This window comes from Mycoplasmopsis verecunda (assembly GCF_033546915.1).
GTDB lineage: Bacteria > Bacillota_I > Bacilli_A > Mycoplasmatales > Metamycoplasmataceae > Mycoplasmopsis > Mycoplasmopsis verecunda.
In genome coordinates this window covers 346,029-403,699 of sequence record NZ_CP137850.1, presented here as the reverse complement: position 1 = coordinate 403,699, position 57,671 = coordinate 346,029, and the positions used below count along the sequence as shown (strand labels likewise).

The 57,671-nt window shown below is 25.9% G+C and carries 26 protein-coding genes and 3 pseudogenes (2 of these 29 cut by a window edge); 14 read left to right on the top strand and 15 right to left on the bottom strand.

The features are described from left to right. Together SAM46_RS01640 and SAM46_RS01635 are read right to left on the bottom strand one after the other, a co-directional pair. On the bottom strand, positions 1 to 872 hold the 5' portion of the coding sequence (locus SAM46_RS01640) for an endonuclease (RefSeq protein ID WP_078747150.1). It extends 388 nt beyond the left edge of the window; only the first 872 of its 1,260 coding nucleotides appear in the window; its start codon is at positions 870 to 872; its stop codon lies off the left edge, out of view. A 26-nt stretch (positions 873 to 898) separates the two neighbouring features. After that, positions 899 to 1,270: a hypothetical protein gene (locus SAM46_RS01635; RefSeq protein ID WP_318635640.1), complete on the bottom strand. Its 372-nt coding sequence runs from the start codon at positions 1,268 to 1,270 to the stop codon at positions 899 to 901. A gap of 313 nt (positions 1,271 to 1,583) precedes the next feature. On the opposite strand from SAM46_RS01635, the gene deoD (SAM46_RS01630) reads away from it, so the two are divergent. The 4 genes from deoD (SAM46_RS01630) (at position 1,584) to deoC (ending at position 5,181) form a co-directional block, all read left to right on the top strand. Continuing rightward, positions 1,584 to 2,288 carry a purine-nucleoside phosphorylase gene (gene deoD, locus SAM46_RS01630; protein WP_078747148.1) on the top strand — a complete coding sequence of 235 codons (705 nt, stop codon included), beginning with the start codon at positions 1,584 to 1,586 and terminating at the stop codon, positions 2,286 to 2,288. A 214-nt stretch (positions 2,289 to 2,502) separates the two neighbouring features. Next, the gene (gene deoD, locus SAM46_RS01625) at positions 2,503 to 3,207 is read left to right on the top strand and encodes a purine-nucleoside phosphorylase (protein ID WP_078747147.1); all 705 of its coding nucleotides are present in this window, start codon (positions 2,503 to 2,505) and stop codon (positions 3,205 to 3,207) included. Positions 3,208 to 3,209: 2 nt separating this feature from the next. Then, positions 3,210 to 4,505: a pyrimidine-nucleoside phosphorylase gene (locus SAM46_RS01620; protein ID WP_078747146.1), complete on the top strand. Its 1,296-nt coding sequence runs from the start codon at positions 3,210 to 3,212 to the stop codon at positions 4,503 to 4,505. 13 nt (positions 4,506 to 4,518) lie between these two features. Beyond that, positions 4,519 to 5,181, top strand: coding sequence for a deoxyribose-phosphate aldolase (deoC, locus tag SAM46_RS01615; RefSeq protein WP_078747145.1), 663 nt, complete (start codon positions 4,519 to 4,521; stop codon positions 5,179 to 5,181). Positions 5,182 to 5,257: 76 nt separating this feature from the next. Here deoC and SAM46_RS01610 read toward each other — a convergent pair whose 3' ends face one another. Then, on the bottom strand, positions 5,258 to 5,410 hold the full coding sequence (locus SAM46_RS01610; RefSeq protein ID WP_318635639.1) for a hypothetical protein: 153 nt from the start codon (positions 5,408 to 5,410) through the stop codon (positions 5,258 to 5,260). Positions 5,411 to 5,646: 236 nt separating this feature from the next. Here SAM46_RS01610 and SAM46_RS01605 point away from each other — a divergent pair, with 236 nt between their 5' ends. Next, on the top strand, positions 5,647 to 7,296 hold the full coding sequence (locus SAM46_RS01605; protein ID WP_318635638.1) for an IS1634 family transposase: 1,650 nt from the start codon (positions 5,647 to 5,649) through the stop codon (positions 7,294 to 7,296). Between the two features lie 77 nt (positions 7,297 to 7,373). Here the strand turns inward: SAM46_RS01605 and SAM46_RS01600 are convergent, their stop codons facing one another. The 3 genes from SAM46_RS01600 to SAM46_RS01590 all read right to left on the bottom strand — a co-directional run bounded on the left by SAM46_RS01600 (position 7,374) and on the right by SAM46_RS01590 (position 11,810). Then, a complete protein-coding gene (locus tag SAM46_RS01600; RefSeq protein ID WP_318635637.1) occupies positions 7,374 to 8,567 on the bottom strand; it encodes an IS1634 family transposase in 1,194 nt (397 codons plus the stop codon). Positions 8,568 to 8,744: 177 nt separating this feature from the next. Further along, positions 8,745 to 10,241 carry a YwaF family protein gene (locus SAM46_RS01595; protein WP_318635636.1) on the bottom strand — a complete coding sequence of 499 codons (1,497 nt, stop codon included), beginning with the start codon at positions 10,239 to 10,241 and terminating at the stop codon, positions 8,745 to 8,747. A 354-nt stretch (positions 10,242 to 10,595) separates the two neighbouring features. Then, complete coding sequence (locus SAM46_RS01590; protein WP_318635635.1) at positions 10,596 to 11,810, bottom strand: IS30 family transposase; 1,215 nt, start codon at positions 11,808 to 11,810, stop codon at positions 10,596 to 10,598. Positions 11,811 to 12,099: 289 nt separating this feature from the next. Between SAM46_RS01590 and SAM46_RS01585 the strand changes: the two genes are divergently transcribed. The 4 genes from SAM46_RS01585 to SAM46_RS01570 are packed head-to-tail and all read left to right on the top strand — an operon-like array spanning position 12,100 to position 15,923. After that, positions 12,100 to 12,537 (top strand): MraZ-related protein, encoded by a 438-nt coding sequence (locus SAM46_RS01585; protein ID WP_143826150.1) that lies wholly within the window; start codon positions 12,100 to 12,102, stop codon positions 12,535 to 12,537. Further along, the gene (gene rsmH, locus SAM46_RS01580) at positions 12,527 to 13,432 is read left to right on the top strand and encodes a 16S rRNA (cytosine(1402)-N(4))-methyltransferase RsmH (RefSeq protein WP_078747376.1); all 906 of its coding nucleotides are present in this window, start codon (positions 12,527 to 12,529) and stop codon (positions 13,430 to 13,432) included. Before SAM46_RS01585 ends, rsmH begins: the two co-directional genes overlap by 11 nt. A gap of 23 nt (positions 13,433 to 13,455) precedes the next feature. Continuing rightward, entirely contained in the window at positions 13,456 to 14,664 is a 1,209-nt protein-coding gene (locus SAM46_RS01575; RefSeq protein WP_318635634.1) for an MAG3720 family protein, read from the top strand. 8 nt (positions 14,665 to 14,672) lie between these two features. Continuing rightward, the gene (locus tag SAM46_RS01570; RefSeq protein WP_078747378.1) at positions 14,673 to 15,923 is read left to right on the top strand and encodes a cell division protein FtsZ; all 1,251 of its coding nucleotides are present in this window, start codon (positions 14,673 to 14,675) and stop codon (positions 15,921 to 15,923) included. A 221-nt stretch (positions 15,924 to 16,144) separates the two neighbouring features. Here SAM46_RS01570 and SAM46_RS01565 read toward each other — a convergent pair whose 3' ends face one another. The 3 genes from SAM46_RS01565 to SAM46_RS01555 form a co-directional block, all read right to left on the bottom strand. Next, positions 16,145 to 17,794: an IS1634 family transposase gene (locus SAM46_RS01565; RefSeq protein WP_318635633.1), complete on the bottom strand. Its 1,650-nt coding sequence runs from the start codon at positions 17,792 to 17,794 to the stop codon at positions 16,145 to 16,147. A gap of 279 nt (positions 17,795 to 18,073) precedes the next feature. Then, positions 18,074 to 31,594, bottom strand: a complete 13,521-nt coding sequence (locus tag SAM46_RS01560) for a rhoptry family protein (protein WP_318635632.1) — start codon at positions 31,592 to 31,594, stop codon at positions 18,074 to 18,076. Positions 31,595 to 31,887: 293 nt separating this feature from the next. After that, the gene (locus SAM46_RS01555; protein ID WP_159442403.1) at positions 31,888 to 47,091 is read right to left on the bottom strand and encodes a GA module-containing protein; all 15,204 of its coding nucleotides are present in this window, start codon (positions 47,089 to 47,091) and stop codon (positions 31,888 to 31,890) included. A 239-nt stretch (positions 47,092 to 47,330) separates the two neighbouring features. Here SAM46_RS01555 and SAM46_RS01550 point away from each other — a divergent pair. From SAM46_RS01550 to SAM46_RS01540, 3 genes and pseudogenes are all read left to right on the top strand, one after another. Next, positions 47,331 to 47,771 (top strand): annotated as a pseudogene (locus SAM46_RS01550) (FAD-dependent oxidoreductase); the annotation flags it as partial. A gap of 44 nt (positions 47,772 to 47,815) precedes the next feature. Continuing rightward, complete coding sequence (locus SAM46_RS01545) at positions 47,816 to 48,298, top strand: hypothetical protein (protein ID WP_318635631.1); 483 nt, start codon at positions 47,816 to 47,818, stop codon at positions 48,296 to 48,298. A gap of 47 nt (positions 48,299 to 48,345) precedes the next feature. Then, the gene (locus tag SAM46_RS01540) at positions 48,346 to 49,131 is read left to right on the top strand and encodes an IS3 family transposase (protein ID WP_318635630.1); all 786 of its coding nucleotides are present in this window, start codon (positions 48,346 to 48,348) and stop codon (positions 49,129 to 49,131) included. Between the two features lie 47 nt (positions 49,132 to 49,178). On the opposite strand, the gene SAM46_RS01535 is transcribed toward SAM46_RS01540, so the two are convergent. After that, positions 49,179 to 50,387 carry an IS3 family transposase gene (locus SAM46_RS01535; protein ID WP_318635629.1) on the bottom strand — a complete coding sequence of 403 codons (1,209 nt, stop codon included), beginning with the start codon at positions 50,385 to 50,387 and terminating at the stop codon, positions 49,179 to 49,181. Positions 50,388 to 50,500: 113 nt separating this feature from the next. Here SAM46_RS01535 and SAM46_RS01530 point away from each other — a divergent pair. Together SAM46_RS01530 and SAM46_RS01525 are read left to right on the top strand one after the other, a co-directional pair. After that, positions 50,501 to 50,802 (top strand): annotated as a pseudogene (locus SAM46_RS01530) (FAD-dependent oxidoreductase); the annotation flags it as partial. Positions 50,803 to 50,923: 121 nt separating this feature from the next. Next, positions 50,924 to 52,002, top strand: a pseudogene (locus SAM46_RS01525) (IS30 family transposase). Positions 52,003 to 52,144: 142 nt separating this feature from the next. Here SAM46_RS01525 and SAM46_RS01520 read toward each other — a convergent pair. The 5 genes from SAM46_RS01520 to SAM46_RS01500 all read right to left on the bottom strand — a co-directional run. Then, on the bottom strand, positions 52,145 to 53,329 hold the full coding sequence (locus SAM46_RS01520; RefSeq protein WP_078747387.1) for a phosphoglycerate kinase: 1,185 nt from the start codon (positions 53,327 to 53,329) through the stop codon (positions 52,145 to 52,147). A gap of 393 nt (positions 53,330 to 53,722) precedes the next feature. Continuing rightward, positions 53,723 to 54,754 carry an IS30 family transposase gene (locus tag SAM46_RS01515; RefSeq protein WP_318635628.1) on the bottom strand — a complete coding sequence of 344 codons (1,032 nt, stop codon included), beginning with the start codon at positions 54,752 to 54,754 and terminating at the stop codon, positions 53,723 to 53,725. A gap of 354 nt (positions 54,755 to 55,108) precedes the next feature. Continuing rightward, on the bottom strand, positions 55,109 to 56,215 hold the full coding sequence (locus tag SAM46_RS01510; RefSeq protein ID WP_078747130.1) for a DUF3137 domain-containing protein: 1,107 nt from the start codon (positions 56,213 to 56,215) through the stop codon (positions 55,109 to 55,111). 6 nt (positions 56,216 to 56,221) lie between these two features. Continuing rightward, positions 56,222 to 56,878, bottom strand: coding sequence for a LemA family protein (locus tag SAM46_RS01505; RefSeq protein WP_078747129.1), 657 nt, complete (start codon positions 56,876 to 56,878; stop codon positions 56,222 to 56,224). Positions 56,879 to 57,009: 131 nt separating this feature from the next. Then, on the bottom strand, positions 57,010 to 57,671 hold the 3' portion of the coding sequence (locus SAM46_RS01500; protein ID WP_078747128.1) for a CNNM domain-containing protein. The gene runs 646 nt beyond the window's last position; 662 of the gene's 1,308 nt are visible here — the last part of the coding sequence; the start codon falls outside the window, past its right edge — the gene reads right to left on this strand; the stop codon is at positions 57,010 to 57,012.

Here is a 57,671-nt window from a genome sequence, read left to right as displayed (position 1 = left end):
AATGAATTCTTACCTAATTTTCCACCATTTTCTGATGTATATTTAATTTCGCTTGTTACTTCATCATGTGGGTAATTTGAACGAACAGCATTAACTTTGATATCTGTTGGGAATATGTGCTGAATATCAGCTCTTCTAGTTGCTTCTCTATTAAATCATGATTGTGGAATAACATGTTCTCTATTCATTCCTTGTCCTTCTTGGTTAGCACCGGAACCATCATATATACGATATGTGTATGGATCAGTTCCGCTAGGGTTTTCTGAATAAATATCCAACATTGTTCCATCATTTTCATAATATTTATCTTTAAATGCATTTGTTTCATTATAAACTTCTTTGATGTGATCATATCCTTGATTACCACGATGTTTTTGTTGTATTCTCAATAATGCATCAAATAATTCTCTGCCACTTTTTCCATCTGCATCTTTATAATAGTTATTTGTATTATCATATACATATTTATATTTAGCTAACTTAGTTGGAATTACAACAGGTATTTCTGGTCTGGTTGTTTTATCTGAACCATCTGATGTTTTATCAGTTTTGTTAGTAATTGTTAAAACAACTGTTGATGTATAAACATTGTTAGAATATGTGAATGATTTATCTTGATTTCTAACTACTAGTTTATATGAAAATGTTAATTCATTAGTAGCATCATTAAATTGATAATTGATATCAGCATTAGGTCGTGGCCCACTTTTACTTTCAAATGTTGGATCAGTTGCATTTGCTATTTGTAATGCTGTACCATTAAATTCAGGTTTTAAGACTAAAAAGTCTATTCTATTATTTCTTCTAGCAGTCCCTATAGTTTTATCTGTATATCCAAAATAAATTTTGTCGTGTGTTTTAATATAAGTCATAACCGCATCAGTTAATGCATTAGGTATTAATTCAAATAAATTATTACCATCTGTGATTTTAAAATGTGATAAATCCTCATTAGGTTTAGCAGTTTTTTTATCTTGTGTTCCTGGTTGAGTTCCTGGCTCCGGTGTTGATTTGGTGTTGATTTGGTGTTGATTTGGTGTTGATTTGGTGTTGATTTGGTGTTGATTTGGTGTTGATTTGGTGTTGATTTGGTGTTGATTTGGTGCTGGTTTGGTGCTGGTTGTGGATTTGGCTCTGATGTTACTGGAGTTGTATTATTATCACCATTTCCATTACTTGGCTTTGCACTAAGATCATCACATCCTTGAGCTGCAACTATTGGTAATACAGTTGTTGAAACAGCCGTTAATGTTATTAATAAATGTTTCATTTTTTTCATTTTTTTCATTTTTTTACCTCTAAAATCTATTTTGTATAATAAAATTTGCTCTTAAATATTTATTATTTATTTAAATTTTAGTTTTTTCTACATATAAAATAATTGAAAAAACTAAAAATATGGAAATTTTTACATTTTTCCACATTTAATCTTTTGCATCTTAAATAAAGAAATAAAAAATGTGTTTATAAAATAAAAATATATTTTTTATCATCATAATTATGGAAAATTCTTGTACTTATTTCTATAGTGTTAAAATTTAGAAGGATAATTTTTATTTTTTTATTAATAAGGAGAGATTATTATGACACCACACATAAGTGCTAAAAAAGGCGAAATAGCGAAAACAGTTATTATGCCAGGGGATCCATTAAGAGCAAAATATATTGCTGAAACTTATTTAGATCCCGGGTTTAAATTAGTAAGTAGTGTAAGAAATGCATATATATTTACTGGAACTTATAAAGGTAGACCTATATCAATCGCAACAAGTGGTATGGGGATTACTTCAATGGGTATTTATGCATATGAGTTATTCATGGTATATGATGTTGATAGAATTATTAGAACCGGTTCAGCTGGTTCATATGATGCAAATTTAAAATTATACGAAATAGTTGTACCAAATGAAGCCATATCAGATTCTGGCTCATTTAGAAGATTGCTTTTAGGTAAGGAAGAAAAACTTTCACATCCATCAGAAAAATTAAGACAAGAAATAATAGAAATAGCAAAAAAACAAGGTAAAGAAGTTAAAGAAGGAAGAGTTCATACAACTGACTCATTTTATTCAATCCTAAGTATTCCTGATCGTATTGCTGAAACTAATGCAGTCTGTGTTGAAAATGAAGCTCATGCATTATTTACTGTAGCCGAAGCTTTAGGGAAAGATGCAGCAGCTATTGTTACAATAAGTGAAAATTGAGTAACACATGACCAAACTTCAGCAGAACAACGTCAATTTACTTTTAATAAAATGATGGAAATAGCACTTGATTTAGCAAAATAATTCCACATTAAAACACTTAAAAAATTCTAAGTGTTTTTTATTTAGCAAAAAATTATAAAATAGCTATATTTTAGTAGCAAAAATACACTTTTTGCTTAATTAATAATGTGTTAAAAACTTATATTTTAAATTTTAAGTGTTAAAATATTATTGACTATAAAATAAGTCTAATGTCATATTAAATAAAAAATATATTAATAGGAGGTTATTAATTATGACACCACACATAGGTGCGAAAAAAGAAGATATCGCTAAAACAGTTATTATGCCAGGAGACCCATTAAGAGCAAAATTTATTGCTGAAACTTACTTAGATCCTGGTTACAGACTTGTAAACACAGTTAGAAATATGTTTATGTTCACAGGAACATACAAAGGAAAACCAATCACTATCGCAGCAAGTGGTATGGGATGTCCTTCAATCGGAATTTATTCATACGAATTATTCAAATTTTACGATGTTGACAGAATCGTTAGAATTGGATCAGCCGGATCATATAAAGCTGATTTAGGATTATACGAAGTTGTTTTAGCTTCAGAGGCTTTCGCTGATGCTGATGCATTCAGAAGAATTGCTTTAGGAAAAGAAGGAAATATTGCATTACCTTCAGCTAAATTAAACGAAGAAATTAAAGCTATTGCTGAAGAAAACGGAACACCACTTACAGTTGGTAGAGTTCACTCTTCTGACGTATTTTACTCAGTTATTCCAGTAGAACAAAGAATTGAAGCAACACAATCATTATGTGTTGAAATGGAATCATTTGCTTTATTTACAAATGCTGAAGCAACAGGAAAAGAAGCTGCTTGTTTATTAACAATTAGTGACAACATTATTACTCACGAAGAAACATCAGCTGAAGAACGTCAATTTGCTTTCACAAAAATGATGGAGATTGCTCTTAAATTAGCAAGATAATTATGCGTGTAGTAGATATTATCGAAAAAAAACGTTTAAATAAAGAATTAACTAATGAAGAAATTAAATTCTTAATTACATCATATGTTAAAAATGAAACACCAGATTATCAAATGTCTGCATTTCTTATGGCTGTTATGTTTAATGGAATGAATGCTAGAGAAATTGCAACAATGACAAAATACATGATGCATTCTGGTGAGGTTATGGATTTATCAGCTATTCCGGGAATTAAAGTTGATAAACACTCAACAGGTGGAATCGGAGATAAAACTACACTTGCTGTAGCTCCAATTGTTGCCGCTTGTGGAGCACCTGTTGCTAAAATGTCAGGTAGAGGATTAGGTCACACAGGTGGTACAATTGATAAACTTGAATCAATTCCTGGATTTACAGTTGAATTAACAGAAAAACAATTTATTGATCAAGTTAAAAAACATGGTATTGCTGTTATTGGGCAAAGTGCTCAACTAGTGCCTGCTGATAAAAAATTATATGCATTAAGAGACGTGACATCAACAGTGGAATCTATTCCATTAATTGCTTCATCTATAATGTCTAAAAAATTAGCAACAGGATCAAATGCTATATTACTTGATGTTAAGTGTGGTAATGGTGCATTTATGAAAAACCTAGAATCAGCTCGTGAATTAGCTCGTACAATGATTAGTATTGGTAAAGAGTTAAATGTTGATGTAAGAGCTGAAATTACCAACATGTCTAGACCAATTGGTAGAGAGATCGGTAACAAAAATGAAGTGCTTGAAGCTATTTGAACTCTTCAAGGTAAAGGGCCTAAAGATTTCAATGAATTAGTTTATTCTTCATGTGCTACTATATTAGAACAAGCACAAATTGCTAAAACACATGAACAAGCTCAAGCAATGGTTAAAGAAGCCATTGAATCAGGTAAAGCACTCGATAAATTCTATGAATTCGTTGCTGTTCAACACGGTGATGTTGAAGCATTAAAATCACCTGATTTTTGAAATCCTAAATATAAACTCGAAGTTATTTCAGAACATGAAGGATTTTTAGAAATTTTTGATGCTTTAACATTCGGAATTGTTTCTATGAAATTAGGTGCTGGTAGAAAAACAAAAGAAGATTCAATTGATTTTGAAGCCGGTGTTACACTTAACAAGAAAACAAATGAATATGTTAAAAAAGGTGATGTATTATTCACTTTATATTCATCAAATCCAATCGATCCTGAATTAGTTGAAGAACTTAAAAACGGATATAAATTTAACCAAACTGAAGTTGAAAATAAAATTATTTTAGATAGATTAAAATAAGTAAAGGAATATTATGAACTACAACAAAATGATTGATCATACATATTTAAAACCCGAAGCTACTAAAAAAGACATTGATAAACTAGTAGATGAAGCAATTAAATATGATTTCAAAACAGTTTGTGTAAACTCTTCATGAGTAAAATATGTAGCAGAAAAACTACAAGGAACAGGTGTAGGTATTACATCAGTTGTAGGTTTTCCTCTTGGAGCTATGATTACACAAGCAAAAGCACACGAAGCTAAATTGGCTATTGAACATGGTGCAGATGAAATTGATATGGTAATTAATATTGGAAGATTTAAACAAGGTGATTACGAATATGTTTTAAACGACATTAAAAAAGTAAAAGAAGCTTGTGGATCTCATGTATTGAAAGTTATTATCGAAACAGCATTGTTAACAGAGGATGAAATTAGAAAAGCAACAGAAATTGTTATGAAATCTGGTGCAGAATTTATTAAAACATCAACAGGATTCTCATTCCGTGGAGCAAATCTAAACGACATTAAAATTATGAAAAGTGTTTGTGGAGATGCTTTATTAATTAAAGCTGCTGGTGGAATTTCAAACATGGATGATTTAATTGCTATGTATGAAGCAGGAGCGACAAGATTTGGAACAAGTCGTTCAGTTGCAATTGTTGAAGGTAAAGAATCTAAGGGTGGATATTAATAACTTCCATTCAATAACCAAGGTGCCATTAGGTGCCTTTTTCTTTGCAAAAAAAATAAGACTCAATTGAGTCTTACTATTCATGTTTCTTAAATGATTCAATAAATCCTTTAGTACTATATTTAGATATTGAAACAATATTTCCTTTTTTGAAATTGAAATGAATTCGATCTTGAATATCGAAAATATATGCAGCAAGATAAGCATATGCAAATATAGCAACCGACATAGTAAACAATGAAAATGGTCAATGTAGTAATGGACCAAGTAAATTGCTAAATCCATTATATTTATCAAAACCAGTATAGAAGTAATTACTCCTGAGTTTCCAAGTTACGGACTCAAAATATTGATTTTAGAAATTAAATAAGATTTCATATACCTTTGGTATATGGAATTTTTCATATCCCATAAATTATTCATTTTTTTACTTGTATTACTTGTATAATATGATAAAATAGGAGTATGGAAAGTAAATTTATAGTCATAAAACATAAAAGAAAAGACCATACATATATTTCGATAGCCACATCAAATGGATATGGAAAAGGTTATAGTAATCAAATAGGATTAGGAAGATTGGAAAAATTACAAGAATTAAATTCAGAATCTATTAATGTAATTAAAAATTCAATAAAGAATTTATCAATAAGTGAATCAAAAGACAAAATTAAACAAGCAATTATGTTTGATTTAAATAGTTCAAAGTCTGAAACATATAATATTAATTACGGAATTAATCTTCTTTATGATTTAATTGATAAATTTGAAATATTTAGTGCATTACCAAAAACAAGACATAAAGATTTAAACAGATTACTAAAGTACACAGTTTCATCAAGAATTTTGAATGCAGATAGCTTAATTTCTACATATAAAAATAAGTTTCAATACGAAAATACACCAGATTATAAAAAATCTAGTTATTACACATTGCTTGATATTTTGAACAACAATGAAAGCAAAATTCTTAAACAATTAAACGAAAAAATAACAAAGAATACATCTAGAAATATTGAATTAGTTTTTTATGATTCTTCAACAGCTTATTTTGAAAGTTTTAGAAGAACAGGTTTGAGATATCCTGGTTATTCAAAAGATGGTAAATTTAAAGAAAATCAAGTTGTTATTGGTTTAGCAACAGATGAAAATGGGATTCCGATTCATTACAAATTATTTAAAGGTAATACAACAGATTCAAAAACATTTATTCCTTTTGTAATAGAAATGAGCAAAATTTATAACATAAAAAATGTAACAATAGTTGCTGACAAAGGAATGTCTGTAACTGCAAATTTAAGATTTTTAGAACAAAAAGGTATAGATTATGTTATTTCATACAGATTAAAATCAGGTCGAAAAGATTTTAAAGAATATGTTTTAAACGAAACTGATTATATAGGAACTGAAGAATTTAAATATAAGGAACAAACAGTAGCATCTTTATATAACAAAAGAGACCTAATGGTCATCAGAGAAGAAAAAATCATAACATATAGCAGGAAACTAGCTTTAAAAGATAAAGCTGATAGAGATATATTGATTAATAATTTCAATAAATTAAAAAATAAAGATGGTTATGTAGAAGGTTCAAAGTTATTAGGCCACAAAAAATATAGATTCTTTAAAAGAAATGGTGATGCACGATACGAATTAGATTTAATCAAGCTAAATGAAGATAAACAATTTGATGGATTTTATATTTATGAAACATCAAGAAGAGATTTATCAGCACAAGAGATAGTGGAAATTTATGCAAAGCAATTACAAATAGAAGAAAACTTTAGAACTTTAAAAAATTCACTTGAAGTTAAGCCTATGTATGTATGAACTGATGCACATATAAATGGACATTTCTTGTTATGTTTTATTTCATTAGTTATTTTCAAATATTTGCTGTATACAATAAATAAATCATTAAATGATTATGGTGTTATAGATAAATTTACAAATAAAAGAACAATAGAAGCGATAAAATCTGCACAAAAATTTGTAAAAGTTGTAGATGGTAATGTTGTAGACGAAATTTACATAAAAAATAGTGAAAATAATTCATTAATACAAGATTTTGAACTAATAAAAACGATATTTAATAAATTTGTACAAGTAATTTAACCTATGTTTCCAAGTTAACAAAGTGAAAAAATAAATAGCTCTACAGTGTAGGGCTATATTTTTTGACATAGTGAAAATTACACAGAAAAACCATCAGATACAAGCATTTTTATTTCTCTGTATAACTCAATTTCATTTCTAAATATCTCATTATCTCATGAAGATGAATAAGTAATTTTGCCATCAACTTTAGTGAAGTTTATGTTAGCTACTTTTATTGATTCTATTATTTGAGATGGAGTAACTCTATCTAAAACACCTCATTTATCTTTTTGCTTATGATTTATATATCAAGTTAAATAATTTAATACAACTAATCCTAAAAAACAAATGGTTATATGTCCAAAAATGTGATTATCTGTTCTTACATACATTGGTTTAGCATCTAATGTTGATTTAAGATTCTGAAATTTCTCTCAATTGTTCATTGTTTTTTTGTATATATCAACTATTTCTCTTGCGGTTAGGTTATATCTAGTTGTTTCGAATGCGACATAACCATCAAGTTTAGCATCTTCTTTTAGCATTTCTACATCTATTGCAATCTTTGATTCTTGAATTTCTTTGAAGAATTTATATTTCTTATAGGAAATCATACTTTTTGCTGTTGCTGTACCGTCTTTTCCTTTGATTTTGTCAAATCTATCCAGCACTTCTTTTCTTAATATCTTGTCTCTTTTAGCTTTTCAAGTGTCATATATAATAATTCTTCTGTATTTTATTCTATTTTTCTGCTCATCATCTACTTGTTGAATTTCTTTATATAATAAACCATCAACTTTTTGGTAATCAGTTTCACTAACTACATATTGCTTGAATTTGTGTGATTCGCCTTTCAATCTAATAGGAAAAATATAATGCATATTTTGATACTTTACATAATCCTTATTTTGTGCCGAATTCATTCCTTTGTCTGCAACAACAGTTACATTTTGTAAATTGTATATTTCACTTAATTCATTAATTGTAGGGATAAAAGTTTTTTGATTAGCTATATTACCTGGTAATAAACAAAAATTTAATGGTATTCCGTTTGTGTCTGTTACCATACCTAAAACTACTTTATTTTTCTTTAAATTTACCATCTTTAGAATATCCAGCTTTTTTAATGAAAACTTTTCTTTTAAATTCTCGTTAGCATTAACAAATGTTTCAAAATATAGAGTTGTAGCATCCAAAAATATCAAGTTTGCTTCTCTCTTAGTTGATACATTCATTTTTTCATTTATGTTCGCTACTAGTTTTTGTTTGTTATCTGCAACAAAGTCCAAAAGTTGTAAACTGTTGATTTTTGAATGTTTATTTCATTTACATATTTATCTTTCAGATTGAAACTACGAATTAAACTCTCGGGTTCTAATATTCTTTTTGCTATTAAAAACTTAAATATTTGTTCACATTCTTTTCTTTACCCGTATTGATATCCTTAAATAAGTTGATTTCATCAATTACTTTATAAAGTAATTCAATCCTACATTATATGTTCCGATTTCTATTTTAGATGTTTCAAAATATTCAGCAACTTTATTCTTCACATAGTTTTTATCAGCATCTAGTGGTAAACTTTCAGCAATTTTCTTAAGTATAGAAATAGGATTATTGTGTTTTGTAGATAATTTTGATAATGAACCAATACTTATGCTTTTATCTGTATCCTTTACATAACTGGCTCATATCGCTAATCCAACATAGTAATCATCTTTTTCTTTGTTTTTGTAACTAATACTTCTTCATATCACTAATATTTTACATTTTTCTGTGTAATTATGTAATAAAAAAGATAAAAAAATTATCTCCTTATATATGTATAAGAAGACATTAACTGATTGAAAAAATAGGTTAGTAACTTGGAAACATAGGTTGTACAAGTAATTTAGAGCATTAAAAAAACGAACAAGTCTATACGGTAGAAATGTTCGTTTTATTCCGTTATAACTTGGAAACTTAGGAAAAAATAAGACTCAATTGAGTCTTACTATTCATGTTTTCTTAAATGATTCAATAAATCCTTTAGTACTATATTTAGATATTGAAACAATATTTCCTTTTTTGAAATTGAAATGAATTCGATCTTGAATATCGAAAATATATGCAGCAAGATAAGCATATGCAAATATAGCAACCGACATAGTAAACAATGAAAATGGTCAATGTAGTAATGGACCAAGTAAATTGCTAAATCCATTATATTTATCAAAACCAGTATAGAAGTAATTACTTTTTCATTCTAAAGGAGCTAATCCATCAGTAAAAGTATTAATTGTAAATGTTACTAATAAAAATACCATAAATATTTTGCATTGTTGAATAACATCTTTTTTTGTTAATTTATAAGGATATAGTACAGATACTACACTAGCTGAAATTATCATAAACATATGTAATCCAAGTCATTCTCAGAAAATAACATTATTTCAAGCTACATAATATACTACATCTTTTCCGTTTGTAAAATGCTCACCAAAAACTTCAAATGTTTGATCAGGTGTGTATACTATTTTTAAATCAGGAATGATTAAAGCAATAAATGCTCCTATATAAGCTGGAGTAGCAAAATATTTCATTCATCTTGGTTTATTTAATAAGAATATAATACCAAAACATACACCGATTAATCTACAAAAATGAAGCGGTATTGTTTCTCAAATTCTTGGATAATGATGTAGCCCCATATTTAAAGATCTTAGCAACATTCCAATTAATAATAAAGCACCCATTGTTCGTATTAGAATACCTTGTACTCTTTCACTTGGTTTATGTTTTTGCCAATGAGCATAAATTTGCCTTTTAAAAATTCATCAAATAATTACAAATAATATTGTTAAAATAAGTGCTATAGTAAACATTATTTTAGTAATATGTAAATTCTGTGCATAATTACCATCAGTACCTGTTCAAGACAAAAAATTATGCTTTAAAAACCAGTATTTTTCTTCATAATTCATTTTTTATACCTCACAACAAAGATATAAAAATTATATATGAAATTCTATCAAAGTAAAAAATCAATAATTTTGTATTTTTTGTTAAAACACCAATTATTATCCTTAAATTTAGGTATTCTCTACTGTTTGAATGAAAAATTTAAATGTGGAAAATTTCCACATTTTTTTATTTTCATACCATAAAATTCTATATTGTAATGAAATTTACCAAATTTTTATTAATTTATTAATTAAAAAGTTGAAAGTCCACCTAAGTGGTAAATTGAGTAGTTCCTCAATATTGCTGTATAAATTTTACAAAAATGTTCCAAAAGCGTGAGAAAAATAAAGCCTGAGCTTAAAATTCTTTGTTATTTAGACGAAACTGTTGAAATATTTAGAAGTTTTTAACCTGATTATTCTGCCTGTTTTATCATCAATAAAATCACGATATTGATCATTTATTGCGTTGAACATTTGTGAAATATATTCAAAATTAACATATCTCGGAAACTTGCCTTTTGGTAGAAAGTTTCTGATTTTTTTATGAGCATTTTCTATGCTTCCTTTTTGTCATGATGAATATGTATCGCACTTGTAAATAACAGGAATTTCTCTTATTTCATTTAACTTCACATTTTCCGAACCATTGTCTATGGTTAGAGATAAAATGGTTAAATTGTGATGATTAATCAATTTAAGAAGTGATTCTTTTATTGAATCTGCATCTCGCCGAGTTAATATCCCAAATAACATTCTTGTCTTTCTTTCTAGCAAGGTAAGAATGCAATATTTAGCTCTTAAATTAAGAATTACTGTGTCCATTTCATAATGTCCAAATTCTTCTCTGTTTCTAATTGTTAATGGTGCGAGATGAATAGAAATACCAAAGTTAATTTTCTTAGATTGCACTCCTTTAGGCTTTTTCTTCTTGCCACGTAGTTTATCTCAATTAGATTTTGAAATACCTCTTTTTGATTTCAAAATAAAAATAGAGAAATCAACATCTTTAACATATTCTTGATCCATAAAGTAATAAAAAGCTTGTGGCGTAGGTATAAAAGCATTTTTATCCTTCAATTGTTCTTTATAGTAATCCAAGAATGTCGTTACTGATATTAGTGGTTCAAATTTCTTTTCATTATCTGAAAGTAAAATACCTTTAGATAATTTTCTCTTAACGATTCTGTGTTGTTTACTTCAAAACCTTCAGAAGCGAACAATATCATCTCATTTTGAAATTGTGTTTTCATGAATTTGTTGAACTGGATTTTGAACATTTTGCATTTTGAGCTGAACTCATTCACGATGTGAAACTTTAAAAATTGTTGTTAGTCTATTTTTACAATTACTGCAAAATTTGTATGAGTCTTCTGCTGTGTGATCTCACATAGCTAGTTTTAAATTTTGCTTGAGAACTTTAGCTGATACGTTCATTGTTTTTGAAATATCATTCAGTGTTTCATGTGTTGCGAAATTTTTAAACATAATAGCTAGCTTTTCGATGTTGAAATGAGTTATATTTTGCTCTCTGAGTTTGTTTATGTCCTTATGGATTTTGTTTATTTCGTTATCATTTAGTGAATCCATTATTGCAAAATGATAATATGCTTCTCTTTGAGTTTTTGATATAACCGTTTGATATACTTTTTCCTCAATTTTTATGCAAAATACTCTTTTTTGTTATACTTCAAATCTATTAACATTATAATTAAGTTAGTTCCTTCCTTTAGATTTGCAATTTTATTATACAAGGAACTAAAAAAAAGCTGTTAGCTCACGATTAGGTGGATTGACAGCTTTTTAATTTATAAATTTTTATTAATTATAAATAATTAATGGTAGAATTATGGTGGATAGTGGGAGAAAGTGGTAGATTATGTACGGATTACAAATACGGAATATCGATGATAAAAGCAGAGTGGTTTTACCTCCTGTTTTTAGAGATGAACTTGGAAGTAAACTTTTCATTACCATCGGTTTTGATGGTAATGCAGAAGTTAGATCTGAAAAAAGTTTTCAATCATACATTTCGATGATTGAAAACAGATCTAGATTTGATGTTAAAACTAGAACATTAGCTAGATATATTTTCGGTAATACTTTTGAAGTCGTGCTTGATAATCAAAATAGAATTTCTCTGCCAAAACCAATAATTGAAAAATTAGCTATCCAAAAAGAAGTTTACTTTATCGGAGTGGGTTCAATTGTTGAACTTTGAGCTAAAGAAAAATACGATGAAATTCAATCAACATATACTGTGAAAGATATGGCAGAATTAGCACAATTCTTGTCTCAAGATATAAATGGAAAATAAACTCCATTATTCTGTTATGTTAAGTGAAACAATTGATTCACTTAACATCAAACCAAATGGAATATATGTTGATTTAACTGTTGGAATGGGTGGTCATTCATCAGCTATTTTAAAACAAATACCTGAAGGACTGCTTATTGCATTTGATAAAGATGACTATGCTTTAGAGCAATCTAAAAAAAGATTAAGTGCAATAGGTAATAATTTCAAATTAATTAAAAGTGATTTTAAAGATATTAAAGCTAAATTGCTTGAATTAGGAATTGAAAAAGTAGACGGTATTATTGCAGACTTAGGAATTTCATCTCCACAGATTGATAATGCTGAACGTGGATTTAGTTACAATAAAGAAGCTAAGCTTGATATGCGAATGAACCAACAACAACAACTAACTGCTTATGATGTGGTAAATTCATACTCTGAAGAGAAATTGGCTGATATTTTATGAAACTATGCTGATGTAAAACTGAATAAAAAGGTTGCGAAAGCTATTCTAAATGCTAGACCAATTTCAACCACACTTGAGTTAGTTGATGTTGTAAAATCAGCTTATCCTGCCGCTTTATTAAGACAAAAAAATCCAGCTAAAGCTATCTTTCAAGCTATCAGAATTGAAGTTAACAACGAACTTGAATCTCTAGAACAATTATTACATGATGCCATTGACTTGTTAAAAATTAATGGAACATTAAGTATTATAACTTTCCATTCTTTAGAAGATAAAATGGTAAAGAACTTTATTAAGGAATTAACTAAAAGTGATTTACCCTCAAGAATGCCAGTTATGGAAGAAAAGAAATTTGCTATTAAGCAAATAAAACCTTCAAAACAAGAAATTGAAGAAAATAATCGATCACGAAGTGCAAAACTTCGTGTCATAAAAAAATTGATTTAGTGAGTTATTTTGTAGGAGTAGTTATGAAAAAATATTTTATAAACTTTCATATTCGTAGTAATGAATGTTTTTGTGCATTCATTAAAAATATCAGTAATAACTACTTAAATATTAAACTTAATACTAACTCACAAATTTCATATCAAAATGTGACAGAACTTACAACTTGACATGATGAAGTCATGTCGGAAGTAAAAAATATTATCAATAATGAACAATTAATTATTAATTATGTTTTTGACGATAATATATTTCCTAATCTTGAACAAAAGATTATGGTTAATAAATTAAATTGCTCAAAAATAAGTTGTGATGCAAAAACATTACATGATTTATTTGATAAGAAAAATCAGCTACTTGCTCATAGCAAAACAATTGAAGATTTTATCTCTACATCTCCAATTAATTATATGATGCAAAAAAACGAAATAATTAAGGAATATAGAGACATTCCTAAAAATCGTGAAGCTGAAACAATTACACAATATTTATCAACATTTAGTACAAATCTAAATGATAAGTTAAATGATTTTAAAAGTATTTTTTCACCAAAAATACCAAATAGCAAAATTAATTATTTCTTAAAAAGTCAAATACTAAGTTTTAACATAAAAGATATGCCAACAAATAGCCTAATTGCTGATATTGAACAAAATTATATTTCATATTTTGTAGTTAAAAACGGATCAGTATTAACTTATAACAAAATACCATATGGTTATGGATTATTACAACATTATTTAAACGATGATCATATGAGTAAATTAAAATATTTGATAAAACATTCACAAGAACATATAACTCAAGATTTATCTCAGGAAGAAATTTTAGAAATCAAAGCTATTTCTAAAATATATAATGAGTACAAAAATGTGTTATTACAAGCATTAGTACAACACATTATTAAAAGTTATAAGAATCCTTTGATATCAAATTTAAATCACATTGCATTTACTGGTCAATTTGCATGAATGGTTTCAGATATCGAAAAAACATTCTTTACCCATTTTAATAAATATAACATGATAGTACAAAGTATAAACAATGCAAGTAATTTCAAATTATTTGCATTAGAAGATATTATTCTTGAACAAGTTGTTTTAGCAACTAATAATTCAAGAAAAGAAACAATTCAAAACAATACCATAATGAGTAAAATTGATTACACACATCCAAAAGCAAAATCAAATTTCATTTCTAAATTTATGAGTAAAATAAACATTTTTAAATAGGAGAAAATATGAACGAACTTAACAATATTAATAAAGCTTCATATAAAACAGCTATATCTCTAAAGGTCATAGGGATTGGAGGAGCTGGAAATAATGCTGTTAACATGATGTTTGATGAAAATTTACCTAATGTAGATTTCATTGTAGCAAACACTGATGTTCAATCACTTGAAAAAAGTAAATGTACTCATAAAATAGCCTTAGGAAAAGAAAATCGTGGTTTTGGAGCAGGCTCAGATCCTAAATTAGGAGCTAAGGCTGCTGATGAATCAACTTCAGAAATTAAAGAAGCCTTAAAAGATTCTGATGTTGTAATTCTAACAGCTGGATTTGGCGGAGGTACCGGAACTGGTGCTACACCGAAAATTGCTCAATTAGCTAAAGAAAATGGAGCTTTAACAATTGGTCTTGTTACAACACCATTTCTTTACGAAGGACAAAATCGTATGATTGTTGCTCGTAACGGTATAGAAGAATTAAAAAGAAATGTCGATGCTTTCATTGTGCTATCTAACGAAAAATTATCTTATGAAAATCCTGATGTTCCATTTGCTGAATCATTAAAATTATCAAATATTACACTTAAAAATATTATCATTGCTATTCACGATATTTTAAATCGTGTAGGTACTATTAATATCGATTTTGCTGATATTAAGCATACTTTAAAAGATTCAGGACTTGCAATAGTCGGAATCGGACAAGCTTCAGGTGAAAATCGTGCTGAAAAAGCAGTTAAAAAAGCTTTTGAATCAAACTTATATGAACATGATATTAAATCTGCATCAAAATTATTGATTAACATTCAACATGATAAGATGGTTACAAATAAGGATATTAAAAAAGCAGTTTCTACAGTACATGAAATATTATCAGGAAGCAGTGAGAATTTAATTTCTGATTGCAAAATTGGACAAGAAATTGTTGAGCTTGATAATAATACTCAATTCTTCAAAGTTTCTATAATCGTTAGTGGAGTAAATGCTAATACAAATACTAGTGAAATTGAAGAACAAAAAGAAATTCCAACTTCAAAAATTGATTTAATTTCAGACTTGCAACCTGAAGTTGAAGATATGGAAGAAGAAGTGGAACAAAAAGTTATCAAAGAAGATTTAGAACAAGATAATGATGCTTTAATTCATGAAGCAACTGGTAAAAAATATGCTGAAACAAAAGAATTAAACTCTTACTTCGATATTGATGACAGTTCTTTAAAAGATGAACAAGAAGAAAGCAGTTGATTTATTTACAAATAGTTGATGTTTCGAAGACTATAAATAAATTTGTTTTCTATATTCATTTAAACAGTCTATACAATAGGCTGTTTTATTTTGCAAATTTCTCATATATGCAAAGTTTAACCTACGTTTCCCACTTAGTAGCATAATTAGCACTTTTCCTGAGTTTCCAAGTTAAATAATATTAAAAATCATACAACCCTACAAAATAGAGCTGTATGATTTTTTAATCATAAAAATTACATACATAAAATATTATTTAATGCTTTGTTTACAATTTCATAATCTGATTTATTATCAGAGCTTTTATTTATAAATGTTTTTCTAACAATTTGATTATTTACCAATTCTTCAACCATAACAGCTGATTTTATTGATTCAATTAATCTATTATTTGTAAATTTATCAATTACTCCATATTTATGTAAATATTCATTAACTTTATATAAAGAGTATTTTAAAACTACTAGAGCTAAAAAACATAATACAAAGTGTCCTCGAATATGTTTATCGCTTCACACATAAATTGGTCTAACATCAAGTGAGCTTTTTAATGTTCTGAAGTTTTCTTCTATTTGTCATTGTTTATGATAAATATTTTTTATTTCCTCAGGTGATAAGTCCATTCTTAAAGTTTCATATACATAAATACCATCAAATTTCTTATCTTGTTCAATCTTTTCATAATTAAGAACAAAATTTATAGAGTCATTTGTTTTAAAGAACTTATATTTTTTAATTCCTATTAAATCTTCACCTTTAACAACACCATTTTTGTTTTGTTTTTTAATGAAGTTATTAATTAAAACATCTCTGTCAGCTTTATCTTTTTTTAGCTCTTTTTCACTAAAAGTTACAATTCTTCTTCTTTTATGTCCATTTAATCTCTTTTTATTTCACATTGACGCATATTCTTGTTCTTTATATTTAAATTCACCATTTTCAATTCAATCACTTTCATTAAAAATATATTCTTTAAATTGATTTGAGCCAGCTTTTGCACGATATGAAATTATAAAATCAATTCCTAATTGCTCTAAAAATCTGATGTTTCTGTTTGAAGACATACCTCTATCAGCTATGATGGTGATATTTTTTAACATCATAAGTTTGAGTCATTTTAATGATAAATGGAATCATAGTTGAAGCATCCATTGTATTACCTTTGAAAAGCTCAAAAATGTATAGGAATACCATTTGAATCTGTTGCCATACCTAATACAACTTAATCCTCTTTGATTTTTTCCATCTTTAGAATAACCCGGAAATCTTAAACCATCTCTTTTGAAAGTTTCAAAATATACAGTTGATGAATCATAAAATACTAATTCAATTTCTCTTTTTGTCTTTTCAGAAATAACTTTGTTAACTCTTTTTAAAATGTCGACTTTATAATCATCGAGTAAATCTAAAACATTATAAAAAACTACTTTTTTTAAGCTTGATTTCACTGATGAAATCATCTTTTTATTGAATGTCTGAATAATGCTGTCAGCTTGTATGATTCTTGAGGAAATAAAATATTCCAATAATTGTTCTAGCTGTTTATGCTTGGTTTTAGGTAGTGAATTAAGTATTTCTAATTCTTTTATAACTGAATATAAGTTTTGAATGCCATAGTTAACTAATCTATTTTCAAAATATCCATTATTTAAAGAATTAATTAATTGTTCTTTTACATATTCTTTTTCAGAGTCAATCGGAATCACCTTTGCATTTTGCTTTAATATATCCAATGCATTAGGATTTAATTTCTCAAGTTCTTCCAAATATCCTAAACCAACAATTCTTTTATATCCTTTTCCAAAACCTAAAGTTTTACAAACTGATAAATATATTTTGTCTTTGTTTTTACTTTTCATTATATGTAACTTAGCTTTACTTTCCATATAATTATTATACCACTTTATGAATGTAATGAATATATAAAAAGTAAAAATTTTTTTGTTGTTTTATACTATGTATAAAAGGCGTCGAAAATTAAATAAAAAGAGCTTCCAACTTGGAAACTCAGGATTTCTCATATATGCAAAGTTTAACCTACGTTTCCCACTTAGTAGCATAATTAGCACTTTTAGGGGTGCTATATTTTTTTGTAAAAAAATCTAAGAATTATGCTACTAAGTGAGAAACAAAAATTCATAGGTATTACCTATGAATCCTCGTATCTATTTCTTAGATTTCTTTGATTTATTAATTCCAATAATTCCACCAAGGAATGTAATAGCTGCTATTGCGGTTAATCAAGGTCATATTAATATTGAACTTGAATTTATTGCTTTAGGTTCTTTAATTAAGGATGTTAATGCCTTAGAAGCTTTTTGATATTCATTAGATTTTGTTATTTGTTCTAATACATTATTATCATCAGGTAATAAAGGATATTTGACATCAATTAAGTATTGAACAAATTTATTGTTATCACTTAATGATTTATCAAATTTAGTTTTAACAGCTTCTAATTTTGCAATATCGTTTGATTTAATTGCTTCTAGAACATCTTTAAGAGCTTGAGAATTAGTTTGAATTGAATGTAATTTATCATTAAATGATGTTATTAAGTCATTTAATGATTTAGCTTTGAATTCAGGTATCTTATTAGCTTGAGCAATTAAGGTTAATAAGTCTGAATTAAATTTGAATTTATCAGCACTTGAATTAAGCAACTTGTTAAGTTTATTTGCAAGTTTTACAAGGTTCGGAAGTTGTTTTACAACTGAATCTAAATCTAAGTATTTTGCTTCATTTACATAATCTTTAATTTGATTTAAATTGTTTGTTACTTCTTTTAATCCTTGTGTATCAGCTTTATCAAGCATATCTTTAAGAATTGTTTGAAGTTTATTAATTTCTTCACTAGCTTTATTATTTTGAGTTTTAATTTCACTTAATTTATCAATTGCATTTGCATAAGTTAATTGTTTATTGTATTCATCAATTTTATTGTTAATAAATGGATTGTTTAATGAATCTGAGTTTTTGTTAATAAAGTCTTGAGCTTGAGTTATTGTATTGTTATCAACATCTTTAAATGAATTTGAAGAAAATTTATCAACCTCATTAGCTAGGTTTTGTGTTTTTTGAACTAGTTGTTCAAGTTTGTCAACACCACCATTTGCATTAAATTCAATTGGATTATTACTCAATTCATTTAGTCTCTTAATCTCATCTAAATTATTGTTAAATGTATCTTTTAAAGCTTTTGGTGAATTAAAGATTTTATTAGAATCAGTATTTTCTAGTTTACTAATTGCTTCAGATAAATATTTTATTTTTGATAAATCATTTTGGGCTTTGTTTATACCTGAAAGATTAGCAATTTTATTTTGAATATCACTAACTAGTTTATCAACTTGTTGTGCATTATTATTCAAGTAAATTGTTCCATCACCTATTAATAAGTTTTTAGCATCATTAAGAAGTTTTTGCAATGATTCTTGTTCTGCTTTAGTTGAATGAATAAATTCAGAAACATTAATTGGGTTTTGTTTGTATTTAGAATCAATACCATCATAAGCTTTTTTCAATAATTCCATTGCTTTATTAAGTTGTGCTGCATTTTTAATCAATTCATCAATATCTAAAACATTTGTAGATGAACCAACTTCTGAAACAAATTTATCTTTTTGAGCTTTATTTAAGTTGTTATAGTCATAAACACCATTAATTGCTTTAATTTGAGCATTATTAAGTTTTTGTGAATTAACAGCTTCAAAAATTTGTTTAACAGTTGATTTAGGATTATCACTTATAGCTTTGTTAATAGGTTTTCTATTAGGAGTTGATTTCTTATATTCACCATCTTTAATATTAGGTGCTTTTTCAAGTTCTATATCTAAAAGATTAGTATTAATTCTTTGTTGTAAGGTATTTATAGCTTTTTCAATTTCTGAATATAAAGAATTTTTATTTAAAAGTTTAGCTTCTTTTATAGCTTTAGCCAACTCATTAGATTGAGGAATTAGATCTTCAGCAATTGCTATATTTTGTTCTAATAATTCATTTATATTTGAAATATCATTAGAAATAGTATTTAAATCATTTTGAAGTTCACTAGCCTTTTTACTTGCTGAAGATTTATCTAATTTATTTGAATCAATTGATTTATTAGCATCATTAATAAGTTTTCCAAGTTTTGTTAAATTATTTTTTAAGGATTCTGAATCATCAGTTTTTATTTTATTTTTGATTACATTATCAAGATCATTGGCTTTATCAACCACTTTTGAAAGTGGTTCAATATCTACTAAATAATTTATTTTATCAATAGCATCTTGAAGTTCTTTTTGAGTATGTACATCTGAATCCATAATACTAATTAAATCATTAGCTTTATTAATTTCTTTTGCTAAAGCAGTGCTAAAAGGTTTAGCAACTTCATCATTAACTTTTTTAACTAGATTTTCAAGTTCAACAAAAGTTTTTATTCAATTTAATTTTTCTGATTCATTTGTATATTCTTCTTTATTTGAATTATTATTAAAGTCTAATAGTTTTTTTGCTTTATCTAATTCTTGAAGCATTTTAGCTTTTGTTTTGGGATTAGAGACAGCTGTATCGTTAAGTTGATCATATGAATATGCTAAATTTTCTTTTTCTAATTGGTGTTTAAATTTATCTAAAATGTTTTTATCATCTTCTGCTGTTGTTGCATTCTTTATTTCATTTTTAGCTACTGTACCAATTGAATAATTGTTTCATGCAGGTGAAGCTTTTAATTTTTCAGGTGCATTTGCAATTACATCTTTATATTTGTCTAAATAAGGTGAGCTTTGAATTAATCTTGCATTGTCTAAAGCTGTATTAAGGTTAATTTGATCATTTTCAAGTTCCTTTAGTTTGGTTGATACTAATTCCTTAATTTCTTTATCTTTGATATCTGAAGGTTTAACACCTTGAATTTCATTAGAAACTTGATTATTCACTTTATCAATAATAGAGTTAGCATCACCGATTGCTTTTTCTAAATTAGATTTAGCATTTTCAACTGTGCTTACATCTAATGTTTTTGCATTTTTAATATTTTCAATTTTGCTCTTAGTATTATCAAGAATTGATTTTTGAGATTTAATTTCATCAAGTAAGTCAGTAACAGGACTAAGATTTTGATTTGTAACTGCTGGTTCAAATCTTGAAATTAATTTATTAAGTTCTGGAAGCTTATTATCTAACAATCCAACTGTTGTATTAATTAATTTAGAATTAGATACTAAATTATCTAAAGCTTGTTTGTTATTAGCTTTGTTTAATTCTTTTAATATAGAATCTTTAGAATCAGTAGGTAAATTATTTAGTTTTGAAATTTCTTCTTTAGCTGATTCTAAGTTTGAATTACCATCTAAATTCTTAAGAGCATTTTCAATTGTTAATATTTTACCTTCAATTTGATCTTTATCAATTATTGAAATATTATCTTTTGAATTATCTTGCAATGATTTTTCAGTTGTTAAATTATTGAATGCTGTTTTAGGGTCATCACTAGCAAGTTTTGAATTAACAGAATTGATATTCTTTTTCAAGTTATCTAAATCATTTGCTAATTTATTCATAGATTTATCCAATTCATTAGCTTTAGTAATCATTGCACTAACACCAGATTTAGTAGTTGAGTTTTGAATTTCACTTTCTAATGCTTGTTTTTGTGCATTTGATAAATTAGTTAAATTGTTCAATAATTCTTTTTGACTCTTTTTATATTCATCAAGAGAAGTATTATTGTCATTTATGGTTTCAATTAAGCTATCTAATTTATCTTTGGTATTAGAAATATCTGTAATTGTTAAGTTATCATTAAGTTTATTATTTGTAAATAACTTATTAGCTTCTTTTAAATCATTAATGATTGATTCTTTAGTTTCTTGATCTAAATCATCAACTTTATTTGTTTTATTTAAATCTGTTAAATCATTAATAGTTTCTAAAAGTTCTTCGGCATTAGAATCTAATTGCATTGCACTATCTAGCATTAGTGAAACATCAATAATTTTATTAATCTTATCATCATTAATTTTATTTTTAATTGACGTTTTAGCATCATCAGATAAATGTTCAAGTTCATCAATTTGTTTAGCGGCTTCTTTTTTAGTTTGATTAATTAATTCAGTTCCATTTAATGCCTTAACTGCATCTTCAAAATCTTTTGATTTATTATTTAAATCCAATGCAATTGCTTTAATTTTATCAACCGAACCTAAGTCATTGCTTTGTTTTGCGTTTAATGTCGTATCAGCTAATTTAGTAACAGCACTATCAAAATTTGTTTTGTTGGCTGCTTGCGTGTAATTTGGATTGGTTTTAGTTGCATCAACTGTTTTATTTAATTCTTCTGCTTTAGAAATAGATTTATTAAGTTCAGAAGCTGCTTCAGTAAGATTATTTATATCTGAAGGTTCATTAGCTTTTTCAATTGCTGTTTTAATTACAGCTTTTTGCTCAGAAGATAATTTATCTAATTTTTCTATATCAGCTTTTGCATTATCTTGTTTGGTTTTTAAAACATTATCACCATCTAAAGCTTCTAAAGCATTATTTAAATCACTTTTTAGTTTTTCAATTTCTTCTTTAGATTTAGAAGATAAATCTTTTAGTGCTTCAATAGATTTTTTAAGTTGAGAATCAAATTCTGATTGTTTATTAGAGTCTGATAATTTGTAATTATTATCATCTTTATTAATAAGTTTTGCTTTTTCTAAGACTTCTTTGAATTCTTTTGTTGCTTTATCTATTTCTTTTGCATTTGAAACAACATTATTAATATCTGATTCAGTTGTTTTAGAAGCAACTTTAGATTTAAGGTAATCTTTTTGTTCATTAGTTAAATTAGATAATAAGTCAATATCTTTTTTAGCTTGGTCAATGTGCTCTTTAACACCTTCTGCTAGACCATTAATTTCATTTATAGCTTTTGATAAATCATTAACAACCTTTTCTACAGTTTGTGAAGTGTAGTTAGGTTTTAATTTTTGATCATCAAGCATTTCTTGAGCTTTATTAATTTCTTTAGTTAACTCACTTTGTTGGGTTGGTGTAGCAAATGGATATTTAGATGTATCTTTAACTAAATCATTAGCTTCTTTTAATTTATTAATTAATTCGTTAGCACTTGTATTTAATTTTGTTGCTGTGTCTTTTAAATCATTAATTTCTTGAATTGTGTCTTTTTTATCCACATTTTCAATAATAGAAGTTATATTTGCTGGACTTAAATTAAGTAATTGACTTATAGCTTCTTTAGCTGCTTTCTTAGATTCATTTAATTTATTTTGACCATCTAAATTAGATTTTGTTGCTTCTAAATCTGATTTAGATTTATTTAAATCTTTAATAAGATCCCCAATTACCGTTGTATTGGTTAACTCATTGTTCTTTTTTGCATTATTTAAATTTTCAGTAGATTTAGCTAATTGTTTATCAAATAAATCTTTAACTTGGTTATCACCAGTTGTAGCTTCAGTGTAATTAGGTGTATTTAATTCTTGATTTGCTTGTTTAATGCTTTGATTTAAGTCATTAATTAAAGTTGCTAAATCATTAGCTTGTTTTGTAATTTTATCAACTACTTCTTTAGAATTAGCATCATTTATTAGCTCATTTAATTTATTTTTTTGATTTTGAGATAACGAAGTATTGTTTATAGCTTCTTTTGCAGCATTTTTATCTTTAATAAAGTTATCATCACCGTTAAGAGCTTCTATAGCATTATTTAACGTATTAGCTTTATTATTAATTTCTTCAGGACTTATTGAGGTTTGATTATCTTTTGATAAATTATCAAGTGTTTGAACATCTGCTACTTTATCAAATTGATCTTTAAAGTTTTTATCTGCTAATTGATACTTATTAGTTGATTTAGTTTCATTAGCTTTTTGCACCTCTGCAGCTAAAGATTGCATAGCTTTATCTAATTTTGATGCTTTATCTAATGTCTTGCTTACTTCAGTTTCATTTAAAGCTTGTGATAATTCATTTTTTAAACTTGATTTTTGAGTTTCAGAAAGACTAGAAAGTTTATCAATTTCATTTTCTTTAGATTTTCTATCAGCATCAAAATTAGTTTTATCAGCAGCAATTGATTCCTTAGCTTTTTCTATCGCTTTTAAAGCATCATTAATTTGTAATTTTGTAACATTATCTTTTAGTAAGTTGTTTTCTAGTAAGTTTTGAGATTGTTCTAAAGCATTGTCAACTTTAGATATAGTATCGTTTTTTGCAACTTGATAATCGTTTGATTTTTGTGCTGTTTCTAATGATGTAAGATCTTCTTTTAGTTTATTAGCTAATTGATTTAATTCTGTTGCTTTATCATTAATTGGTTTAATATCTTCTAGTCTTGTTGAATTTTTGAGATTTTCTTTTAAGGTGTTTTTGTATGCATCTGATAAATTAGAACTTCCAGTAATTATTTCATCAGCTTTTTGTTTAGCAGATGAAATTTTTGCATCACCGTTAAGAGTTTCTTTAACACTGTTGAGTTCTTTAGTTGCTTTTGATATACCTTCATTTAATAAATTGAGTGATTCTGGAGTTATAGTATTGGTTTTTGCAATTTCTTGTAATTTAACATTTTGTGCTTGTAAAGCATTATCTAATGCATCTTTATTATTTATATCAGAATCTAAATAATTAGCTGTTTTTTGTGCCTTTTCTGCATTTTCCTTAGCTAACTTAGCATCTTTTAATGTTTCATCTAAAGTTTTAGCATTTGAAGCAATATTACTAATATCATCTAAATTATTTCCACTATTAATAGCAGTTTTAATTAAGTTTTTAAACTCATCAGATAAATTGTTTAATTTTTCAACATTAGGTAAAGCTTGTTTTTTAGCATTAGCTAAATTATCATTACCATTTAATTCTGTTAAAGCTTTATTTAATTGATCTCTTAATTTATCAATTTGTTCTTTAGTACTATTACCTAGATTTTTGTAAGCTTCGTCAGCACTTGATTTTGCATTATTAAATGATTCTTGTTTTGAAGGATCTGCTAATTTATAATTAGTATCCTTTTTGTCTATTGCTGAAGCTGATTCAATAGCTTTTTTAAGCTCTTTAGTTGCATCGTCTAATTCATTTGCTTTTGTACTTAAAGCATCAATATCATTATCGTTAGTTTTGTTTGCAACTTCATCTTTAAGTGTATATTTTTGAGCTTGAGTTAAATTAGTTAAACTACTTATATCAGTTTGAACTTTCTTAATTTTTGCTTGGATTTTAGCAGCTTCATTTGTGATAGCATTTGCCACATCTACTAAAGCTGTGTTTTTAGCTTCGATATCTTCTTTTGTAGTGCTGGTGCTTAATTTTTTATCTTGAAGAAGTCTATTTGCTTCATTTAACGATTGAATAAATTGTCTCTTTTGTTCTGGGGTTGCAAATTTAAAAGTGTCATTTTCTTTTAATTTATTAGCACTATCAACAGTTTGATTTAATTTTTCAACAGTTTTGTTTAATTCTTGAGCTTTAGTAATTTCCTCATTAACATCAGCTGAAGATTGTTTTTGAGATATTGTATCTTTTATTGATTGTTGAACTTGTGTAGAAAGATTAGATAATTTATCAATTTCACCTTTTGCTTCATTAATTTTATTAGTTAGATTTGTTTGTCCATCTAATTGTTTTTCAGCATTATCAAGATTTGTTTTTTCATCATTTAATGACTTAATTAATTTAGAAACTTTATCATTGGTTGATAAATCATTATCGCCTTTTATTTCATTTAATTTTGTTGATGCAATTGAAATTTGTGAGTCAAATGATTCTTTAGGAGTTTTAGATGCTTCTTTATAATTAACTGTTTCTTTTTTATTTTTATTACTTTCAATTGACCTATTTAAATCTTTAATAGCTTGGTCTAATTGTTTAGCAATTTTAGTAACTTCTTCTATTTCTGAAGCTTTATTAAATGAGTCAATCTTATTCTTAAAGATATCTTTTTGTTCTTTAGATAAACCTAATTGTTCAATTGCATTTTTTGAATCTGTTTTAAGTTTATTAAAGTTTGCAATTCCGTCTAAATTATCCATTGCATCTTGAATTGCTTTAGATTTAGATGTTACATCAGCTAATTTAATTGAATCTCATTTTTCTTTAGATAATTTTGCTAATTTATCACTAGTTACTAGTGAATCAAAAGTTGATTTTAAATTAGGCGAAGCCATTAAATATTGATTATCATCTTTAATATTTACAGCTTTTGTTATTGTTTCAGCTAATGTTTTCATAGCTTCATTTAATTTATTAGCATCATCTACAGCAGATTCTAATTCTGTTTTTGTTTTGCTAGTATTAATACTATTTGAAACTTTTTGAATTTGTACTTTTGAAAGATATGGATATAAATTCGAAATATTTTGATTTGCTTTTGATTTTAGATCATTAAGTTCATTTTTAAGATCATTAGAAGATTTATCAATTAATTTAAGAATATCATCGTATTCTTTATCTAGTTCTTTAAGATTTTCTTGAGCAGCTCCACCTTTTAAGTTACCACTTCCAAAAAATGATTTAAAGTGTTTATCTCTTAAAGCTTCAGCATCTTGTTTTATTTTATTATCTAAAGATTCATAAACATCTGTTTTTTTAATTTCTTCAAGCTTGTTAAACTTGGTTAAAATACCATTTACTAAATCTTTTGTTGCATCTGCGTCTTTTATTATATTTTTTAATTCTGAAACTTTTGTAGCTTTATTTATTTTTTGCTTGAGTTGATTTTTATAAGTAGAAGAAAACTTATCATAAGCTGCATCACTAAGTTTTGTTAAAGAATCTTTTCTGACTTTTTCAAGATATTCTTTACCATTTAATGAATTAATTTTAGTATTAATTTCATTTGTTAAGTCTGCTATTGTTTGTGAATCAATTGATGTTTCATTTTCTTTAGTTCAGTTATCTATTGCTTTGCTTTCATAAAAGCTATCAAATGCTTGTTTGATATTATCTTCTGAATTAATATAATTATCTGTAGCTTTTGCTTCTTTTGCTTTTGCAACTGCAGTGCTTAAATTATTCATTTCTGTATTTAGGGTATCGGCTTTTTTAGCTATTTGATCTATTTCAGATATAGTGTTAGTTGCTTCTATTTGAGTTACTAATACTTCTTTTTGTTTAGAAGATAAATCACTTAGGTTATTTACATATTGGGTTTTATTATTTTTGTATTCACTTCAATCATCAAAATCTTTGTTGATCGCTTTTAAAACCGGTGAAATACGATTTGTAATTAAATCACTAGCTTGAGACGGATCAACAAGAGTAGCTAATGCTTTGTTATCTTGAATTAATTTTGCTGTTTCATTTTTTGCTAAAGTAACTAATTGTCTAGTTTGATTTGTTGCTTTATTGTATTTAGGGTCTTTTGTTAAATCATCTAGTTGTTTGAGTGATTCATTAACTGACTTAACAGCATTTTCTAAGTTAGTTACAACTGTTTTTCTACCTTTAATTGATGCAACTGTTAAAGTTGAATTATTTGGTATTTCATTATAAAATGAAATAACACTATTTTTATAGTTAGATTTGTATCCATTGCTTAAATAATTAGATTCAGTTACATATTGATCAAGTCTTTTAACTTCTTCTTTTAAATTATTAATTCCGTCTAAAGCTTCATATTTGTTTTTAAAATCTTTAGATAATTCTTTAATTTGTTTATTTATAGAATCTAAAGTATTCTTATCATCAATCGCAGTTGAATTTATTTCATTTTCTTTAGTGGTATAGGTGCTTGCTATATTAGAATAATCTTTCTTAATAGCATCACTTGCTTCTGTATATGATGAATAATTATTTACATAAGGTTCTTTGTAATTTGTAACAGCTTTATTAAATGAATCATAAATAGTTGATAAATCACTTGCTTTATCAAAAATTACATCAGCATCTGTTTTACTATTTTGTTTTTGAATTAAATCTAAAACATTGTTTTTAATTTGTTGTGGTAAATATTGATATTTGTCTTCATTTAATTTAGATGTAATTTGTTTGTGTCCATCTAAAGAACTAACAGCTGTATTTAAAGCACTAATTTTACTACTTACAGTTGTAGCATTAGAATTATCTACAACTTTATTAAGTAATTCTTGTGCTTTTGATAAAGCTTCATTATATTCATTTTGTTTTAAGTCACTTGCATAAAAATATTGTGATTTTGTATCTTTATTATCATAATCTGCTACTTTTAAAGCATTAGATAATTGTTCTTTTAAAGTAGATATTGGTGCTTTTGCAATAGTAATATTTGTATCTAATTTATTTGTTAAATCTTTTACTTCTTCTAAATCATTAACATTTAATTTTAATGAAGAATGTTCATTATCATTTATTGTTTGTAATAATTGTTCTGAATTTGTCAACAATGAGTCTAATTGTGTTCTTATACCAGCTTCAATAAAGTTAGAATCAGAAGACATTTTAAGATTCTTGAATTCATTTACTTTTTCAATAAATTTTCCAGCTGCAATATTTAAATTTTCTGCAGCTTTTTCTTTTTCGTTTAACCCTTCTAAGGTTTGAGCAGCATTTAAATCTAGAATAATTGTATTTTGTAAAGTTGGTGTTAAATTATTAAATGTTTTGATTTTTTTCCTAATTTCTTGAACTCTTGCAAGTACCTTTTGAATTCCATTTAATGCTTTTGATTTTTTGCTTAAATCATCGGCAGCTGTGCTAACTTTTATTAGGAATTGATCTACTGTGTTTGAATCTTCAAGATTGTCATTTTTCTTAAATTCATCTAAAAGATTTTTAGCATTAGTTATAGTAGTATCAAAATCTTCTTTTCTATTAGAATCGGCTTCAAGATATTTAGCTGTAGTTTTTAATTTTTCTCCATCTTTAACATTTGTATCTAAACCATCAAAATTATCAACAAGACTAATTATATTATCTGATGTTTGTTTAATTTCTGTTTCAGTGGTTAATTTATTAATTTGTTGAGTTAATGAACCTTTTTGTTTATCATTTAAAATTTTTGCATTTTGTATTTTTTCTTTTGCTTCAGTTTTAAGAGCTTCAAGATTTCATTTTAGAATTTTTTCTTTAGTTTCACTTAAATCATCAATTAAATCAGAATAAGAAGTTAAATTGCTTTGATTTGCTTTTGAATCAGAAAACATTTTATCAAGTTCACTAATTCTATTGTTATATCTATCTTTTAAAATTTGAGATGTTTTTTCAAAATCATTTGAACTAGTAAAAGTTTTATATTGGTTTAAATCGGTTTTGATTTCAGTTATTTTAGAATCAAAATTGTCTGCATTTTCTGTGACTTGATTAATATCAGAAATATTAACTAAATTATTTAGTTTATTTTTGTATTCATCTTTTACATTATTTGCAATATTTTCTAAACCATCTATATGTTCTTTAGCTTTTTCTATTTCACTAGCTATGTCTTTTCAATAGCTTAATCCTGCATATGCTTCATTAATTGCACCAGTTCTTGAAGCAACATAACTAGCAAGTCTTTTTAAAAAGTTTGAATCTATTTTAGAATTTGCAACACGACTAGTAATCAAATCTTTACTATCCTTAATAACTTCATTTAATTGAGTTTTTGTTTTATCATCTGATTTTTTATAAACATCCGTTTCTTTTTCTTTTTCAAATTTTTCTATACGTTCCGAAACTTTTCTAACTGCATCAGACATTGCGATAATAGCTTTATCTAAACCATCTAATTGACTAAATTGGGTTGCTTTATTAATTTCATTTTTAGCTTTAACTACAAATTCAGGTGCTTGATTTAAATATTGATTAGAATCTATTTCATTTATTAAATCTAATTTTAATTTATTTAACTTCGTTGTTTCTTCACCAACTTCTGCTATAAATTCTGCTGAAGGTTTGTATTTAAGTTCTACCTCAAAGCGATTATTAATTGGTTTTAATTTTAATCCCGTGCTAGAAACAGTTCATTTATATTTATCCTCAACATTTTTAATAATAGGTTCGATTGTAATGTTTTCAAAATCATCAACTAATTCTGTGTTTAATTTAAAATCATTTAATAATAATCTATATGTATGAGATTTTAAATTTTCTTCACTGTTTTTATTTTCTTGTCAAGGAATATCAAATTGATCAATTACTTGATCATCAACAGCATTTTTGCCTTTATATTTAATCTTATAACCAGTTATTTCAGGGAATTGATCTTTCTTTTTAGGATCAAAAGTATCTTCGAATTTTTCTGTTAATTCAATATTAATACTTCTGTTAGCTGTACGATTTGCAAATTGAAAAGCAACACCAGTGTATTGGTTTTCTGAATATCCTAAAGCAGATGGATTAAGATCAACATTGCTACTATTTTGTTTTCAGACATTTTCATGACCTTTATCATTATATTTATCACTGTGGAATAAACCAGCAACGAATGTTTTTTCATTGCTATAGATATTTCCTTTATTTAAATATGGATTAACTTTAGATTTAACTTGACTAAATGTTGTATCGTCAGAATTAGTTAAAACATCAGTGTATTTTCTTCTGGTTTTAAATTGCATTGTAACAATTGGAATAGGTCTTAAGTTTCCATCATATCTATTTTTTTCTAAACCAGTTTGATAGTGAATAAGGAAAGCTGAACCAACGTTATTGTAAAATGGATTATATCCACCATTGGCTCTATTGTACATATCAGAATGCACACTTAATAAGTTACCTATACCAATACCAAAAATACGTCTAGGCATTTTATCATCTGTTGTTTTGGTTCTTGATAAGGCGTCATTTATTTCAGCAGGTGTAAATGATTTTTGTGCATTTCTAAATGCAACATCAGAAGTAATATATTCAACACCATTAATACCAGGTAAATACATTAAGTATCCAGAATCATCAAATCCTGAATATCTAGGAATAGTGTAAATGTGCATTGGTTCTGGAGCATTTGGATCATTATTAAAATCAGTAAATAAATCTCCTTTTGAAAATGTTCCATCTTGTGTATTAATACTTTGTGTTATTTGTACATAATCATCTTTATTATCATGAGGAATGTTTGTACTAAAAGTTTGCTCAGCTGACTGATCAAAATTTCCATATTTATCTGTAAAACGTACATAGGCACCATATTTTTGATTACTTCAGTTTTGGTTTTCATCATAGTATTTACCTTTACCATTAGCAAAAGGTTCACCTTGGATACCATATTTAGTTTTTCTTCTTATGTTTTCATCAATTGCATTAACATCACTTATTTCTTTTTCAGAACCAGCATTTTCAAACTTAACAGAAACAGTACCTGGAATTAATTCCAAGTCATCACTAAGTGCAAATCCATATACTCTTTGACCAAATGGATATTCATTGTGTCATCAAGTACCTTTTTGATAGTATTCTTTGTCAAGTGGTCCTGTTTCAAACATTAATGTTCAGGTTTGTTCTTCTTGATTTCATTCATCTTCAGTTGGTGTTTTAATAAATTTAACAAGTTTTGCTGTTTGATCATTTGGCATTGTTTTTTGTTTATAATGCGCATAACCAAAAAATGATGGTTGTAATATTTCATATTCTTTTTTATGTTGAACTTCTGAATTTACATTAACGATTCTATCTGGGACAAATTTGTAAACTCTTTCATCAATAATAGAAACTGATGCTGTTGTTAATGGTATAGCAAGCAATGGAACAGTTGAAGCTAATGTAAAAATAATTTGATTCTTAGTTCCTTTTGATGTTTTGGACATATAAACCTCCTAAATAAAATAATATTTTCTAATTATATATAAGCAGTTTTGTTTAATAGATATCAAAATTCTCTTGCTAACTATTAACAAGATGTTTTGATTCAATGAAAATATTAAAATAAATAATTTAATTATTTATATTATATATAAATAAAAAGTGCATATCAATAGCACAAAAGTTTCAAAACTAATACTTTTTTATCTATATTTTAGACTTATATATATATATATATATTGATGACACAAAAAAATATTAAAATTCCACAGAAATAATCCATGGAATTTTAAAAATATTATTTATTTTTGCTTACTTTTCTTTTCATAGCAATAATCATACCACTTATGAAAGTAAGTGCTGCAATTGCCACTAGATAAGGTCAAAACATTACTGAAGATTCTTTAAATGAAGGAGCTTTAAATAATGATTGTAAAGCTCTTGATCCTTTCATAAAACTTTCATTTGAAATAAATTGGTTATAACTTTCTTTGTCTTTAAAATTATCAATATCATGAGGTGTTTTCATAATATAAGCAATGAAAATATTATTATTATCAAATTCATTATCAAATAACAATTGTTCAAGTGCTTTGTGATTATCTGATTTTATTGCATTAACTACTTTATCCAAAGTAGTTGCATTATGTGAATAAGATGCTAATTTATTATTAAATTGTTTTTCAAATTCAGGGTATGAATTAAGTTTGATATTACTAATTTCAGCTATATCAACTAATAAATTAGTCATTAAGTTATTAAATTTATGTGTCTTTGCATCTGAATTAATAACTTTATACAATTTATTTTTAATATCTTCTAATTGTGAAATTTGATTATTTAAATTAAATAAATCAGTAACTTTTTGCTCATTAGCTAAATCTTTAATTTCATATAGTTTTTGATTTACTACAGAAGTTAAATCAGAATTTATGTTTTTAAGCATTTCACTAATTAATGATTCAATAATATTAAGTTTATCACTTACATCATTGTTTTGATTTTGAACTTGATTTAGAATATTATTTGCATCTTTATAAGTGATTTGTTTATTGAATTCATTTAACAACTTAGCTTGATAATTTTTGCTTAATGAATTAGCATTTTCATTAATAAAACTTTGAGCTTGTGTAATTGAGTTTCCGCCATTATCTTTAAATATTTTTGAAGAGAATTTATCAATTTCTTGTTTATTAGTATCTAAATTATTAATTAAAGTTTCTAACTTATTAATTCCACCATTTTTGTTAAATTCAACTAAATTATCTCTTAGGTTTATCAATTGATTAATATCAGTTGACAAGTTATTATAAATATCTTGTAATGCTTTAGGTGAATTAAATAATTTGTTAGCATCAACACTTGATTTAATATTATTGAATTTGTCTATTAAATCATTAAGTTTTTGCATATCTTTATCTTTTCCAGATAAATTACTTAAAGTATTATTAATCTCTTTAATTAAATCATCAACAGCTGTAGAAGAATTATCTTTATAAAGAATACCGTTTTCAGTTAATAAATCATTTGCATCTTTTAATAATTTATCAACTTTAATTTGTTCATTCTTAGTTGAATTTAGATAGTCTGAGTGAACAATTGGACTTTGTTTTAGTTTTGAGTCTAAATTATTGTATGTATTAGCTAAATTCTTCATAGATGTATTTAGTTTTGCAGCTTCATTTACAAAATCAGTAATAGAATCAATATCTTTAGCTTTTATTACATTATCAACAAATTTATCTTTTTGTGCTTTATTTAAGCTGCTAAAGTCATATACACCATTGATTGCATCAATTTGTTTATTATTAACTTTTTGTTTATTTGTTGCTTTTTCTAATTCTTTAGCTGTCACTTTTTCATTTGCGCTAATTTGTTTTGAGTTTTCAATTATATTTGGTGTTATATTTGCATAAATACCATCTTTAATTTTAGGTGTAGCATCAATTGTTAAATCAAGATCATTTGTTGTAATTTTATGATTTAAATGTTTTAATACTTTTTGAATATCACTTAATTCAGAGTTATCTGTAAGAGTTTTTGCCTCATTAATAGCATTTTGCAATGCTAATGATTTAGGATTGATTTTTTTAGCTGATTCTAAAACTTTTTGCAATGCTTTTCTAGGTCCTAAAATTTCTTCTTGAACCTTGTTAAGTAATTTTTTAAGTTTTAAAGCTTCATTTACATAATTTTCTTTAGGTTCAAGTTCATCTTTATTAACTAGATTTAAAGCACTGTTTACAGCATTTTCAACTAGCTCTTTTTTAGAAACTAATAAATCATTATTATCTTTTTCAATTGATTTAGATAATTCCAAAATAAATTCATTAGCTTCTTCTATAGCACTAATTAAAGGTTCTTTAATGTTAATCTTGTTTAATCTATTAATTAAATCTTGTAAGGTTTGGTTAGTGCTTTGATTATTATTTATAGCACTATTAGCATCATTAACTAAATTAGTTAATTGTTTACTTCAAGGTTTAGAAATTTCTTGATTTGTTTTTGATACTAACTTATCAAGTTCATTTGCTAATTTAAATCAAGTAAGTTTTTCAGCTTGTTCATTGTATTTATCAATCGATGTAACAGTATTGAAATATAATAAATCAACTGCTTTTTGTAATTCAGGAATTAATTTTTCAGCAAGTTCAGGATTTGTAATACCTATAACATCATCATAAGCATATGCTAAGTTAGCTTTAGCTACTTGATGTTGTAGTTTTTGAAGAATGAGCTTATCATTTTCAGGAGTTGAAGCTTGTTTTAATTCTTCTGAGTTATTAAGTGAGTATTTAATTCATGAAGGTGATTTTTGAAGTTTTTCAGGAGCATTAAGTAACACTTCTTTATATTTATCTAAATAAGGCGCAACTTGAATAGCTCTTGCATTATCTAAAGCTTTATACAAGTTAATTTCAGAATTTTCAAGTTCTTTAGATTTATCTAGAGCATATTGCTTAATATCTTTATCTTTGATATCTGATAATTGTGTATCAGCTATTTCTTCATTTACCTTATTATTGACTTTTGCAATAATTGCTTTTGATTTTTCGATTGCTTTTTCAATTCCAGATTTTAAGTTAGTATAAATCTGTGGATTAGTAGATTTACTATTTTTAATGTCTGTAATTGATTCTTTCAATTTGTCTAACACATCTTTATTACTATCAATTTCACTAATTAAACTCTTTATAGCATTAATATTTTGCTCAGTTTTTTCTGGTTCAAATCTTTTGATAAGTTTATTTACTTCCAAAAGATTTGTGTCAATTGATGAAATTTCATTATCAATTGTTTTAGCATCTGAAACAATAGAATCTAATGCTTTTTTATTTAATGATTTATCTAATAAATCAATAAATGAATCTTTTAAATCAGAAAATAAATTATTGAGTTTAGATATTTCTTCTTTTGCTGCTTGTAAATTAGAATTACCATCTAAATTATTTACAGCATCAATAAGGGTTTGTTTTTTAGCCTTAATTTCATCCTTATTTGTTGTCGAAATATTTTCTTTTGTATTATTTGATATTTCTGTATCTTTTGTAAGGTTTTTAAATACTGTTTTTGGTGTATCACTAGATAATTTTTCATCTGTAGAATTAATTTTATTTTTTAAAGCATTTAATGCTGATTCTAAATCACCCATTTCAGTATTTAATTCATTTGATTTAACAATTACATCATCAACTGATTGTTTAGTTGTTGCATTTTGCAATTCTGTTTTAAGTGCATCTTTTTGAGCTTTTGATAAATTGTTTAAATCATCAAAAGTAGGTATTTTAGATTCTTTATATTGATCAAGGTCTTTTGCTTGATTATTAATTTTTTCAATAATTTTATCTACTTTTTCTTTTTGTTGTGATATGGATTTATCACTTATATTATCTTTAAGTTTTTCATCAGTAAATAAATCATTAGATTCTTGTAAAACTGTACTTATTGAATCTTTAGTTTCTTTATCTAAAGTATCAATTTTATTAGTTTTATTTAATTGTGTTAATGTGTCTATACTATCTTTAAGACTTTTTGCTTTATTATTTAAATCTTGTGCATCTGTTTTAATCTTTTCTACATCTGAAATAGTTGTTACATTATTAGAATCATCTAATTTGTTTTTAATTGATTCTTTTGCTTTTGTAGACAATTTATCAAGATTATCAATAAAGTCTTTAGCATTTAATTTTGCTTTTGAAACTTGCTCATTACCATCTAAAGCTTTTAATTTATTATCAGCATCTTGTATCTTAGAATTTAATTCACTAGCTAATTGATTTAATTTAGAAACATTATCTAAATCATTATTTTCTTTAGTCTTACTAATGCTGTTAATTAAATTAGATTTTGAAGTATCTAAATCAGATTTATTTGTTGCTTCAGTGTAATTTGGAGTTAGTTTAGCTTCATTTATTGAAGTATCTAATGACTCAGCTTTAGAAATTAATTTATTTAAATCAGTAGCTGCTTTAGTAATATTTTCAGCATCAGAAGGAGTAGTTACATTGTTAAATGCATTCTTAATAGATGTTTTTTGTTCTGTAGATAATTTATCTAAATTATCTATTTTGCGTTTTTCTGCTTCTTTTTTAGCTTCAAGGTTATTATCACCATTTAAAGCTGATCTAGAATTATTTAATAAGTTTGTTAAATCATCTATATCTTTTTGTGTTTTATCACCTAATAAATCATCAATAATTGCTTTATTAGCTTTATCATAAGAGTTATCAAAAGCAACTTGTTTTTCAGGATCCGCTAATTTATAATTATTAGCTTCTTTATCTACTTCTTTAGCTTTTTCTATAGCATCTTTTAGATTTTTTGTTGATACATTAAGTTTTTGTGCATCATCTAAAAGTGATTTAATATCCTCAGAAGTTGTTTTAGTACCTACAGCAGATTTAAGAGAATCTTTTTGGTTTTTAGTTAAATGTTCAAGAGAGTCAATAGTTTCTTTAGCTTTTTGGATTTCGGATTTGATTTCTTTGGCTAATCCATTAATTGCATTCATTGCACCTATTAGATCATTTTTAGTTGTATCAGCAGAAGATTTAGAAACATTTTGTTTAAGTTTATTAGTTTCAAGCATATTTTGAGCTGATTCTATTGCACCTGTAAGAGCAACTTGTTGGTCTTTTGTTGCTAATGCATATTTATCATTATCTTTCAATAAATCTTTTGCCTTATTAAGTTCAGTTATTAAATCATTAGCAGAAGTGTTTAGATTATCAGCATCTTCTTTTGCTTTATTTACATCTAAAATTGTATTTTTAGAATCAATATCACCTTTAATTTGTGATTTACTATTATCACTTAAATTATTTAATGCTTCTATATCAGCTTTTGCATCTTCTTTTGCTTTATCTAATTTAGATTGACCATCTAAATTATTTTTTGCATTATTTAATGTGTCTTTTGATTTGACTAAATCCTTAATCAATTTATCAATAACTTCATCATTACTTAAAGAAGCATTTTTAGCATTACTTAAATCATTTGATGAATTTAATAATTGTTTATCAAATAAATCTTTGACTTTATCAACTCCAGCAGAAGCTTCAGTGTAATTTGGTTTAGTCTTTTCACTTGTTGCTTCGTTAATTGCTGTTTGAAGATCATTAATAGCTTGATCAAGAGCTTTTGATTGTGATTTAAGTTTATCAACTTCTTGATCTGTTGTAGCTTCATAAATTAATTTCTTAAAATCACCTTTTTGAGTATCAGATAATTTTGTTTTCTCAACTTCATCTTTAACATTTGTTTTTAATGTTTCAAAATTACTATCACCATTAAGATTTGTTGTTGCATCTTTAATAGTTGTTGCTTTAGTTTTTATTTCTTCAGGATTAATTGAATCTTGATTTTCTTTGGCAAGTTTAGCTAATTCAGTTTCACTAGCTACAGAATCAAATTGTTCTTTAGGATTACCATCAGATAATAAGTATTTGTTAGTAGATTTAACATCACTTACTTCTTTGATTGCTTTAGCTAATTCACCCATTTCGCTATTAAGTTTATTTGCATTATTAACTTTATCATTAAGTTCAGAAGGAGTTAGTGCACCAGTAATTTGAGCTTTTATAGCATCTTTTTGCAATTTAGATAAGTTTGGTAATTCATTTTCGACATAATTAGATTTTTCTAATTTTGAAGCTTCTAATTCTTTTTTGTCATTATCAACTAATTTTAAAGCTTCTTTTAGATCATTAGTAATTTTTTCAATTTCTTGATTATTTGTATCACTAATAAGTTTATTAGAATCATTTAATAATTTCTTAGCATCTTCTAAAGCTTTTTCAACAGCTTTTTTAGTTTCATTTGAAGCAGCTTTATATTTAGAATCATTTTTAGCTGTTTCAATGTTGCTTTTTGCTTCTTGTAATTTATTTGCTAAATCATCTAATTTGTCAATTTTAGATACAGTGTCTGCAATTTCTTTTAATCTTGAATTATCATTAATTTGAGTTTTTAAAGTTTGTTTTAATGGATCAGAAAGATATTCTTTATTAGTTATTAAATCATTTACATTTTGTTTTGCTTGTTTGATTTTTTCATCACCATTTAACTCTTCAAGAGCTGTTTTTAATTTATCATTTTCTTTTGTTAAATCAGTAGTGATTTTATCAAGATAATCTACAGTAATATTTTCTGGTGTCTTCTTAGCATTTGTTAACTTATTATCTTGTGAATCTTGAACACTAGTCAAAGTTGTTTGTTTATCTTGATCTGAATCTAAATAGTTTGCTGTTTCTTTATCTTTTTGAACCTTGTCATTAAGTTCATTACCTTCTTTTATTGATTGGTTTAATTTTGTTGATTTATCAACTAATGAATTAATAACATCAGGTTTATTTGAATTGTTAACAGCTTCTTTTATCTTAGTTTTTACATCATCTGGAATATCTTTTAAATCATCCAATTTTAAAATAGCATCATTATGGTATTTATCAAGATTATCATTACCATTTAAATTTTTGGTTGCTTTATCTAAATCATCAGTAAGTTTTTTAATTTCTTCAGGTGATTTAGTTTCTAAACCATTTTCTAAAATGTCTTTAGCACTCTTTTGAGCATTATCTAATTCTGAAGATTTTTCTTTGTCTGATAATTTGTAATTATCATTTTCCTTAATTGAATCAGCATTTTTAACAGCATCTATTAATGCTTTAGTTTTTTCGTTTAAATCATTTGCTTTTGAAATAACTTTATCAATATCTGATTCATTAGTTTTTGATGAAATTTCTTTTTTAAGGTTTTCTTTTTGACTAGGTGTTAAACTAGACATTTTTTCAACATTATCATTATTTTGTTTAATTACATCTTTAACTTTAGATGCTATTTTGTTAATTTCATCAATTGCTGTTTGAAGTTCATTTGTAACTCTATCAACTTCGTCTTTAGAAATATCAGATTTTAATTTTGATTCTTCAAGCATATTGTTTGCTTTTTGAATTGATTGAGCTAATGCAGTTTTTTGGTCTTCTGTAGCAAAATTGTATTTAGGATCTTGAGTTAAACTCTTAGCATCATTTCATTTTTCGATTAATTTTTGTGCCGATTGATTCAAGTCTAAAATACTTTGTTCAGCTTTATTAACAGACTCAATAGTCTTTTGACTTTCTAAGTCTTTTACTAAATTCTTTACATTATTAGGATGCAATGATTTTACTTCTTCATCAATAACTGTTTTAGCAGAGCTAATTGCTAAATTAAGTCTTTCTTGACCATCTAATTTGTTTGTTTCATTAGTTAAATTATCTTTTAAAGTATTAATAGGTGTTATAAGTGCCTTAATTGAATTGACATCAGTTATAACAGCTGTTTTTGCTGTTTGCAATCCTGTAATAGCATCAGATAATTTACTATCAAATAAAGGAATATTTGAAGCCTCTGTGTAATTTGGAGTTTGTTTTTGTTTTTTAGCATTTTCAATAGCTGTTTGTAAATCAGTTAATGCTTGATTTAAATCACTAGAATTTTTAGATATTGAATCTAAATCAGACTTAGTTTCAGTATTATCAATTAAATCTTTAATTTTTGTTTTTTGATCTTGTGAAATTTGTAGATTAGATATTTTTTCTTTTGCTAATTCTTTAGCTTCTGTAAATTTATCGTCACCATTTAATGCTTTTGTTGCATCAGAAACTTCTTTAGCTTTATTTTTAATGATGTCGGGTTCAATTGAATCTTGTTTTTCTTTATCGAGCTCTAATAATTTATCTTTATTTGCAACATTATCAAATGCTTTTTTAAGAGTTTCTTCGGATAAGTCATATTTATTTGTTAATTTAACTTTAGTTGCTTCATCAACAACTGAAATTAAATTACCCATTTCATCATTAAGTCTATTAGCTTTATCTACTATATTATTTAAATCAATTGTTGTTAAGGTATCAGCAATTTTTGATTTAATTGTAGTATTTTGTTTTTCTGAAAGATTTAATAAATCTTTAATTGAATTTATTTTTTGAGTTTTAGCAGTTTCTAATGAATCTTTATCATCATTAATAGATTGTAAAGCATTTTCAAGTGATTTTGTAGCAGTTTTAATTTCATCTGCTGTTTTATTATTCTTAAGTTTATTTTCTGTTAATAACTCATTTGTTAATTGTAATGCTTCATCAACCTTTGAAATTGTATTTTCAGAAGCAGCAGGATATTTTTTCGTATCATTTTTTACTTTTTGAAGATTGTTTTTTGCATCAATTAATTTTTTAGTTAAATCATCTAAATTATTTGCATCATTTTTAACTGTTAAAATTTCTGATAATCTTGATTTCTCATTTACTTGAGAAATTAAATTACCTTGTAACTCTGTTGATAGATGTTCTTTATTTTTTATTGAAGTTATAGCATCTGCTTTAGCATTTTTAATTAGCTCATTACCATTTAATAGACTATTATCTAATTCAAGTTTTTCACTTGCTTTATTTAATTCAACAGTTAGATTATTTAAAACTTCCGGTGTTACAGAATCAAAAGATTTTTTAGCGTCATTGAATTTTTCATTTGTTGTTTTTTCACTATTATTTATAGCTGTTTGTTTTTCAGTGTCTGAATCTAAGTAATTTGGAGTTTGTTTAGATTCAGCAACCGTTTGTTTAATTTGATCTGCTTTTTTAATAGCTTCATCTAATTTCTTAGCATTTTCAACTAGTGAAGAAATTGTTGATGGTGTAATATCTGTAGTATCAATCGCATTATTTATTTGTTTAATTTGATCTTTAGTTAAATTATTAAGTTTGTCAATTTCTGCTTTTGAGTTTGCTTTTAATTCTTTTAATACTTCATCACCATTTAATGAACCTCTAGCATCATTTAACTTGTCAGTTAATTTTTTAATTTCTTCTTTAGTTTTATTAGCTAGTCCACTTTGTAAAGCTGTTTTGGCATCATTAAGTGCTGAATCAAAATCTTGAGCTTTTGTTCCGCTAGATAATTTATATTTATCAGATTCTCTATCGATTTTATCAGCTTCTTTAAGAGCAGTTTTTAGTTCTTTTGTTTGTGAATCTAAATCAGTTGCTTTAGAAATAACTTGAGCAATATCATCAGTTGTGATTTTAGATTCTACTTCTGATTTAAGAGCTGTTTTTTGCTCTGCGGTTAAGTTTTCAAAGTCCGCAATTGTTTTGTCAGCTTTTTGGATTGCGTCTTTAATAGTTGTGATTCTATCATTAATAGATTTCATCGCTTGATTTAGTGCATCTGTTAATGAATCAACTGATTCTTTAACATTATTATTTTTAAGTTTGTCTTGTTCAAGGATATTATTTACATTATCGATAGCTGTTTGTAAAGCTGTTTTTTGTTCATTAGTTGCATATTTATAATCAGGATTACTTTGCAAACTAATTGCTTTTGTTTTAGCTTGTAGCATTAAGTTAGCTGATTGATTTAAATCAATTGCTTTGTTTTTTGTGGTTTGCGCATCATTAATTGTTAATTTACTATCTAAATCAGCTTTGATTGCATCAATATAATTTTTTGTTAGATATTCTAAACCATTGATTGCATTTTTAGAATTTTCTATCTCCTTATTCAATCTACTTTGTCCATCTAATGATTGTTTAGCATTAGATAAATTGTTTTTAGTATCTGTTAGTTCTTTAATTAAATTATCTAATTTAGTGTTAGGGATAAAATCAGTGTTTGTAGTTACTGAATTTTTTAAGAGTTCAGCATCTTTTAATTTATTATCAAAATCAGTTTTGTCACTGGCTTCAGTATATGATGGGGTAGATTTTGTTGTGTTTGCATCACTAATAGTTGTTTTTAAAGCACCAATTAGTTGATCTAATTTATCACTTTTATCTTTTATTTGATCTAAATCTTCATTTGATTTGACATCATTAATAATTTCTATTAATTTATCTTTTTGAGATTGAATTAAATTTTCTTTAGTTTTAATGGTATTAATAGCATCTTGTTTATTTTTGTTAAATACAAATTCACCATCTAAATTGTTTGTTGCTTTTTCAATTTTGTTGTTTTTATCATTTATAACAGAAGGTTCTATTGAATCTATTTGTTCTTTTTGAAGTTTTTCTAGCTCTTTTTCAGAAGCAACATTATCAAATTCTTTTTTATTTTCTTCAGTAGATAATGAGTAATTAATAGTTTTAGCTTGTTTTGCAGCTTCTTCAGTTACTTTACCCAATTTTTCCATTGCTTTATCCAACTCTTTAGCATTAGAAACAATGGAATCTAATTCAGTTTTATTTGTTGAATTATTAATTTTTTCTTGTAATAATTGTTTTTGTTTTGAAGATAAATTTAACAAGTTACCAAGAAGACCTTCTTTAGAAGTTTCAAAATTGCTTTTATCTTCTGAAATTAATTGTTTAGCATTATTTATATTTGTTATTGCTTTATTAATGTCTTCTAGTAACTTATCATTAATTAATTTATTATCATCATTTAACAATGAAGTTTTACTATTAAGTGCTTCAGTTGTTTTTGATTTTGTGTCTTCTGAAGAAGCTTTATAATCATTACTTTCTTTTAATGAATTTAAATCATTTAATGATTTGATTAATTCTGGAACTTTGTTATTTAAATCAGAAACCTTTTTTGATAACTCATTGTATTTTGAAACGGAAGGATTATTTAAGTTAATCTTTTCTAATTCACTATTTAAATCGTCTTTATATTCATCTGATAAATTGCTTGCATTTTTTATAATTTCTGCAGCATTATTTTTAGCTGAAAGAAGGTTTGCATCTCCATTTAAATTATTATTTGATAATTTAGCTGAATCAATTTTTGATTTTAATGCATTTAATAATGAATCAATATTTACTGGTGATTTTACATCCACAGAGTTTTTAGTAATTTCAAGTGCTTTATCTAATTCTTTAAATGCTGTATCTAAAGCATTTTTATTTTCTAAATCCGCTTCAAGATAATTAGATTCAGTCTTTTTAGTTTCTAAATTATTTTTAGTTTGAAGAGCTTGCTCAATTGTTTCATTAAGTTTTTTAGAATTTTCTTTTAAGCTATTAATAAATGCTTTGTCATTGCTTTTTTCGATTTCAGCTACAATTAATTTTTTTTGAGTAGGTGATAAATTGCTCAATTTATTAATTTCATCTTTGGAATCTTGAATGTATTTCTTAAAATCATAAATTTCACGTTCTATGATTGTTTTTACATTACTTAATTCTGTTTTGTAATTTTCAATATCACTAATTGTTTTATTAGGACTAAGTTTTTTATTTTCTAAAATATCTTTTTGTTTATTTAAAATATTAGTTAAGTTACTTTTATTGTCTTGATTTACATATTTTAGATAATCATCTTTAGTTGATATTGTTTCAAGACTTGATATTTCATCTAATAAATCTTGTGTTTTCTTATTAAGACTAATTGATGAATCTTTTAAGTCATTAATATCTTGAATAGTCTTTTTATTATTTATTTCATTAATAATTTGAGTTTTGTTTTCATTACTTAAATTATTAAGTTCATTAATAACATCACGAGCTTTTTTAGCAGCTTCGTCTAATAATTGTTTACCGTTTAATTGATTTTGTTTTTCAATTAGGCTATCTTTTAATTTATTAAGTTCAGTAATTAATGATTCAAGTGAATTATAATCAGGAATTTCTATGTTTTTATTTGTTGAAATTTCATTAGATACTTCAATTAACTTATCATCATATTGTTTTTTATTTGATGCTTCTGTATAGTTAGGAGTACTTTTTATATTTTGACTATTTTCTTTTAATTTGATTAGTTTTTTAATAATTTCTTTTAACTCATCAGTTTTATCAGTAATATTTTTAAGTTCATGAATATTTGATGAGTTATCTAATAATTTCTTTATTTTGTCTTCTAACTGTGAATTTAAATCCGACAATTTTTCATCTACCGAATCTTTTGAATTTTGAAGATTAGTATCCCCATTTAATTTATCAGTTGCTTCTTTAATTTTTGTACCTTTACTATTAATTTCATTTGGATCAATAGAAGATAAATCCCCAGTATTTACATTATCATCTAATAATATATCGTCGAAATTCTTTTTAATTTCTGAATCAGATAATAAGTGTTTTTTGGTATTTTTTGTTTCGTTTGCTTTAGAAATGTTTTCTTTTAGTTTAGACATTGCTTGGTCTAAAAGATTAGCATCAGAAGATATTTTTTCAATTGTTGCCTTATTGGCTGGGTCATTAATTTTAGAAATAATTGTTTGTTTTTGTGTTTCATTGATATTTGATAATTCATTAAGCTTCTCAATAGCATCTTTTTGTTTTTTAATAACTTCGTCTACTTCTTTATGAGATTTATCTTGAGTTTGATTAATAATTGTTTTTATATTTTCAATTTGTTCTTTAGTTTTAGCAGGATCTTTTAAAAGTTTTTCATCATTAAGAATAGCATTAGCATCATTAACATTCTTATCTAATTGATTAATTGTCTCGTCAGAGGTCAAATTATAGTTATTATTGTTAGTTCAGTTTTCGACCTCAGTTAGTTTTTCTTGAAGTTTTTTTGTTTCTTCATCAACATCAGTGGCTTTTTTAACAATATCTTTAATTTCTTGTAATGTTTTTTTATCTTTTACAGCTTTATCAATTTCTTCTTTAAAATGTTTTTTGACGTTTTCATTGTCAATATGTCCGAGATTATTAATGTCGCTTATCGCTTTGTCAAAATTATCTTCACCATTTAACTTTTCTTTTTGATTTTTAAATTCTCCTTGTTTTTCAGTGGCTTTTTTGACTTCGTTTTCTATATCAGTTAATGTTGGTATAGAATCAACAGTACCTAAAGACTCAATAACTTTATTTAAGGCTTCTGTTACAGTATCAAATTCATTCTTATTATCAGCTAATAAATATTCTTTTGAATTTGTGAATTTATCAGAAGTTACTTCGTTTTTTTCTGCTTTATATGATTTATTAATCTCATTTATTTTTTTAGCTATTTCGTAAATTTTATTTAAATCTTCTAATGAATTTAATGCTTTGGAGTCGTTATTATTAATTGTGTTTTTGATAGTTTCTTTTTGCTTTGGAGTTAAATCTTGTAATCAATCAAGTTTTTCTGAAACACTTTTTAAATTATATTTTCCATTGTTAATAGCCATTCTGGCATTATCATCAATCTTTTTATTAAAAAAGTAGTCGAAATAATTTGGATCTACTGGTATGTTATTAAGACTATCTTTTACAGAATTTAAGTTTTTTTTGTCTGCAAACTTCAAGTTTCTATCATTTAAAATCTTATTTTTAAGTTCTGTAAATTCTTTCATTCTTTTATCTTGTTTTGCAGCTGATATATTAGGGAAAGGATATCCGTAATAACTTGTGTAATCACGTTCAAGATCAAAAATAGATTTTAATTCTGTTTCACTATAAACATTTTCATCTTTAATTTTATTCATTCAATATTCTTTTTGCTTTGGAGTTAGATTATCTAATGTTTTTAATTGTTGGATAGCTTTTTGAGTACGTTCTTTAATTTTAGGAATTGTTTCAGCTACTTTTTTAAACATCTCCAAATAATCTGAGTGTAAATAATCATCTGGTAATTGTCAATTGTGTCTAAACTCATATCGATTTTTAGGTTTTTCAGTTAGAGCAAAATAATATGCACTTTCTTCTCAATGATAGTCATATTTACCTTGGCCTGGATTTTCTGGATTGTAAAAAATTGATTCCTTCATCCATGAAGTAAAACTATTAGCAAATAAACTTCTATCTAATATTTTTTGATATTCTCAATACATAACATCAGAAAATTGAGGATCATAAGAAAATTGAAAATCATCTTCAGAATGATTAATAATAATTCTTTTATTAGGATGCTTCTCTTGAACAAAATTTAATATTTCTCTGAAATATTTAAATAATTCTTTAATCTTTTCATTATTTTCTTGATATATTTTATACCAAGCTTTTATTTCATCTATACTTTCTTTCTTTTTTAATAAATCATTGAATCATTCTACTGCTCTATTTTTGGTATATGAAAGAGATGAAAATAATTTCTTATATTCTTCTATAATTTGTTCACCATTTAAAGCATTAAATGAATCTTTTGTAGTTTGAATGTGTTTTCTAAATTCATCTATTTTTTCGTTGAATTTTAATAATAATGTAGATACTAAAGTATTTCAATTATCATTGAATTCTATTTTTTCTGATTTTGAATATATGTTAGTTTGAAGAAAATTATTAACATCATTTTTTAATTGTACTATTAATTGTCCTTTTAATTGTTGATATTCAGTTTCTAAATTTTTAACTTCATTTTTATATTTATTTTGTAGTTCATTATCAGCATAAATATAATTTATGTTGTTATGAGAAATTTCATAAAAATTAGAATATTGAATATATTCTGTTTGTTTATATTCATTATCAATACTTTCTATATCATCTTTTACTTTATCTTTTACTTCTAGTAAAAATGTTTTTGTTTTTTGATACTCAGATATATTTTTAGATTTATCAATAATATCTGGTAAGTTAATATTAATGTTATTTGAATCTGAAAATGAAATTACAAAATTACTTGCTTTTTCTGTTTCTTTAAAATCTTTAAATTTTTCTTTTTGTTCTTTAATAAATCTATCTATATTTTCATCATATAAAGTATCAACATCTTCATCGACTGTTAATTTTTTTGCTTTTTCATATGTAGCATCATATATATCATCTAATACACTGTTTTTTTCAAGAAATATAATTGATGCATCATAATCATCTTCTTTTTCATCAATAAAACCCATTGATAATGATAAATACTTAGCTTTTTCTTTTAATTCTTTTACTTTTTCATTATATTCTTCTTCATTATCATCTGTTTTTTCAATCTTTTTGAATTCATTATTAAAATAATCCAATTGATAGTCAGATAAATAAGCATAATCTTCATCTGAATGTTTAAATTTGCGATCATCATCTTCTGTACTCATTGCAACAATTGGCAATGATGCTAAAGTTAAAGGAATTGAACCTAATAATAAAAGTTTGTGATTTTTCTTACTCATAATAACTCCCATCTATATATATATATATATATAGATAGCTTACAAAAAATAGTGATGTAAACTATCATCTTTATATTTTTATTATAATACTTTAAAAATTCCATATATTGGTTGAAACAAGATATTTAATAATATTTTTTTTATTAATAAAAAAATGACTTTTATCACTTATTTTAAGTGATAAAAAGCAAAATTATTCTGTTATAAATATTTAAATAGTAATATAAAATATAAATATTATGAAAGAGAAAATACAAGAAAATAACACAAATAATGATTATGAAGCTATAGTTATAGGAGCCGGACACGCTGGTGTTGAAGCTACTTTTGCACTTGCAAATATGGGTCATAAAGTAGCTTTAATACCCTTTGATTTAAATAAAGTTGCAATGATGCCTTGCAATCCATCTATTGGTGGACCAGCAAAAGGAATCATCACTAGAGAAATTAATGCTTCAGTTGGTGTGCAAGGGTATTATTCAGACTTAGCAATGATTCAAATTAAAATGCTTAATGAAAGCAAAGTACCAGCAGTAAGAGCTTTAAGAACACAAATTGACAAAGAAAAATATTCTAATCTAATTTTGAAAGCATAACAAAATCATCCTAATATTTCATTAATTGAAGCAGTGTGTGAAGAAATTTTAGTTAATGATAAAAATGAATTTATAGGAATTAAATGTAGTGCACCCCAAAACCTGGACCAAAATGGAAAGGTTTTATTATGGTACAAAAACACAAATTAATTGAAACTATTGAATGTTATTTAAACTCTAATGAAAAATTTAATTCATTCATTAGAAAAAATAAGTTTAAGAACCATATGCAATTGCATTATGTAAGATACTACCTTCAACATAAAAGTGCAGATGAATATTTAAAAACAAAAGCACTTAAATCGGTTGAAAATAGTCTCATTAGTAAAGAAATTGATGAAGTTCTTAGAAATAAGAAATCTTGCTTCCAATCAGCTGTAGATTTAAATCTTGAATCAGCCTCATCATTTATGATGAAAGTAGTTAATGCTCGTAAAAATCTCTATAATGTAAATATGAAGAGAAAAAGAGTTGTAACAAAAGATTCAGATACAAAGAAATACATTCGTGAACTCGAAGAAAGAGTAGAACTATTAGAAGCTACTATTGCTTTCAACGAAGAACTTAAACAAAGAGTTAACTTCCGACTGAAGCAACAAAAGAAGAAATAGTTCGAACCATCGAGTCATTAAGAGAACGATTTAAATTAAGAATTCTATTGCAAGTTGCTTCTATACCTAAATCAACATATGAATACCAAGTAAATGCTATTCATAAAATGGAAGAAAAGCTAAAAGAACTATATGCTGTTATGAATGAAATTTTTACAAATTCAAATCAAACATATGGTTACAGAAGAATGCAAATAGAACTTAAAAATCGCGGTTATTTCTTTAATCGTAAGAAAGTAAGAAAGCTTATGAAAAGATTTGGATTTAAAGTAGAACAAAAATCAAAACGCAAATATAGTTCATACAAAGGCGAGATAGGAAAAGTTGCAGAAAATCTAATAAACAGAAACTTCTTATCAAGTCTTCCTCTACAAAAACTTTATACAGATATTACTGAATTTAAGTTAAAAACAGATGTTAAACTATATTTTTCAGCTATAGTTGACGGCTTCAATTCTGAAATTGTTTCTTGAGCTATTTCTACAAGTCCAAACCTACAACTTATTAAAAATACATTAGAACCTTTATTACCTAAATTAAAAGGTATGAAAGTAAGTATAATGCATTCAATTAAGGTTGACATTATCAACATAAATACTTTATCGAGACATTGAAAAAAACACAATATAACACAAAGTATGTCTAGAAAAGGTAATAGTCCAGACAATGGATTAGTCGAATCTTGTTTGGCGTTATCAAAAACTGAATTCTTTTATCCAAATAGAAAACGTTTTGATTCAATAGAACAATTCATTAGTGAACTAAACGGATATATTTGATATTACAACAACAAAAGAATCAAGTTGAGACTAAAAAGTAGTCCAGTTGATTAAACATGGACACATTATTTGGACACTTCCCTCCAAATGAATGTGTTTTTTTATGCAATTAAATTTGCATATTGGTTAGGTGATAATCAACCTAAGTTAGATTGAATTCTTTCGCTATTATAAAATTGAATGAATGTGTCAATAATTGATTTTAATTCATCAAATGTTATGTTGTTAAAATTTACAAATTTCAAACATTCTGATTTTAATATCGAAAAGAAATATTCTGCTTCTCTATTATCTAATGAATTACCAACTCTACTCATTGAAACAATACCGTTATTTTGAGCTATTATTTCATTATATAAATTTGATGTATATTGATAACCATGATCCGAATGAATAATTCAACTTGTATTGAATTTAATATCTTTTATATGTGATATCACTAAGTCATTATCATTTCTCGTTGAAATATTGTAATTTATAATTCGTTTTGTTCTGTGCTCAATAGCTATAGATAAAAATATATGATTGAAATATTTCTTCAAATCAAATGGTGCTGGAATATAAGTTACATCAGTAGCCACAATATTTCTTCCATTAACATCGTTATAATCCCTTTTAACTGAATCTTTAGCATCAAAGTTTGTATTTTTAAGTTCTCTAACTCTAGTCTTTTGTCTTACTTTGCAAAATAAATTTAACTTATTCAATTTTCTACCAACAGTTCTACTAGATAGAGTTATATTATATTCTTTCAATAGCATAATAGCTATTCTAGCTCTGCCATATGTTTGATTATATTTATTATGTAAAGTCTTGATTTCCTCAGCATATTGGATTTCTTTTTCAGATGGCTTTTCTTTATTCATAAGATTATAAAATGTACTTTTAGACATATTAAAAGCTTTAGCAACTTCTTTCTTACATGATTTCATTTCTTTGATTTTCTTTAATATATCTGTAGGAATTTCTTTTGTTATTTCACCGTATTTTTGTCAGATTTCTAATATTTGAATCATATCTTCTTTAGATACTTTATCTCAGTTTACTTTATTATTTTTTCTTTTTCTTCCGCGATTATCTTTTGCAAATTTTACAGTTTCAATTTTATTATACATAGTATTTAAATTATATTGTTTTATTTTAACAATTACTTGATATAAGTTTTGCTTACTTATGGTGCAATTTGTTATTAATTTAAATACATTTATAAATTTCTCATATGACAATGAACAATTTTCTAAAAGTTCAATTGCATATTTACATCTCTTAATTTGTTGATCAGTAATTTCAATATTATTGATTATTAACATATTATTTTTTATGTGTCCAAATAATATGTCCTAGTTTAGATTACAGAAATTCTTTTGATTCAAATTTGGCCCAACTTTAGGGGTTCACTACAAAACTTGAAAATGATGTTACTATAAATGCAAATGTTCTTGTGATTACTACTGGAACTTATAGAACTCTTGAATCCTTAGAGGATTAGATATTACTATTTCAGGACCAGACAATCAAAAAACAACTCCTGAACTTAGTCAATCATTAGCTAAATTAGGATTTGAATTACAAAGACTAAAAACTGGAACTCCTGCTAGAGTTTTTGCTGATTCAATTGACTTTTCAAAAGTAGAAAAAGAAAATCTTGAGGGTACTTATTTGTCATTTTCTAACCATTCAAATGTGAAGTTAGATATAGATAAACAAATTTCTTGTTATCTAACGCTGAATTGTAATCCTAACTGCAACACTTTTTAATAAAATAATGAGTGGTGCAGTTTTTTGAATAAATAAAAAAGGCACCACTTAAAAACTCAGGAAAGTGGTGCACATATATTATAAATAAATCAATTATGAAACAAGAATAACAATCGAATTTCTTTTTAACACTGAGCGTAAGTCATTAAATCAAATTTCTAATATTATTAACATTAGTGTAAGCACATTATCAAGAGAGATTAAAAATAATTCTGATTTCTGAGGATATAGCGCTAGCAATGCACAAAGAAAACATGATTTAAGACAAAGATGAAAACAACATTTTATATTGAAAAATGAATTTGAAAAATTTTCAGATTTCACTGATATATTTGTAAAGAAATTTAATAAAAAATCGTTTGGTGTGGAATTAACTTGTCAATACATCAAGAATAACTTTAATTTTTCGCAACCTAGTTTAAAAACTGTTTTCAATTGAATAAATTCTAATATATGAATATTCACAACGAAAGATTTATTAAGGAAATCATATAAAAAAGGTGGAAGAAGAAAACAAACGGCAGCACAAGCATTAGTTGGTGTTCGATGAGTAAAACCTTTTTGGTGTAGACCGCGAGAAATTAATGAGAGAGCAGAATTTGGACATTGAGAAATTGACTTGATTATAGGTAGAAACGGTAATGGCAATTGTCATCTACTAACATTTCATGAACGATTAACAAGATATGGATTTATTGTTGAAATCGATAATAAAAATCCATGAAAAATTGATCTGATTATTTGAAATCTTATAAAGAAATATTGTTTAAATGTGAAATCCATAACAAAAGATAATAGTATAGAATTTAAATGTTTATTTTATCTCGCATATAGACTTAAAATTTATGTTTATCAAGCTGATAACTATGCATCGTTTCAAAAAGGTGGAATAGAAAATTTTAATGGTCTTGTCAGAAGATATTTTCCTAAACGGACAAACTTCAATAAAATTAGTTAAGAACAGATACAAAAAGTTCAAGATGAGATTAATAATATGCCCAGAAAATTTTAGACTGATTTTCGTCAGATGAATTATTCGTAAATTGAAATTATTATAAAGATAAATGGACACCTATACCAAAAGATACCGATCTATTTATATATTCTCGAAGAAAAAGAAATTCAAATAAAACAAGAAATAAATTCTTTATAAATTGAAAAACATAACTTATTGCAATGAGTTCTCAAGCATTAATTAAGCTTGAGTTTTTATTAAAAAAATCTCAACAAATTAATGTTGAGAAAGTAATTTTAACTGTTGCAGTTAAGATTACAATTAACAGAAACAATTGTTTCCTAATATGTAATATTATTTATCTTGTACACTTTCAACACCAGGTAATTTTAATCCTTGAAGTAATTCTAATGAAGCTCCACCACCTGTTGAAACATGAGTGAATTTATCTTCCATTCCTAATTTTTCAACAGCAGCTACTGAATCTCCACCACCAACTAATGTGTAAGCACCTTTAAGTTTAGCGATTGCTTCACATACTCCTAAAGTTCCTTTTTCAAAGTTAACAAATTCAGCCACTCCCATAGGTCCATTTCAAACTACAGTTTTTGCACCTTTTAATGCATCTTTGATATTTTGAATTGATTTAGGCCCTAGATCAAGTGACATATAACCATCTTTAATTGAACCTTCTTGAATTTCAGGTGTTACATCTGCAAATTCTTTTGCACAAGCATGGTCAACTGGTAAAATTACTTTATCTCCATATTTAGACAAGAATTCTTTTGCTAATGGAATATAGTCAGTTTCAACTAATGAAGTTCCTGTTGTTTCTCCTCTAGCTACCATAAATGTGTAAGCCATAGCTCCACCGATAATCATTTTATCAGCGATTTTAGCTAAGTTTTCAAGTACTTGAATCTTATCTGAAACTTTAGCTCCACCAATAATAGCAACATATGGGTGCTCAGGATTTTCAATAACTTTGTTAAGTGATTCAACTTCTTTTTGCATTAAGTAACCTAATGCTGATTCTTTAATATTTGAAGCAATACCAACATTTGAAGCATGAGCTCTATGTGCTGTACCAAATGCATCATTAATAAATACATCACCTAATGAAGCTCAATATGCACCTAATTCAGGATTGTTTTTTGATTCAGCTTTGTCATTTAAATCTTCATAACGTGTGTTTTCTACAAGAACAACATCACCGTTTTGCATTTTAGCAATAGTTTTTTCAAGTAGTTCTCCTCTTGTTTCAGGAACAAAAGTTACTGCTTTACCTAATTCATTTGCTAATTCAATAGCGACTGGACGTAAGGTTTTAGACGCTAAATCTGCTTCTGATTTAACTCTACCAAGGTGTGAGAATAAAATTACTTTTCCGCCTTCTTTAATAATTTTATTAATTGTAGGTAAAGCTGATGTAATTCTCTTTGTAGATGTTATAACACCATTTTGTACCGGAACATTAAAGTCAACTCTAACTAAAACTTTTTTACCTTTTAATTCAAGGTCATCGATTGTTTTTTTCATCAATATCTCCTTTTTCTAATATGTAGAAATTATATTATATTTGCTTAAAAGTGGTTATAAAATATACTTTTAAAATGACTGTATTAATTAAAAAGTTGAAAGTCCACCTAAGTGGTAAATTGAGTAGTTCCTCAATATTGCTGTATAAATTTTACAAAAATGTTCCAAAAGCGTGAAGAAAAATAAAGCCTGAGCTTAAAATTCTTTGTTATTTAGACGAAACTGTTGAAATATTTAGAAGTTTTTAACCTGATTATTCTGCCTGTTTTATCATCAATAAAATCACGATATTGATTATTTATTGCGTTGAACATTTGTGAAATATATTCAAAATTAACATATCTCGGAAACTTGCCTTTTGGTAGAAAGTTTCTGATTTTTTATGAGCATTTTCTATGCTTCCTTTTGTCATGATGAATATGTATCGCACTTGTAAATAACAGGAATTTCTCTTATTTCATTTAACTTCACATTTTCCGAACCATTGTCTATGGTTAGAGATAAAATGGTTAAATTGTGATGATTAATCAATTTAAGAAGTGATTCTTTTATTGAATCTGCATCTCGCCGAGTTAATATCCCAAATAACATTCTTGTCTTTCTTTCTAGCAAGGTAAGAATGCAATATTTAGCTCTTAAATTAAGAATTACTGTGTCCATTTCATAATGTCCAAATTCTTCTCTGTTTCTAATTGTTAATGGTGCGAGATGAATAGAAATACCAAAGTTAATTTTTCTTAGATTGCACTCCTTTAGGCTTTTTCTTCTTGCCACGTAGTTTATCTCAATTAGATTTTGAAATACCTCTTTTGATTTCAAAATAAAAATAGAGAAATCAACATCTTTAAATATTCTTAATCCATAAAGTAATAAAAAAGCTTGTGGCGTAGGTATAAAAGCATTTTTATCCTTCAATTGTTCTTTATAGTAATCCAAGAATGTCGTTACTGATATTAGTGGTTCAAATTTCTTTTCATTATCTGAAAGTAAAATACCTTTAGATAATTTTCTCTTAACGATTCTGTGTTGTTTACTTCAAAACCTTCAGAAGCGAACAATATCATCTCATTTTGAAATTGTGTTTTCATGAATTTGTTGAACTGGATTTTGAACATTTTGCATTTTGAGCTGAACTCATTCACGATGTGAAACTTTAAAAATTGTTGTTAGTCTATTTTTACAATTACTGCAAAATTTGTATGAGTCTTCTGCTGTGTAATCTCACATAGCTAGTTTTAAATTTTGCTTGAGAACTTTAGCTGATACGTTCATTGTTTTTGAAATATCATTCAGTGTTTCATGTGTTGCGAAATTTTTAAACATAATAGCTAGCTTTTCCATGTTGAAATGAGTTATATTTTGCTCTCTGAGTTTGTTTATGTCCTTATGGATTTTGTTTATTTCGTTATCATTTAGTGAATCCATTATTGCAAAATGATAATATGCTTCTCTTTGAGTTTTTGATATAACCGTTTGATATACTTTTCCTCAATTTTTATGCAAAATACTCTTTTTTGTTATACTTCAAATCTATTAACATTATAATTAAGTTAGTTCCTTCCTTTAGATTTGCAATTTTATTATACAAGGATACAAAAAAAGCTGTTAGCTCACGATTAGGTGGATTGACAGCTTTTTAATTTATACTTTTAAAATGACTGTTATATAGATTTTATTAATTAATTTTAATTAATCAATTCGCTTTAATGTATGAGTGAATTTATAAAAAATATCAGATAAATAATAGATATCTGATATTAAATAACTTGAATTTAAATTCTAATATAAGTAGTTAGGAATATAAACTAATTGTAATAAAAAGTATAATGAGAAAATATCTTTTAATATATCACTATAAATGAAATTTGTAGTTCTAATTGGGTCTTTAGCGAATTTTGGAACATCAATTAATCCAAAACCTGCTGGTGATAAAAACGACATATAAATTATATCATTTTGTGCAGACACACTGATATTTCTAATATTAGTTGATGAGTAATTTCTATTTCACATATTACTCATATTTTCCATAGCTAGTGGTGTAAATAGCATTCTCATTTTCATTTCATCGTTACTTTGCAATTTAAATAATCGGTTGAAATCATTATTTTCTAATTTAATTGATTTCATTCCAGCCGGGTTATACCATTTACTTCCAAAATACATAAAACTTGTGCGGTGTCTTGATTCTAAATATCTTGCGTCGATTTTTAATAGGGTTACATAAAAATGTGTTTCTTGAGTTGTTCTATTTCCACGACCATCTGCAGTTTGTGTTTCATAAATTCAATGCGCATTTGAAAAATGGGCTGGATATTTATCATCAATAACAATTGTTTGACAATTGCTTATATCAGCTATGTATGCATCTGATGGAACAACACTTGGACGATATGTATAATATTCATTTCTTTGGAATTTTCTAGTACTCTTATCGTATGAATATCTTGGATTATCGCATTCATATTCTGAACCTAAAAATTTTCATTTTGGTTGTAATATATTAATAGCTTTAAGATGTAAATCCGCTTTATTAATATTAAATAAAATAGATTTTGAAATATTATGTGCTGCTTTTAATCTTAATCCATTATATACTGAAGCAACAATAATTAATATAACGGTAATACCTAAAAATACTATACCAGATAATGTTGCAGATCCATTAGAATTCATCAAGCCGGGTATTAAAGTTGCTAATGTAATAATTAAAGGTAAAATAGTACAAAGTGCTACAATTATAGCTATTTTTTTATTTTTTTGATAAAGTGAATATTCATTAGTACTAAATTGTTTCTGAACTACATCTTTTATGATAGGTAGTAATTTCTCATCAGCTTCATTTTTAAAATCGCTAAAGTTTAAATAATCTGCTACTCTTTTCATTCGTTATTATAATCCTAATTCATTCATGTCAACATCTAATCTGGCTTTAGTTGAAGCTTGGAATAAAGATGCTGTACTTAATCCCATATTTTCAGCCACTACATTTGCAGGGAATGTCATAATACTCATATTGAAAGCATTAACAGTTGAATTATATAATCTTCTAGCTGAAGCAATTTCTCTTTCAATATAAGCTGTTTCATCCATTAAATTCATATACATTGAATCTGCTTTAAGTTCTGGATAATTTTCACCTACAGCCATTAAACGTCCGAAAATAGAATTGTTTAATGATTCAATTTCATTTGAATTGGCAGCTGTATTACCTGATAAAGTTAAAGCACGTAATCTAGCTACATCTTCAAATACTTTTTCTTCGTGGATTTTGTATGATTTTACTTGAGCTACTAATTTTGTCAAGGTATCGCTACGTTTTTGTAATTGAACATCAATTAATGATGCTTTTTCATTGATTTCATTTTGTGTTCTTAAGAAATTGTTTCTTTTTATAATATATAAAAAGATTGGAACAATTAATAGAAATGATAAATAAACCATAACTTTTGCTCCTGTTGAAGCTGTTGCTTTAACTGGAGTATTATCTGCTACAGGTTCTAAACCTTGTGGGTTTTTTATTTCTGAATTATTAAATAAATTTGCCATATTTCTCCTTTGTAAAATTATACATATTTTTAAATATATTCGATTTTGCAAAATACCGAATAATATAAGAAAAACACTAATTTTAGTTATTATTAGTACTAAAAATTAGCGTTTTTATAATGTTATATAAATTATAGTTTAACTACTTCTACAAAAGCTGAGAACTTTTTATTTTTTACAATTTCAACCACTTTAAAAGTAACTTCATCTTCTAAAGTAAAACGAGAGTTTTTGTATAAACGTTTGGTACCTAAATGTTTTAATAAGTAATTGCGTAAAGGCATATCTTCTTCGTCATCTTCTAGTAAATCTGTATGAATTTCTAATTGCTTGAATAAATCATACATAATAACATTTGATTGTACACGAGCTTTTTCTAGAGATACTTCGTATATTTCTTCATCATCATCATATTCATCATATATTTCACCAACGATTTCTTCAATAATATCCTCAATTGTTATTATTCCTAAAACATCAGTACTGTTATTGTTTTCAACTACAAAAGCCATTTGTGCTCTAGCTGATCTCATTTTTTCTAAAGCACTTGAAAGAATTGAATTAGCTGAAACAAGTGGTACATTTTTCATATAATCAATCACTCTACCTTTTTTTAGCTTAAAGATATCTTTAAGTAGAACAATTCCGATTAATTGCCCGTCTTTTTCAACTGGTAATCTAGAGTAATTGGTTTCTTTAAATATTTCTAATGCATCATTAATATTACTTTTATATGAAATGGTAGTAACATCCTTTAATTTAATGTAATGTTGTCCTACTTTAGTTGAATCTA